This is a genomic window from Streptomyces sp. NPDC029292, from assembly GCF_055569295.1.
Genome location: NZ_JBVHXR010000002.1, coordinates 56,154 through 113,603, shown reverse-complemented (window position 1 = coordinate 113,603; position 57,450 = coordinate 56,154). Strand labels below are relative to the sequence as shown.

Genomic DNA, 57,450 nt, shown 5'->3' with positions numbered 1-57,450 from the left:
AGCGTGTGCGTCGCCGGGAGGTCGATGAAGCGCGCCGGGACTCCGTGGTCCAGGGCCCAGTGGATCGCCACCCACTCCGGCGAGAACTCGGCCAGCGGCCAGAACGCCGAACGACCGGGCTCGTCCACGACATGGGCGAGCAGGGCGACGGGAGGCCGCATGTCCTTGTCGGCGGCGAGCGGGATGAGCGCGTCCGCCTCCGGTGGCCCCTCGATCAGCACGACCCGGGGAGCCGCCGCCTCCAACGCGGCCCGCACGGCCCGCGCCGACCCGGGCCCGTGATGCCGCACGCCGAGCAGCAGCGGCCCACCGTCCGGCTGGGCTCCGCTCATGCGCTCACCTCCCGGCAGGCCCGGTAGAAGTCCTTCCAGCCGTCCCGCTCACGGACGACCGCTTCCAGGTACTCCTGCCAGATGACGCGGTCGGCCGCCGGGTCGCGGACGACGGCGCCGAGGATGCCGGCGGCGACGTCACTCGCGCGCAGGACGCCGTCGCCGAAGTGGGCGGCGAGGGCGAGGCCGTTGGTGACGACGGAGATCGCCTCGGCGGTGGACAGTGTGCCGCTGGGCGATTTCAGCTTCGTACGCCCGTCCGCCGTGATCCCGTCGCGCAGCTCGCGGAAGACCGTGACGACGCGGCGGATCTCGGCGACGCCGTCGGGCACGGCAGGCAGGTCGAGGGAGCGGCCGATCTGGTCGACGCGGCGCGAGACGATGTCGACCTCGGCGTCGGCGCTCTCCGGCAGCGGCAGCACCACCGTGTTGAAGCGGCGGCGCAGGGCGCTGGAGAGTTCGTTGACCCCGCGGTCGCGGTCGTTGGCCGTGGCGATCAGGTTGAAGCCGCCGACGGCCTGCACCTCCTGCCCCAACTCCGGTATCGGCAGGGTCTTTTCCGACAGGATCGTGATCAGCGTGTCCTGTACGTCGGCCGGGATGCGGGTCAGCTCCTCGACACGGGCGGTCATACCCTCGGCCATGGCCCGCATGACGGGGCTCGGCACGAGCGCGTCCCGGCTCGGGCCGTGCGCGAGCAGCTGCGCGTAGTTCCAGCCGTACCGGATCGCCTCCTCCGGCGTCCCCGCCGTGCCCTGCACGAGCAGGGTCGAGTCCCCGCTGACCGCGGCGGCCAGATGCTCGGACACCCAGGTCTTCGCGGTGCCGGGCACACCGAGCAGGAGCAGCGCCCGGTCCGTGGCGAGGGTGGTGACGGCGACTTCGACGATGCGGCGCGGCCCCACGTACTTGGGTGTGATCACCGTGCCGTCCGGCAGCGTGCCCCCCAGCAGGTAGGTCGCCACCGCCCACGGCGACATCCGCCAGCGGGCCGGGCGGGGCCGGTCGTCCTGCGCGGCCAGCGCGGCGAGTTCGGCGGCGAAGGCGTCCTCGGCGTGCGGCCGCAACGCCTCGCTCGCCTCGCCCGAGGCCGCTTCCACGGGCTCCCCCACGGACTCTCCCGCGAGCTCTCCCGCGGGCGGATTGACGGACGTCGGTTCAACGGACACAGACATGGCTAGTCCCCCTCCAGCTTCGCCGGTTCGGATCTGGTTCCACCGTGCACCACGCCACTGACAATCGCCTCTGACCTGCACAAACGCGCTCGCGACAGTCGATTGTCAGTGGCGGGACCTACCTTCGATGGCATGACTCAGCAGGGGGTGCGCTGGACTGCGGATCAGGTGCTGGCACTGGCGCCTGACGCCGCGTCACGCAAGGCCGGAAGCAAACTCGGCGCGGCCGGGCCGTGGTCGGAGGCGGGCAGTTCTGACGAGGGGACGGTATGGGGACTGTGCAGGGGCAGTGGCAGCAAGCCGTATCAGACGGTCATCGACATCGCGGACTCCACCGGGCCCGCTTACAAGTGCAGTTGCCCGAGCCGCAAGTTCCCGTGCAAGCACGCGCTGGGGCTGCTGCTGCTCTGGGCGGGCGAGGACGGCACGGTGCCGCGGGGGCAGGTGCCGGACTGGGCGGAGCAGTGGATAGAGGGGAGAAGGAAGCGCGCGCAGGAGAAGAGGACGGCGGGCGGGGCATCTGGAGCGTCGTCGGGCGATCCGGAGGCGGCGCGGCGCAGGGCGGAGCGGCGGGCCGAGCGGATCACCGCGGGGGCGGCGGAGTTGGAGCAGCGGCTGGCGGATCTGCTGCGCGGCGGCCTGGCCACGGCCGAGCAGGCGGGGTACGGGCTGTGGGAGGAGACCGCGGCCCGCATGGTCGACGCGCAGGCACCAGGTCTGGCCGCGCGGGTGCGGGAGTTGGGGGCGATCCCGTCGTCCGGCCCCGGCTGGCCGGTGCGGCTCCTCGAGGAGTGCGCGCTGCTCCATCTCCTCGACCAGGGCTGGCTGCGGCGTGAGCGACTGCCGGACGGCCTGGCCGCGACGGTCCGTTCCCGGGTCGGGCTCTCCGGCTCGGCGGACGGCCCGCCGGTGCGGGACCGCTGGCTGGTCCTCGCCCAGTACGACACGGCGGACGCCCGGCTCACGACCCGCAGGATCTGGCTGTACGGGGCGGAGTCCGGCCGCACGGTCCTGCTCCTCTCCTATGGGGCCGCCGGCCGCGCGCCGGAGCTGGCGCTGCCCGTGGGGCTGGCCTTCGAGGCGGAGGTGTCCGCGTACCCGGGCGCCGGGCAGCCGCGGGTCGCGCTGGGCGAGCAGTTCACGCCTCCCGCGCCCGCGGCGATACGGCCGCCAGGAGTGACCACACCCCAGGCGGCTGCGCACTACGGCGAGGCCCTGCGGGCCGACCCCTGGCTGGATTCCTGCCCGGTCACCCTGGACCGGGTCATCCCCACCCCGGACGGCGACACCTGGCAACTGGCGGACGCCGACGGCGACTTGGCGCTGCCGCTCGCCCCGTCCCCCCGCCCCGGTCTGTGGCGCCTCGCCGCCCTCTCCGGCGGCGCCCCCGTCGCGGTCTTCGGCGAGTGCGGCCACCGCGGCTTCACTCCCCTGACGGCCTGGCCCGAGGGAGCGGGAGAGGCCGTGCCGCTGTGCTGACCGAGCGGCATACCCACCTCCGTACGGAAAGGACGCTCATGAACACGACCTCCGCTTCCGCGGGCGCGCCCGCCGGGAGTTCATGGGAGGAACTCGTCACCGTGGCGTTGCTCGGGACCGAGCGGCGTACGCCTTCCGGGTGGGCGCCGGGGCGGGAGGCGCCGGTGGCGTTGCTGGACGCGGCTGCCGTGGAGACGCTGCGGCGGCGGGCCGGGGTGCGGGCCGCGCGAGCGGCTGCCCGGCCGGAGCCCGCGGCGCGGGATCCCCGGCCGGCGTTGCCACCCGCGGCGGTCCGCAGGCTGGCGATGCTGCTGGCGGACCGGCCCGGCACGGGGGGTGGTGGCCGCAGGGGGACGGCGCCGGACCTCATGGAGCTGCTGCCCCAGTGGCTCTCCCTGGCGAACGCGCGCGGATTCGCGGCGCCCCCCGAGGCCCTGCCCGCGCTCCTCGATGCGGCCCGGGGACGCACGGATCTGCGCCCCGCGGCCCTGGCCTTCGCCGGACCGAGGGCGCTCTGGCTGGCCCGGCTGAACACGGAGTGGCGGTTCGCGCTGCGTTCCTCGCCGGGCGGCGGCGCCGCGCTGCCGGGCCCGGAGGAGGCCGAGCGCGTACAACAGCTGTGGCAGGAGGGGTTGTTCGCCGAGCGGGTCGCGCTGCTTTCGACGATACGGGCCAAGGAACCGGCCGCCGCACGCGAGTTGCTCGCCACGACATGGGCGACGGAGCGGGCCGAGGACCGGCTGATGTTCCTCGACTCGCTGCGGTCGGGGCTGTGCGCGGCGGACGAGCCGTTCCTGGAGCGGGCACTGACCGACCGGAGCCGCAACGTACGGGCGACGGCGGCGGAGTTGCTGTCCGCGTTGCCGGGGTCGGCGCTCGCCGCGCGGATGGCGGCCCGGGCCGGTTCGTGCGTGGCCGTCGACCGTACGCTCGGCGAGCCCACGATCGTGGTCGAGGCGCCGCACGAGTGCGACGCGGGCATGGAGCGGGACGGAGTGGTGCCGAAAGCTCCGTCGGGACGGGGTGAACGGTCGTGGTGGCTGGGCCAGTTGGTCGAGGCGGCGCCGCTCGCGAGCTGGCCGGGGCGGCTCGGGGGGCGTACGCCGGAGGAGATCGTAGCCCTGCCCGTGACGGACGACTGGCAGGGCGAGTTGCATGCCGCGTGGTGCCGGGCGGCGGTGCGGCAGCGGGACCCCGGGTGGTCCAGGGCGCTGCTCGGGGCGCCCTCCGCCCCGGAGGCCGGGGGGCCCGGGGCAGTGTCGCTGGCGGAGCGGTCGAAGCTGCTCGGCACGCTGGGCTCCGCCGAGCGGGCGGAGTGGGTGGCGGGGTTCATCGGGACGCACGGGTTGTCCGAGGCGTTTCAGTTGCTCGGGGTGTGTGCGGTGCCCTGGGCGGGGGTGCTCGGGCGGGCGGTGGTCGACGCGCTCGATATCGCGCGGGACGCGGGGAGTTATCCGTGGAGCTTCAGTGGGGTGATGGGGCTGGCCGAGCGGTGTCTCGACCCGGGGGAGGCCCGGCGGCTCGAGGGGCTCACGGGGGTGCCCGACGAGTCGGAGAACTCGGCGCCGGGAGCCGGCAGCTACTGGGCCGAGGCCTTTCAGCGCCTCGTCACGACGTTGCGCTTGCGCGCGGCGATGGCTGCGGAGCTTTCGGTGGGGTGAGGGTTTTCGGCGGCGCCGCCGCTGCTCGGGCGGTGAAGGTTTTCGCCCCCGCCGCCCCTGCCCGTCCCCATCCTGGGGCTCCGCCCCAGACCCCGCCGGGGGGGCGCTGCCCCCTGGCCCCCCGCTCCTCGAACGCCGGAGGGGCTGATTCTTAGCCCGTCCGGCGTTCGAGGACGAGGACTACGCCCCAGCCGGCTGCCTCACATTCGCCCGCACCCAGTCCACGATCGACGCGGTCGTCGCCCCGGGCGTGAAGATCTCCGCGACGCCCTTCTCCTTGAGCGGAGCGATGTCCGCCTCGGGGATGATGCCGCCGCCGAAGACCTTGATGTCCTCGGCGTCGCGCTCCTTGAGGAGGTCGATGACGGCCGCGAAGAGCGTGTTGTGGGCGCCGGAGAGGATGGAGAGGCCGATCGCGTCGGCGTCCTCCTGGATCGCGGTGTCGACGATTTGTTCGGGGGTCTGATGGAGCCCGGTGTAGATGACCTCCATACCGGCGTCGCGCAGCGCCCGCGCGATCACCTTGGCCCCACGATCGTGGCCGTCGAGCCCCGGCTTGGCCACCACCACGCGGATCGGACCGGCTGCCACACCCATCACTGCCTCCATGAACCGACTACACCAACCTGTACCGACAGATATCGCACATTTCGCTACCCGCTGCACCGAATGTGTCTCTGCGGCACGGGCACCCCGCACCTCGCAGGCCGGGAAGTGAACGAACGTTATCGCCAGCATCCCGCAACCGGCAGTTTCACGGTGGACACCGAGGGGGAAATCACACAGTGGGACAAGTTCACCGCGCACCGTTCCGCGTTCCCGCGGCACACGCGTCGCATGGACCTGCGGCGCACGGGCCACGGCCGGAGCCTGCGCAAGGAGAGCCGCTATCGGGTGGCCGCACCACCGCGCCGTCAGCGGGACGCCGCACTGGTGGGGCACAGGCGATGGCACGACAGCGGGGAGCCAGGCCCGTACGAGGACGGGGACTCCCGCCGCACCGACGGCGGAGAGCCACGACCCCGACGGCACGGAACCCCGTAGCGTAATCGGCGCCTCACGCACCGCACACGCACCGTCGGCCACCACCGTCACCGGCATCGCGGCTTTCCACGAGGGCACACGGGGGACAGAGCGGTCCTGCCGCGTGCCGACTGGAGGTCGGCCATTGATCGCCACCCGGGCGATGTCGCCCCTTCTCCCCCTCTGTCAGCGCCTGTTTCCGAGCAGACTGGCGGGACTCTCGCTGACCCTCCTGAAGGCGACGGCCCTGGAGATCGCGATCCTCGCCGGGCACCTCCTCCTCTACCCGTCCGGCATCACCCAGGAGCGCCGCACCGCACGCGCACTCCCCTCGCCCGACGCCGCCGCGTTGCCCACCGAGGCCAAGCCCCCGGTCGTCCTGCTGCACGGCTTCATAGACAACCGTTCGGTTTTCGTCCTGCTGCGCCGCAATCTCGCCCAGCACGGCAGGCAGCACGTCGAATCGCTCAATTACTCACCCCTGACATGCGACATCCGCACCGCCGCGGAGCTCCTCGGCCGCCACATAGAGGAGATCTGCGAGCGCACGGGCCATGACCGGGTGGACATCGTCGGGCACAGCCTCGGCGGGCTGATCGCGCGCTACTACGCGCAGTGCCTCGGCGGCGACCTCCACGTCCGCACCCTCGTCACACTCGGCACGCCACACTCGGGCACCCGTGTCGTCCCGCTCATGAACGCGCACCCGATCGTCCGTCAGATGCGCCCCGGCTCAGAGGTGATCGAGGAACTGCGCAGGCCCGCACCGGGCTGCCGTACGCATTTCGTGAGCTTCTGGAGCGATCTCGACCATCTGATGGACCCGCTGGAGACGGCGTGCGTCGACCACCCGGACCTGCTCGCGCAGAACGTACGGGTGAGCGGCGTCGGGCATCTCGCGCTGCCCGTGCATCCCGCCGTCGCCGCGGGAATACGGCAGGCGCTCGACATCGAGGAGACGGGATTCCGCGCCGCCGCCCACACCGGCGGCCTGACAGTGGCCTGACAGCCGTCGGACAGCCGCCGTATCCCTGCCCAAGAACCCCTCAACTTCGAACATTCATCGAACGCCAGGCCAAAGGCGTGCCCGCACTCCCCCGAAACACGGCCGAATGCCCGTTTCCCGCGAGGGGGAAACCTGCCGAAGATTGTCGCGCCCGCGTACCGCCGGGTACAGTCACCGCACTGCTCTGCCAGCCCCTGTTGTCGAGGCGAAAGAGAAGTTGGTGAACGACCGTCACCCGTCGGGGATCGCAACTCCCCCGGCTCCGGCTTCCGATGCCGCCTCGGCGCACTACGCGTCGTACGGCGGACAGGAAGCCCAGTACGGCGACTTCACCACGTACGACGGCTACACCACCACCGGTTTTGACACGGGCGCCACCGGCACCGGGAGCTACGCCACCGCGAGCTTCGCGACCGACCCCCTCTTCGGCGACATGCCGGGCAACGACAACGGCACGGGTACGACAGGTGCGTACGACGCCACGCAGTGGAGCACCGGCAGCCACCACACGCTGAACTACGACCCGTACGCGGCGCAGCACCAGGCCGCGTACGACACGGGCAGCTACGAGACGGCGACGTGGGCGAACGGTTACCAGCAGCTCGCCAACATCCCCGCGCAGCACCCGGGCCCCGAGGCCTCGGGCCAGTGGGACGCCACCGCCTGGCTCCAGCCCGAGCAGCCGCTCGACCAGACCCAGCAGTGGAGCGCGCAGGCCCAGGACACGGGCGCGTACGACGCCACGCAGTGGAACAGCGTCGGCGGCCACGACGCGTACGAGGCGTACGAGCACCCGCAGGGCGAGCCGTACGAACAGCAGCACCCGCAGGGCGAGCCGTACGAACAGCAGCACCCGCAGGGCGAGCCGTACGAACAGCAGCACCCGCAGGGCGAGTCGTACGAGCACCAGCCCGCGCCCTTCGCGCCCGAGTCCTTCGACCAGCAGGCGACCGCCACCTTCGAGCAGCTCCCGTACGAGCAACACGCCGCCGCGGAGGACGAGTTCGAGACCCCGGCGGACGAGCACGACGCCGTCGACGAGCGGGAGACGCCGCTGCTCGACGACATGGAAGAGATCATCCCGGCCCCCCGCCCCGCGTCGCGGGCCGCGTCCCGCTCTCGCCGCCGCACCCCCGCGAAACGTTCCGCTCTGCTGACCGTCGCCGTGCCCTCGGCCTGTGTGATGGGGGTCGCGGGGATCGCGGCGGCTTCCGTGGTCGACATCGGCGGGGACGACAGCAAGGACACGACGGCCAGCGCGGCCGACGCGACCTCCGTGAAGCCGTCCGCCGCCAACAACAAGCTGGACACCCAGCTCCAGAGCCTCTCCGCGGGCGCGGACGACTTCGCCGACCGGGCGAGCCGGACACAGGAACGTATCGACCTCAAGGCCGAGCAGGAGGCCGAGAAGAAGAAGGCGGCGGCGGAGGCGGCCCGCAAGGAGCGGCTGCGGCCGAAGTACGCGCTCCCGGTGACACAGAAGGGGCTCAGCGCCTACTTCGGGCAGGCGGGCATCAACTGGATGTCCGTGCACACGGGCATCGACTTCCCCGTCTCGTACGGCACGACGGTGATGGCCGCGACCGACGGGACCGTCCGGACACAGTGGAACAGCGCGTACGGGAACATGGCGATCGTCACCGCGAAGGACGGCACGGAGACGTGGTACTGCCACCTCTCCAGCTACAAGGTCGCGTCCGGCACCACCGTGAAGGCCGGTGACCCGATCGCGTTCTCCGGGAACTCCGGCAACTCGACCGGCCCGCACCTGCACTTCGAGGTCCGCCCGGCCGGCGGCTCGGCGATCGACCCGCTGCCGTGGCTGCGCAGCCACGGCCTGGACCCGACGTAGCAACGACGGCCCGGACCGACGTAGCAGGCAACGGCCTGGACCCGACGTCACCAACCGCCGGGCCCGGCCCGCACCGCCCTACAGCTTCTCCACCGGCGCATACCGCAGCAGCAACCGCTTCGGCTTCGGCTCCCCGAAGTCGACCGTCGCCTCCGCGTTCGCGCCCGTCCCCTTCACACCGACGACGGTCCCGAGGCCGAACTGGTCGTGCGTGACCCGGTCCCCGACCGCCAGCGAGACCACCGGCTTCTCGGAGGCGCCACGGCGGGTCGCGAACCCGGAGGCACCCGAGGCCGCGGACCGCGAGCGCGAGGACGACAGCGAAGCCGCGATCCCCGAGGCCGGACCCGACGACACGGGAGCCATCGCACCCGTGCGCTTCCACTCCAGGTGCGCGTCCGGGATCTCCTCCAGGAAGCGGGACGGCGGGTTGTACGAGGGCTGCCCCCACGCACTGCGCATGGACGACCGCGTCAGATACAGCCGCTCCCGCGCGCGCGTGATGCCCACGTACGCCAGGCGCCGCTCCTCCTCCAGCTCCTTGACCTGTCCCAGCGCGCGCATGTGCGGGAAGACGCCGTCCTCCATGCCGGTCAGGAAGACCACGGGGAATTCGAGGCCCTTGGCGGTGTGCAGGGTCATCAGCGTGATGACGCCGTTGCCGTCCTCCTCGTCCGGGATCTGGTCGGAGTCGGCGACGAGCGCGACCCGCTCCAGGAAGGCGGAGAGCCCGCCCGACGCCTCGCCCTCACCCTCGCCGGACTCCTGCTCGAACTCCAGGGCCACGGCGGCGAGTTCCTGGAGGTTCTCGATGCGGGTCTCGTCCTGCGGGTCGGTCGAGGCCTGCAACTCGGCCAGGTAGCCGGTGCGTTCGAGGACCGCCTCCAGGACGGTCGCCGGGCCCGCGCCGGACTCGACGATCGTACGGAGGTCCTCCATCAGCGTGTTGAACCGCTTGACGGCGTTCGTCGACCGGGCCGCCATCCCGTACGCCTCGTCGACGCGGCGCAGCGCCTGCGCGAAGCTGATCTTCTCGCGCTGCGAGAGGGCGTCGATCATCGCCTCGGCGCGGTCGCCGATGCCCCGCTTGGGGACGTTGAGAATCCGCCGCAGCGGTACGGAGTCCTCCGGGTTCGACAACACGCGAAGGTACGCCAGGACGTCCCTGACCTCCTTGCGCTCGTAGAAGCGGACGCCGCCGACGACCTTGTAGGGCAGGCCGACGCGGATGAAGACCTCTTCGAAGACACGGGACTGGGCGTTCGTACGGTAGAAGACGGCGACGTCGCCCGCCTTGGCCTCGCCCGCGTCGGTGAGACGGTCTATCTCGTCGGCGACGAACTGCGCCTCGTCGTGTTCGGTGTCGGCGACATAGCCGGTGATGTTCGACCCGGCGCCCGCGTTCGTCCACAGGTTCTTGGGGCGGCGCGACTCATTGCGCTCGATGACCGCGTTGGCCGCGCTGAGGATCGTCTGGGTGGAGCGGTAGTTCTGCTCCAGGAGGATCGTCGTCGCGTCCGCGTAGTCCTCCTCGAACTGGAGGATGTTGCGGATGGTCGCGCCGCGGAAGGCGTAGATCGACTGGTCGGCGTCACCCACGACGCACAGCTCGCCGGGGTCGCTGTCGGCGGGCCCCACGAGCTCCCTCACCAGCGCGTACTGCGCGTGGTTGGTGTCCTGGTACTCGTCGACCAGGACGTGGCGGAAGCGGCGGCGGTAGTGCTCGGCGACGTCCGGGAAGGCCCGGAGCAGGTTGACCGTCGTCATGATCAGGTCGTCGAAGTCGAGCGCGTTGGCCTCGCGCAGCCTCGACTGGTACATCGCGTACGCCTGGGCGAGGGTCTTCTCGAAGCCGTCGGCGGCCTGGGCGGCGAAGTCCTCCTCGTCGATCAGCTCGTTCTTCAGGTTCGAGATCTTGGCACTGAAGGACTTCGGCGGGAAGCGCTTCGGGTCGAGGTCCAGGTCGCGGCAGACCAGGGCCATCAGACGCTTGGAGTCGGCGGCGTCGTAGATCGAGAACGACGACGTGAAGCCGAGCTTCTTGCTCTCCCGTCGCAGGATGCGGACGCACGCGCTGTGGAAGGTCATCACCCACATCGCGTTCGCGCGCGGGCCGACGAGGTGCTCGACGCGCTCTTTCATCTCGCCCGCGGCCTTGTTGGTGAAGGTGATCGCGAGGATCTGGCCGGGGTGCACATTCCGCTCGGCCAGCAGATACGCGATCCGGTGCGTGAGCACGCGGGTCTTGCCGGAGCCCGCGCCGGCCACGATGAGCAGCGGGGCGCCGGAGTGCACCACGGCCGCGCGCTGATTCTCGTTCAGCCCGTCCAGCAGCGCTGCCGGGTCCACGGCAGGACGGTGCGCGCCGTCGCGGTAGTACGCGTCCCGGTCCGGCGGCACGTCGAAGCGGCCGCCGAACAGGTCGTCCGCAAGCGGCTCCGGCGTCCCGTCCTCGGGCGGCGGCGGGGGCTCTTCCTCGTGGGCCCCGGAGGGCTTGAGGTCCGCCAGGAAGCTGTCATCAAAGAGGCTGCTCATCGCTCTCCGAGTTTAGGCTCCCCCACTGACAGCCCGCCGCCACCCTGAAAACTCGACCGGAACTCGTGACGCGACTCGTGACGCGACTCGTGACCCGTCTCAGAAGCCGAGGATCTTCCAGACCTGGCCGCCCGGCGTCTTCGTACCCTCCAGAACCGTTCCGTTACGGTCGGCGATCGACCAGGCCGAGACGTAGACCTTCCCGTCGTACGGGTCCACGGCGACACCCGCGGGGAACGGCACCTTCACGTGCGTACGTTTCCCGTGCGCGACCTTGGTCACCAGACCCGCGAAGAGCTGGCTGACGTACAGGTCGCCGTTCTGGTTGAAGGCGATGCCGGTGATCGAGCCGAAGCCGGTCTTCCAGCCGAGGATCTTTCCGGTGGCGAGGTCGACCTTCCAGACGCGGGCGGTGGGCCTGGTGGCCTCGCCGTTCAGCTCGCCGACGTACAGGTTGCCGTCGGGGCCGAGGGCCAGCGAGGTCGGGACGGACTCGTGCTTGTCGTGGTCGGGGAAGACCGTGAAGGGGCGGGCCTTGCCCTCGGGCGAGACGGCCACCAGGTCGTTCCCGGCCGCGTCGGCCACGATCTTGCGGCCGTCGGGGAGCGCGAGGACGGCGTACGGGTTGGAGTCGACGGCCGTCTTGTGTGGGTTGTACTTGAGCTCGACGGCGGAGATGTCGGCGGCGATGGTCGCTTTGCCGGGCGCGACGCACAGGAGCTTGCCGAGCTTGTTCCAGGGCGGGCCGGTGGGCACCCCGGCCTCCGGCGGGGCCCAGGTCTCGACACCCCAGACGCTGCCATTGAGCGCGGAGACGCCGTCCAGGCCGGTCGCGAAGCCGCCGTCCTTGGCGGCGCCCGAGGGCAGCCCCTCCACCACCCGGTAGTGCTTCCAGGCGCCGCCGTCCCAGAAGACCTTGGTGACCGCGGCCGTGGTACCGATGCAGGTCTGGTCGCTCTCGGGCCCGGCGCCGATGCACTTCTTGCCTCCCCGGCCGGCCTCGGCGACGTACAGCTGCCCGTTGTCGTACGCGAGCTGGCGCGGGTTGTCGAGGCCGGTCGCGATGACGCGGACCACCGGTTTACCGCCTGTCCGCACGCCGGCGTGGCCGCCGGTGGCGCTCGCGGGCGCGACGGCCCCCGTGACGGCGAGAGCGACTCCTGTGGCGACGACGAGTGCCTTGCGCTTCCTCATGGCCGTATCCCCTCTGCCCCCACGGCGTCCGGCCGTGGCTGGCTGGAAGCTAGCGCCTCGAACCGGGCGGACGTCGCCACTCCGGACAAGTCACCACAGATCACTCCGGATTGACCGCGCGGGGTGATTCTCAGGGCTAAGGTCACGAAAATGTATCGGACATATCGAACATCAACCTTCACAGGAGCCACACGAGTTGGCTAGCGTGCCGGACAGGCCGCTCGACCCCCACCGGCGAACCGTCGCCGGGCCGTGCGGCCTCCGCCGAGTCCGGTGCGCCCCGTGGCAGCCGGAGCCGGGGACCCACCGACCTTGGGGTGAATCGGTCCGACTGCCCCGTGGGGCAAGGACCGTAGGGCAAACCTTCCGGAACCACCCGCCCGAACCCGACAGCTAACTCGGTAGGCGGATGACGGAAGGAGTCTCCTCTCTTGGCGTCGCATCGCACATGGCGTCCTGCGGGTACGCGCGTAGCAGGCATGCGGACCCCCGCCGCCCTCGCCACGGCGGCCCTCACCTCCGTGGCCCTGCTCTCCCAGACGGCGAACGCAGCGCCCTCGGCCGAGCCGAAGCCGAGCCTCGAAGAAGTCGAGAAGAAGGTCAACGACCTTTACCACCAGGCCGAGACGGCCACCGAGAAGTACAACGCGGCCAAGGAGAAGACCTCCACGCAGCGCAAGCGCGTCGACACCCTCCTCGACGACGTCGCCAAGCGCACCGAGAAGCTCAACACCGCGCGCGAGGAGCTGGGTTCGTTCGCCGCGGCGCAGTACCGCACCGGGGCCACCGCCCCCGACACCGCGACCCTGCTGCTCGCCGACGACCCGCAGGACTACTTCGACCAGACCCAGCTGATGAGCCGTCTGACCACCCGCCAGAAGGCGGCCGTCGACGACTACATATCCGAGCAGGCCGCCACCACGAAGAAGCGCGCGGAGGCCTCCAAGAGCCTGCAGACGCTGACCACGTCGCAGAACACGCTCAAGACGTCCAAGGCCGCCGTCCAGCAGAAGCTCTCCGCGGCGCGCGACATGCTCTCGCAGCTGACCGCCGAGGAGAAGGCGCGGCTCGCGGCGATCGAGAAGAAGAAGCAGGAGGAGGCCGACCGCAAGGCGGCGGAGCTGGCGCAGCAGCAGGCCGCGGCGGCCGCGAAGAAGGCGGCCGAGGAGTCGTCGAGCACCACGACCGGCTCGTCGGGCTCGACCACCACGGACTCCTCGTACGCCACCAAGGCCGCCAAGGCCATCGCCTTCGCCCGCGCCCAGATCGGCAAGCCGTACGTCTGGGGCGCGACGGGCCCCGGCTCGTACGACTGCTCCGGACTCACCCAGGCCGCCTGGAAGGCCGCCGGCGTCACACTGCCGCGCGTCACGACCGACCAGGTGAACGCGGGCACGACGGTCTCCCTCTCCGACGCCCAGCCCGGTGACCTGGTCTTCTTCTACGACGACATCAGTCACGTGGGCCTCTACATAGGCAACGGCATGATGATCCACGCGCCGAAGCCGGGTGCGTACGTCCGCGAGGAGTCGATCTACTACGCGGGGACCTCGATCATCCACAGCGTGGTGCGTCCGGCGTAACCCCTTTTTACGGTGCACGCGCGCGTGGGGCTTGTCATCCGGCCCACGCGCGCGTGCCCCGCGGGCAACCGGCCCGAAGATCCCTAGCATCGGCCCCATGCCAGCAGCCGTCTCCCCGCTCCGCACCTGGTGGGTCCAGCGACCGCCCGCCGCCGGTGGCGCCGTCATGGCCACCGGCATCATCTCGGTCGGGCTGTATCTGACCGGCTACGAGATCCTGTCGCTCATCGCCCTGGCCCTGGCATCCGCCGCCTGGCTCGCGCTCGCCACGGACTTCGCCGTACGGCTGCTGCGGGAGCGGGCGCGGTGGGTGGAGGAGGCGGGCACGCCCGCCGCGCTCACCGCCGTCGCGGCGACCACCGTGATCGGCACGCGGCTGTCCGCGCTGGGGTGGCAGGAGGTGGCCGAGGCGCTTCTCGCGCTGGCGGCCGTGCTCTGGCCGGGGCTGCTCTTCGTCGTCGTACGGCACTGGAAGCGTCGTATGTCCGGAGGGGTGTTCCTGGTGTGCGTGGCCACACAGGGGCTCGCGGTGCTGGGCGCCACGCTCGCCGCGGCCGTGGGAGCGGCGTGGCTCGCGCATGACGCGCTGGTGCTGTTCTGGCTGGGGATCGTCCTGTACGGGGTGGCGTTCGCGCACTTCGACATCCGCGAGGTCGCCGTGGGCGCCGGGGACCACTGGGTCGCGGGCGGCGCGCTCGCCATCTCGGCGCTGGCCGGGGCCAAGCTCATCGCCGCGCACCACGTGAACCCGTACCTGTGGAACGACGACGACAGCGGCGTCCTGCGCGCCGTGACCGTCGCGCTGCTCGTGCTCGACCTCGCCTGGTACGTCGTCCTGGGCGCCGCGGAGCTGGCCTGGTGGCGCCCGCGCTACGACGTACGGCGCTGGGCGACCGTGTTCCCGATGGGGATGACGGCGGTGGCGGCCCTGGCGGTCGCGACCGCCGTCGGCGATTCCTGGCTGAGGGGTCCGGGGCAGGTGCTGCTGTGGATCGCGGTGGCGGCGTGGCTGGCGGTCGCGGCGGGAGCCGTCAGGTCCACAACACGGCGATGAAGATGTTCGCGGTCGTCAGCAGGCCGACGAGTCCGAAGAGGCCCTTGTCCACCTTCTCGTCGTCCCGCTTCACGTAGACGAGGCCGAGGATCACGATCAGCAGGGCCAGCTTCACGCCGATCTTGATGGTGTTGACCGCGTTGTCGTCAGCCTGGTTGAGGCCGACCAGCACGACACCGGTGACCAGCATGGTCAGCGCGCCGTGCAGCATCGCGGGGACGAAGCGGGCCGTGCCCTTGCCCATCGCCTTCATCTGGGTGAGGAAGCCACCCAGGAGCGAGGCGATGCCGATGATGTGCAGGCCGACGAAGAAATGGATGAGTACGTCCATGAAGGCGGAGCCTAATCGGACGCCCGAGTCGCTCTTGTCACCGGCCCACCCCTTGTAACCCATAGCACCGGCGCACGCCCGGTTGTCCCGGATTCGCCGCATCGGTCATCGCACCGTGTGAATGCGATGAGGCCAGGCGGGGATCACGGTCACATACGGTCACTGGACGGTCCAGTGGCGCCAGTTCCGTACATGGCGTTACCGACACCACACTCCCAGGTTTAGCGTCCTCCTCCAGGTGACCGGCTCCCCACCGCCGCCCGGGCCAGGGGCGGCAGTCGGCCACCACCGCCGAGAAGGTCCGGCGGCGGCCCGCTCCCCCTGTGTGGGCCGCCGCCGGACGCGTCACCGCTTGACCGCGCTCCCCTCGCGGTCGTACGGAAGGATGTGGGCCCTCGTGGCAGCGCACCGCAAGCCCAGACAGCGCTCGCTCGGCGGAAACACGGCCCGCACAGCCGCCACGATCGCCCTCGCGGGCGCGGCGACGGCGACCGGCTTCGACGGAACCGGGCACGCCGATCCGCAGCTGTCTCCGGCGCAGGTGAAGGCCAAGGTCGACAAGTTGTACGAGGAGGCCGAGGTCGCCACCGAGAAGTACAACGGCGCCAAGGAGAAGGCCGACAAGGCTCAGGAGCGGCTGAATTCGCTGCGTGACGAGGCGGCACGCAAGGAGGACCGGCTCAACTCCGAGCGGGAGGCGCTGGGTTCGATCGCGGCGGCCCAGTACCGCAGCGGCGGCCTCGATCCCGCGCTGCAACTCGTCCTCTCCGACAATCCCGACCAGTACCTGGACGGGGCCGCGATCGCCGAGCGGGCGGGCAGCCGGCAGGCGACGGCCGTGGCGCGCGTACGCAAACAGCTCCGGGAGATCGAGCAGCTGCGCGGCGCCGCGCAGGTGGAAATCGCCTCGCTCACATCGCGGCAGGCGGAACTGAAGCGGCACAAGAAGACCATCAACGGGAAGCTCGACGCCGCGCGACAGCTGATGGCGAACCTCAGCAACGATCAGCGCGCGCAACTCGGACAGGCGGGGGGCGTCGGGCACGCCTCCCGCTCCTCGGCGCGCGACCTGGGCCCGGTGTCCTCGTCCGGAACCGTCCAGGCCCCCAACTCCCGTGCTGCCGCAGCCATTTCGTACGCCTACGGCAAGCTCGGCAGCCCTTACGTCTGGGGTGCCACCGGGCCCGACGCCTTCGACTGCTCCGGCCTGGCCCAGGCCGCGTACCGCTCCGCGGGCATCTCGCTGCCGCGTACGACCTACGCCCAGATCAACGCGGGCCGTCGCGTCTCACGCTCCGAACTCCTCCCCGGCGACCTGGTGTTCTTCTACTCCGGCATCAGCCATGTGGGCATCTACGTGGGCAACGGCCAGATGATCCACGCCCCCAATCCGACGGCGCCGGTACGGCTGGCTCCGATCGACGAGATGCCGTTCGCGGGGGCTACGAGGGTGGCGTGACCGTGTAGGTGCTTGTCTCCCCTCTCTCAGCGGAGTTCTCGTAGCGCGTCGCCGATCGCGGCCACGCCCTCGGCGATGGCCGTCGCCGGGGACGCGGCGTAACCGAGGAGCAGGCCGGGCGGACCCGGGCGCTGCCGGTGCCAGGACAGTGGGTGGGCCTTCACACCGCGGGCGAGGGAGGCGGCGGCGAGGTCGGTGTCCGTGAACGCCGGTGCCCCGCCTCCCTCGAAGGTGATCAGGAGGTGGAGCCCAGCCGCGGCCCCGTGGACGACCGCGCCCGGCAGCTGACCGCGGATCGCGGCGATCATGGCATCGCGGCGGCGACGGTGGCGCCGTCGCAACAACCGCACCTGCCGTTCCAGTTCGCCCGACTCCATGAGCCGGGCCAGTACGAGCTGGGGCAGGACGGCATTGCCGAGGTCGGCGAAGCGTTTCGCGGCCACCAGCGCGTCGCGGTGGCGTGGCGGCGCGAGCACCCAGCCCGTACGCAGCGCGGGGGCCAGCAGCTTGGACACGCTGCCCGCGTAGCAGACCCGCTCGGGCAGCATCGACCGCAGCGCGGGCACGGGCGGCCGGTCGTAACGGTGCTCGGCGTCGTAGTCGTCCTCCACGATCAGCCCGCCGTCTCCGGCCCACCGCATCAGCGCCCTGCGCCGCGCACCCCCGAGCACGACCCCGGTCGGGAACTGGTGCGCCGGCGTGAGCAACACGGCTCCGTGCGCCCGTAGTTCGTCCACCCGGAGGCCCTCGGCGTCGACGGACACGGGCGGCGTACCAAGTCCCTGCCGTTGCAGATGCTGCCGGACCCCGAGTGAGCCCGGGTCCTCCACGGCGATCTCCTCGACCCCGTCCTCGCGCAGCACCTGCCCGAGCAGCGCCAGCGCCTGCGCGGTCCCCGCGACGACGATCACCTCGTCCGGCTCGGCCCTGATCCCCCGGTTCCGCGCGAGCCAGTGCGCCACGGCCGCCCGCAGCTCCGGTGTCCCCCGCGGATCCCCGTACCCGAACCCCGACGCGGACAGGCCCCGCAGCACGTCCCGCTCGGCGCGCAGCCAGGCCGCTCGCGGGAAGGCGGTGAGGTCGGGAACGCCGGGCGAGAGGTCGATACGGGCCGGGGCGGAACGGATCCGGTCGAAGATGTCGTCGCCGGGCGCGGCGGTGAACATGCCGTCTGTCGACGGGAGTTGGCGGCCGTCACTCGGCGACAGACGGCGGTCGTCGCTCGCGGTGAGTTGGCGAGGTGCGCGGGGCGGCGCGCCGCCAGTGACGGCTGGGGTCGTACGCCAGGCGACAGGACGACGCCCTGGCTCCACCGGCTCCACCGGAATCACCGGCGCCGCCAGCACCACCGTCCCCTTGCGGCCCCGCCCCGCCACATGCCCTTCCTCCGACAGCCGCTGGTACGCCTCTGTCACCACCCCTCGCGAGACGCGGAGCTCGGCGGCGAGCACCCGGGTCGCCGGGAGCCGACTCCCCACGGGCAGCCGTCCGTCGGAGATCGCCCGCCGCAACTGCCCCGCCAGCCAGTCGGCACGGCCGCCGAACGGGGCGTCCCTGATGTCGAGTTGGAGAAAGTCGGATCCGGGACCCCGCCCGACGCCGACGCCAGCGCCGACGTCTCCGACTATGGCCCCTTCGACCTGACCCTCATTGGACCTGTCCACGGGACCATTCTCGGACGAGGCTCACCCCATGACCACACGCCCCGCGACCACACCACCCATGACCACACCACCCATGACGACACCACCCACGACCACGCCGATCGACTACGTACATGGTTACTCCGCCGACGAGACCCGTCGCCTGGGCGACCAGGCCGACACGCTGGCGGCGCTGCTGCACTCGGGCACGGCGTACCCCGCGGGCAGCAGGGTTCTCGAGGTCGGCTGCGGGGTGGGCGCGCAGACGGTGCACCTGGTGACGGCGAGCCCCCGGGCGCACTTCACTGCGGTCGACATCTCGGCCGATTCCCTCGCCCGGGCCCGCGCCCGCGTGAGGGACCACGCCCCCGACGCGCACGTGTCGTGGCACCAGGCCAACCTCTTCGAACTCCCCTTCCCCGACGCCGCGTTCGATCACGTCTTCGTCTGTTTCGTCCTGGAACACCTGGCCGCTCCGCTCCAGGCCCTCACCGCCCTGCGCCGCGTCCTGCGCCCCGGCGGCACCCTCACCGTCATCGAGGGCGACCACGGCTCCACGTTCTTCCACCCCGACAGCGCGTACGCCCACGCGGCGATCGACTGCCAGATCCAACTCCAGGCCACGGCAGGCGGCAACGCCCTGATCGGCCGCCAGCTGCACCCGCTCGTCACCGGCGCCGGATACGAGAACGTCGTGGTCCGCCCCCGTACGGTCTACGCGGACCGCTCCCGCCCCGCCCTGGTGAACGGCTTCACCCGCAACACCTTCATCGCCATGATCGAGTCCGTACGCGAAGACGCCCTCGCCGAGGGCCTGATGACCCCCGCCGACTGGGATCAGGGCCTCACGGACCTGCACCGCACGGCCACCGGTGACGGCACGTTCCACTACTCGTTCTTCAAGGCGGTCGCCATGAACCCCGGTGCTGCGACCGGCTAGACCAGCCGTCGCGCCGTGGCCCACCGGGTCAGCTCGTGCCGGTTCGACAGCTGGAGCTTCCTCAGTACGGCCGAGACATGCGACTCGACCGTCTTGACGGAGATGAACAGCTGCTTGGCGATCTCCTTGTACGCATAGCCGCGGGCGATGAGGCGGAGGACCTCGCGCTCGCGCTGGGTGAGACGGTCGAGGTCCTCGTCGACGGGCGGCGCGTCGGTCGAGGCGAACGCGTCGAGGACGAATCCGGCCAGGCGGGGCGAGAAGACCGCGTCGCCGTCCTGGACGCGGAAGATGGAGTCCACCAGGTCCGTGCCGGTGATCGTCTTGGTGACGTACCCCCGGGCGCCGCCGCGGATCACGCCGATGACGTCCTCCGCGGCGTCCGACACGGACAGCGCGAGGAAGCGGACGGGCTGCTCGGCGTCGCCCATCAACGGGGCGCAGCGGCGCAGTACTTCGACACCGCCGCCGCCCGGCAGATGGACGTCGAGCAGGACGACCTCGGGCCGGGTGGCCGTGATGACGGTGACCGCCTGGTCGACGTCGGCGGCCTCGCCGACCACCTCGACGCCGGTCCGCTCGGTCTGCCCGATCTCGGCCTGCACGCCCGTACGGAACATCCGGTGGTCGTCGACGAGCACCACCCGCGCATGACGCCCGCCCTGGGCGCCGGCCGACCCGGCGGCGTCCGCGGACTCTCCGGATACGGCGGCCGAAGCGGTCTCCTCAGCAGAACTGCCGGACTTCACAGGTCCGTTCGCGTCGCTCATGACGTCTTCTCCGCCCTCTCCATTTCCAGCTCGACCTCCGTACCGCCGTCCGGCACCGCGCGCAGTCGCGCCGTGCCGCCGTTGCGCTCCATGCGGCCGATGATCGATTCTCTGACGCCCATGCGGTCGGCGGGTATCGCGTCCAGGTCGAAGCCGGGACCCCGGTCGCGGACGGACACGAAGACCGTCCTGCCCTCGACTTCGGCGTATACCTGTACCGCGCCGCCCTCGCCACCGTACTTGGCCGCGTTCACCATCGCTTCCCGCGCGGCCTGCATCTGTGCGGTCAGGCCGTCGTCGAGCGGGCAGTCGCCGACTATGACGACCTCGATGGGGACGCCGTGCTTGTCCTCGACCTCGGCCGCATTGCGCCGGACGGCCTCGGCGAGGGTGTCGGGCTCGTCGGCCTCGTCCTTGCCCGTGCCCTCCGGCTTGTAGAGCCAGGCGCGCAGGTCGCGCTCCTGGGCGCGGGCCAGCCGCCGCACCTCGTTGCCATTGTCCGCGTTGCGCTGGATCAGGGTCAGGGTGTGCAGCACGGAGTCGTGGACATGGGCGGCGACCTCGGCCCGCTCCTGGGCGCGGATACGCATCAGGCGCTCCTCGGAGAGGTCCTGTGTCATCCGGACGAGATAGGGGCCGGCGAGGAGCGCTATGCCGACCAGGACCGCGAGCGCCGCCTGGAGGACGGAGCCGAGGTGGGCGGCCGAGCCCTGGAGCACGAAGATGCCGGTCACGCCCGCGGTGACGAGGAGGACACCGGCCGCGGAACGCAGCAGCGTGAGCGTACGGCGGCGGCGGCCGACCTCCACCCAGCGGGCCCGCCGCGCGTTGTCCGCCTGGCGCCAGACCAGGGCGACGCCCGCGCCGACGAGCACGGTCGGCCACAGATACGCCTTGGCTCCACCGCCGAGGTTCACATTGCCGACGAAGACCATGGCCACGACGACCATGAGGAGCAGCGCGACGATCTGGCCCTTGTCCGGCTTGCGGGCGACGAGTCTGCGGCGGCCGTCGGGAGCGGTCTCGGTGGTGAAGGCCGGGGTGCGCCCGGAGCCGACCCCGCCGACGCCGAGCGGCACGAAGAACCAGAACGCGGCATACAGCAGCGCCCCCAGTCCGTCCGCCATGAACAGACCGACGAACACCAGCCGCACCCAGATCACGGGCAGCCCGAGATGCCCGGCGAGCCCTCGCGCCACGCCCCCGAGCCAGCGTCCGTCGCTGCTGCGGTAGAGCTTGCGCGGGGGCCGCGGGTCGTCGAGAGGCACTGCTGCGGCTTCCGGCATGCCATCGATGTTCACACGCCCGGCGGACCCGGGCATCAGGGTCGACCCCCGAGACTCCCCTGATCTTCATCCGCAACGTTCGAGATCTTCGTCCACGGCCTTCGAGCAACCGGTGATCGAACAGTCCCCCCGCCCCCGTCAGGGCCGATATCAGGGTTCGGCCAGGGTCATCCCGACTGCCGTCTCGCCTCCCCGCCCGTCACCATGGACACATGACAGATCAGCAGCACGCGGCAGCGGAGCCGGACCCCGGCCCCGGCCCCGGCCCGGGCGCCCCACCACCGGGCACCGGGCCGCGGGACGCCGTGCCGCCCGCCCCGGACCCCGCCAAGGGTGAGGAGCCGCGCGCGCACGAGAACCCGGCCGCGCCCGAGGCCCCGCGCAAGTTCCGGCGCGACCGTCGGCAGAAGATGCTGGGCGGGGTGTGCGCCGGTCTGGGGCGGCAGTGCGACATGGACCCGGTGATCTTCCGGATCGTGCTCGCGGTGCTCGCCGCGACCGGAGGCATCGGCCTCATCTTCTACGGCTTCGTCTGGCTGTTCGTCCCCTCCGACGACGAGGAGGAGAACGAGGTACGGAAGCTGCTGACCGGCCGGGTCGACGGTCAGGCGCTGACGGCCGTGCTCTTCGCGCTGGTCGGCTGCGGGGTGTTCCTCTCCATGCTCAACAACGGCGGGGTGCTGACCTTCGCCGTGGTCCTCGCCCTGCTCCTCGCGGGCGCGGGGTTCTGGTCGCAGCAGCGCGGCGCCCCCGACCCCGACCCGCTGGCCGCCCAGGCCGTCGCCGACGCCCCGCCGGAGGCGCAGGCACCGCCCGTCCCCGCCTCCTACCCCTCCTGGTGGCGCGACCCGATCGTCAAGGACGGATCGCATGTGGGCGGCACCGGCTATCTGTGGGGACCGAAGGACACCCGGGACCGGGATGTCGCGGCGGCGGTCAACATCGCCCGCGGCACGACCCGCCAGGACATACGCGTGCCGCAGGAGCCGAAGACGCTCGGCCCGCGCCGGATCGGCGGCTGGGTGTTCCTGCTCGCGCTCCTCGCCGGCGGCCTCGGCACGGGCCTGACCTGGGACGACCAGGCGCTCGGCACCAGCCTGCAGACCGGCCTGGCCTGTGCGCTGATCGTGTTCGGCGTGGGCATCGCGATCAGCGCGTTCCTGGGGCGTACGGGCGCGGGATCGATCTTCCTGGCCGTGATCACGGCAGGCCTGCTGGCCGCGTCCGTGGCACTGCCGAAAGACATCAGCACCCACTGGATACGCACCGAGTGGACCCCCACCGCCACGGCCGACGTGCAGAAGAAGTACGACCTCGGCACGGGCGTGGGCACCCTGGACCTGACGCACCTCGACCTCACCAAGGGCCAGACGGTGACGACGAGTGCCGAAGTGGGCGTGGGCCGGCTCAAGGTGGTGGTCCCTAAGGACGCGACCGTAAAGCTGAACGTCGAAGTGGGCGTAGGAGACATCCAGTTGCCGGGCGACGGCAAGAGGGACGTGGACGTGGCAGCGGGCAAGCACAAGAAGGTGACGCTGTCGCCGTCGACGGGCGTCAAGAACGGCGGCACGCTCGACCTCGACCTCCAGGTCGGCGTGGGCCAGGCGGAGGTGAGCCGTGCTGCGTCATGAGTTCCAGCCGGGAAAGCTGGTCGCGGGCTTCTTCCTCACCCTCGCGGGTGTCATCTACGCAGGTGACGCGGGCGGCTGGTGGGACACCCCGTGGTTCGTCATGATCCCCGTCGTCACGGGCGGCCTCTGTCTGGCCGGCGCGGCGGCGTTCCTGACCCATGGCATACGCCGACGCCGCTCGGCCCGCCGGGACCCAGCGGCTCTGGGCTAGCGGTAGCTCCCGGCGCGTTGCCTGCGCCGGGCCCGTAGGGCGGCGTCCACGGAGAAGACCGAGGCACCCGCGAGGACCAGGGGCAGCCAGGCCATCAGGTAGGCGAGGTCATTGCCGTAGTAGTACGGGTCGGAGGCCCAGCTCACCGTGAGCCACAGGCTGAGGGAGATGAGCGCGCCGCCCAGCGCGGCGAGACGGGCCAGCAGGCCGATCAGGGTGCCGATGCCGACGGCCAGTTCACCGAAGGCGATGGCGTAGCCGAAGCCGACGGGGCTCTTCAGCGAGAGGTCGACGAGCGCCGGGATCGCCGAGGAGTCGCGCACCGTGCGCATCATGTCGCCGATCGATCCGGACCCGGAGTCCTTCATGAAGGCGCTGTTGGTGAGTTTGTCCAGGCCGGCGTAGATGAAGGTGACGCCGAGGAAGACTCGTAGGGGCAGCAGGGCGTACCGGGTGGCGGTGTCCCGCCAGTCCCGCCCTCCGTCGAGGTAAGGGGTGTGAGTGTCCGTCCGCATACCGTGAGTCATCGCTCTCCGCCGCCTTTCGCCCGCGTGCCGTTGACCCCTCAACAGACCATACGTACGACAGTTGGCCCCCGCTCAACCCTCGGGGGCCCGTTTTCCCAGCTTTGGCCCAGCGAGCCCCCCTCTACCCCAGGAATGCCGCGGTGGTCGCCACGTACCGAGCAGCGACGTTCGCGCCCGCGCAGTGAGCCGGCTGACGCCCAATCCCCCACGCACCCGCACCCGCCGACGCACGGAAGGGACCGTGCCGGCGCTGACGCCCAATCCACCACGCCCCCGCAGCCGCCAGACCGGAAGGGGCCGTGGCCGGGGCTAACACCCAAGCGCCCACGCACCCGCAGCCGCCAGACCACGGAAGGGGCCGTGTCGGTACATCAAATGCCCGCAGCCGAACGGATCCAAAAAAGACAGCACCCTTCTCACCCACAGCCGATCCGTTCGGATGCGGGCGGATGTACCGGCGCGGCCCCGACCCACCACCGAACGGCAGGCGACCCGCCACCGACCCGCAGGCGCCCCCGGCAACAGGCGACCCACCACCGACCCGCAGACGCCACCCCCGGCGACAGACGACCCACCAGAGCAACGCCCCTCAGTCCGTCACATCGATAACGCTCCGATTCGTCTCGACTCCCGCCGCAGTCACCACCTGCACCTCAACCCTCCCCGGCTCCACATCCACCGGCACAGGCACAGTGAGCACCGCGTCAGTGGGATTGCTGAACCCTCCGGTCACCGGCACCAACGGCACATGCACATGCACGGCGCCGATCCGGACGACCATCCGGGACAGCCGGTCCGCGGTCTGCGCGCCGGGCGGCACGAACCCGGCGCCCCGGATCTCGATGTCGTCCCCGGTGCGGATGGGCGCGTCCAGGTCGCCCGCCTCCCGGGCGCGGACAACGGAGAGGATCACCGGACGGCCACCCTCCGCATACTTCCCGGCGATATACGTAGCCGCCGACACCAGCACCAGCAACGCCAGCCCCCACGGCAGATCCGGCAACTGCGCGGGCCGCCGCGCCAGCCGCACCGCCGCGAACAGCAGAGCCACGCCGCCGATCACGACGTACTGGAGGTCGGCGAAGGTGCCCCGCCCGGAGTCGTCGGTCAGCAGATCGGCGGCCCGCGGCCGGTCCGCGCGCACCTTCTGCAGGCGCTGTCCCAGCACCCGCAGCCCCACCACCCGCCGCACCAGCACCGCGACCCCGCACACCACGGCGACGACCGTCACCACACCCGCGCCCCGCGCGAGTTCGAGACCGGCGATCAGCTCGTCCCGGTTCCCGTGGGCGGAGGCCACGGCCAGTTGCCCCACCAGCACGAGCACCGCGAACACCACGAACAGCACCCAGCCCGCCGCCACGGCACGCGAGGTGGAGAGCCGGTTGTCCTCGCCGATGACCGGAGCGAGCACACCGCCGCGCGCCCGGTGCCAATACCCCGCACCCGTCAGCAGCCCACCCACCAGCACGGCAGCCAGCAGCCCCGACGTCCGCGCGGCCGTCCACCCCGCACCGATCGCGGTGAGCGCCTGCACCAGGAGCAGTACGCCGGCAACTCCCCACACCGCACAGGCCGTACGCGACCACAGCCGCCCCAGCCACGCCTCGCCCTCGACCCGCCCGCGTTCGGCGACGAGGTCCGCGGACTGGGTCAGCTCGTCCGAGACCCACTGCCGGGACGCGGACGCGGAGTGCGCGACGGCGGCGGGCAGCCCCTGCCCGGACGCCAACTCGTCGCGCTTCGCGAGGAATTCGGCGACGGCACGCCGATGCCCCTCGCGCGCCCCGTGCGGACAGTCTCCGCAGGTGCAGCCACCCTCATGCGCGCCCTGCCCGGAACCCGACCCGGCGCCGGACCCGGCACCACGTCCCGCACCGCGCTCCGCGCCGTGTCTCGCCTCCTGCACCGCCACGCCCGCTGCCGCCTTCCCTGCGCCGAAAACTCCCGTGCGGCCAGACCTTCCGTACGCCTGACCGCCGTACAACTGCCTGCCGTACAACCGCCTGCCATACAACTGCCTGCCGTACAACTGCCTTACAACTGCCTCGCGATGACAGCGAATTGTGCCGTACGAAACAGGGCCCGCGTCCGGCAGGTCTGGTCAGCGTGGGTGAAGCACGAGCCCCCGTGTTGACCCGGCTGCGAGAATTTCCCTATGGCCGAGATCATCCAGCGCGACGGGACCTGGGCCTTCGACGGCAGCACGGTCAGGATCACGCCGGGGCTCCACCGCTCCGTGCCGCTGTTCCGGCAGACGTACGGAGAGGTCGCCGTTCCCCTGGAGGCGATATCAGGCATCGTCTACGAACCCGAACGCAAGCGCGGCCGGCTGCGCCTCAGGCTCCGCGAGGGCGCCGACCCGCTCCTCCAGGCGACCGGGGGCCGGCTGCCCGAGGCGGCGGACCCCTACAAGCTCACGGTCGACATCGACCGTTCAGGGGTCGCCGAGTACGTCGCCGAGGAGATCCGCCGCGCGCTGCTCCTGGACCAGATCCCCAAGGAACCGGCGAAGACCTATCTCCTCTCCGGCCCGCCCGTCCCGGTGTCCGTGCGTTCCAGCGACGGCACGGTCTCCTTCGACGGCGCGCAGGTGCGGATCGACTGGGCGGACACCTCCGACCGGGTGAAGCGGGCGACGGGCCCGCGGATCATCGCCGTCGGCGACCTCGCCCAGGTCGAGTGGCTGCCCAACTCCGGCTACGAGGACGGCTTTCTGCGCTTCGTGACGCGCGAGACGGTGTTCTCCAAACTGCCGCCCGAGAAGGACCCGTACGCCCTCGATCTGTGGGGCAGCGCCCGCCGCGACCTCCTCACGGCGCTGGTCGCCACCGCGGTCACCGCACGGCTGCCGCATCCGTCGACCCGGGCGGGCGAGTACGTGGACCACCCCCGACTCGCCGCCGCCGTACCGGCACAGTCCGACCATCACGACGTACTCCTGCGCCGTCTGCGGGAGTTGGGCGAGCTGCACCGCGACGGCGTACTGACGGACGAGGAGTTCGCGGCGACGAAGGCGGCGGTCCTGCGGGGCTTCTGAAACCCCCGACCCCCGACCTCCGACGTCCGACCCCCGCCCCCGATCCCCGACTCCCCACCCCCGTACTGCGAGATGCTACGAGAGCAGATCCGGCTCGCTGCGGCTGACGTCCTGCCACAAGGGCTGGTAGTTGATCCACGCCACCAGGTCGCCGCCGAGCTGTTCGCGCGTGGCGACGGCTTGCTTGTGGTCGATGAGGATCGGCCGTCCCGCGGCCTGCGCGGTCAGCTGTACCTGGCTGGAGCGTTCCATGGACAGGAACCACCAGGCCGCGGCGTCCACCGAGTCCCCGACCGTCAGCAGCCCGTGATTGCGCAGCACCAGCGCCTTGCGGCTGCCGAGCGCGGAGGCGATCCGGCGGCCCTCCTCGGCGTCCACGGCGACACCGGTGTACGCGTCGTACAGCGCGTGGTCCTCGTAAAAGGCGCAGCTCTCCTGTGTGATCGGATCGAGCAGGTCGCCGAGCGCGGACAGGGCGCGCCCGTGCACGGAGTGGCAGTGGGCGACGGCGACGACGTCGGGGCGGGCGGCGTGGACCTGGGCGTGCACGGTGAACGCCGCCTGGTTCACGTGGTAGCGGCCCTCGATCACCTGCCCGTCCTGGTTGGCCATGACCAGGTCGCTCACGGTGACGTGCTTGAACGGCATCCCGAAGGGGTTCACCCAGAAGCAGTCGCTGTACTCCGGGTCGCGCGCCGTGATGTGCCCGGAGACCCCGTCCTCGAATCCGAGCCGCCCGAAGAGCCGCAGCGCCCCGGCCAGCCGTTCCTTGCGGTGCCGCCGCTCGTCGTCCGGCGACTCGTGCATCGGCGGCATGGCGAACCGCAGCTGGTCGGTGGGTCGGGGCAGGGGCGGGGTGGGCCCGTGCATATGTCCTCCAGCACTGGCGTGTTCGGTACGGAGCGGAAGTTACCCCCGGTCAGCGCAGGAGAACAGAGCAGTTCGGTGAAGAGATGAGCACAACCGTGGCCCGGGGTCACTTGTCTGCCTGGATGAATCGGTTCCCCGTACCCAGGAGGCACGCATGAACCGCGCGGAGCGGCGGATCCTCATCCTCCGCCGGCAGCTCGCGGAGCGGGACTTCGCCGTCCTCAGCGATCTCGGCGGCTCCCCGCGCCGACTCGCGGTGCTCACGTACGTCGCCGAGCGGCACGGTTTCCGCTATGCGGAGGCGCACCGGGTGGGCCGGGCACTGCAGGTCCACCTCGTACGCGTCGTACGGGCCGAGCCGGCGGACACGCGACCGCAGGACTCGGGCTCGGTCCCGGGGCTGCGGCCCGGCACGCTCAGACCGCTGCCGGAGGCGGCACCGGCGGTACGGCTGATCAGGGATCGAATCGAGCTCGACGCCATGGCCGGCGATCTGAGCGTGCGGTACCGGGCGGCGATCGTGACCGGCTGCTCCGCCTTCATCTCGCTGTGCTCTCTCGCCGCCGGCTGGCAGGCGACACTCGTCTGCTTCTTCGGCGTGGACGCCATCTTCATGGGCTTCCTGTGTCTGGACGTCGTCCGCCGCCGCAGGATCGCGCGCCGCGTCCAGGCGGCAGTCCCGATGTCCGGCTGACAAGGGCCAAAGAAACCAGACAAAAGATGTCGGGTATCCACGCCACACTCTCCGTATGACGTCGAACTGGGCAGCCTTCACCACCGCCGAACCCGACCTCGCCGAGAAGATCGAGAACCGCTTCGGAAGCTTCACCCACCACGTCCTCGCGACCCTCCGCAAGGACGGTTCGCCGCGGACCACCGGCCTCGAAGTCCGTTTCCTGCACGGCGAGCTGTGGCTCGGCATGATGCCGAACTCCCTCAAGGCCCTCGACCTGCGCCGCGATCCGCGCTTCGCGCTCCAGGCGAACCCGGGGCCGGGCACGGAGATGGCGGGAGGTGACGTCCGGATCAGCGGACGGGCGATCGAGGTCGAGGACTCCGCGGCGAAGGCCGCGTACGTGAAAGAGGTGGAACCGCCGGAGCCGTTCCACCTCTTTCGCACCGAGTTGACGGAGGTCGTACGGACCTACGTCGAGGACGACACGTATCTCCTCGTCGAGATCTGGACGCCTGGCGAGCCGGTGCGCACGCTCAGGCGGACCTGAAGGGCGGGATTACTCCCACTCGATGGTGCCCGGCGGCTTCGACGTCACGTCGAGGACCACTCGGTTGACGTCCGCGACCTCGTTGGTGATCCGGGTCGAGATCTTCGCGAGGACCTCGTACGGCAGCCGCGACCAGTCGGCGGTCATGGCGTCCTCACTCGACACCGGACGGAGCACGATCGGGTGGCCGTAGGTCCGGCCGTCACCCTGGACACCCACGCTGCGGACGTCCGCGAGCAGGACCACCGGGCACTGCCAGATGTCGCGGTCGAGGCCGGCGGCCGTGAGCTCCTCGCGGGCGATGGCGTCGGCCTCGCGCAGCAGGTCCAGGCGCTCCTTGGTGACCTCGCCGACGATACGGATGCCGAGGCCGGGGCCGGGGAACGGCTGGCGCTGGACGATCTCCTCCGGCAGGCCCAGCTCCTGGCCGACCATCCGGACCTCGTCCTTGAACAGCTTGCGCAGCGGCTCGACGAGCTCGAACTCGAGGTCCTCGGGGAGGCCGCCCACGTTGTGGTGGGACTTGATGTTGGCGGTGCCGGTGCCGCCACCGGACTCGACCACGTCCGGGTAGAGCGTGCCCTGCACCAGGAAGGCGACGTCCTCGCCCTCCGCGGCCTCGGCGATGATCTCCGCCTGCGCCTGCTCGAAGACCCGGATGAACTCCCGGCCGATGATCTTCCGCTTCTCCTCGGGGTCGGAGACCCCGGCCAGCGCGTCGAGGAACCGCTCCTGCGCGTCGACGACCTTCAGCTGTACGCCGGTGGCCGCGACGAAGTCCTTCTCGACCTGCTCGGTCTCGCCCTTGCGCATCAGGCCGTGGTCGACGTACACACAGGTCAGCTGGGAGCCGATGGCCTTCTGCACGAGGGCGGCGGCGACGGCGGAGTCCACACCGCCGGACAGACCGCAGATGGCGCGCTTGTCGCCGACCTGCTCGCGGATGAGGGCGACCTGCTCGTCGATGACGTTCCCGGTCGTCCAGTTCGGCTTGAGGCCCGCGCCGCGGTACAGGAAGTGCTCGAGCACCTGCTGGCCGTGCGTGGAGTGCATGACCTCGGGGTGGTACTGGACCCCGTACAGCTTCTTCTCGTCGTTCTCGAAGGCCGCGACCGGGACGACGTCCGTGGAGGCGGTGACGGTGAAGCCCTCGGGGGCGGCGGAGCAGGCGTCTCCGTGCGACATCCACACCGGCTGCTCGTCCGGGGTGCCCTCGAAGAGGGTGGAGCCGGGCTTCGAGACGTGCAGCGGCGTACGGCCGTACTCGCGGGCGCCGGTGTTGTCGACCGTGCCGCCGAGGGTCGTCGCCATCAGCTGGAAGCCGTAGCACATACCGAAGACGGGGACGCCGGACTCGAAGATCTCGCGCTCCAGGCGCGGGGCGCCCTCCGCGTAGACCGACGAGGGGCCGCCGGAGAGGATGATCGCCGCCGGGTTCTTGGCGAGCATCTCCGCGACCGGCATGGTGCTCGGCACAATCTCGCTGTACACCCGGGCCTCGCGGACGCGACGGGCGATGAGCTGGGCGTACTGCGCACCGAAGTCGACGACCAGGACGGTGTCGGGGGCGGCGGGGGGCGCTGATGACACGGGTTGCCTTCCGGCGGTGAGCGAGGGGTCTGTGCTGCCGATTCTACCGGGGGCCGGGGAGGTGGTGCGTACGACAGGTTTCCGCCCCCCCGCCCCTACCCTTCCCGTACCTGGGGGCTCCGCCTCCAGACCCCCGTATCGCGCTTCGCGCTCGTCCTCAAACTCCCCCACTCTCGGCTTCTCCCCCATGAGCGGGGGGACCCCCACGACGGGCTGAAAGATGCCACCCGGGCTTGGCCAAGCGCCGCCCCCCATGCATACTGGCCTCATGCTCACGCAGACGACCTTCACCTTTACCTATGGCAACCGGCCCACCGGCTGCCATGGTCGTGCTGCTTGAGCAACTGACAAGCGACTTCCCAGGCGCCCCGGGCCGACAAGGCCCGGGGCGTCTGCCGTTTCCGGACCTTGCCGCTCCGGGGCACCCCTTCCATCAAGGAGCCCCACCATGGCCGACGTACTCGACAAGACCGGCGCCCGCACCGACGAGGCCGCCGACGTGATCACCGGCGCCCGTGAGCGCATCGACGCCCTCGACGACCGGATCATCGGTCTGGTCCAGGAACGGATGGCCGTCTCGGCGGTGATCCAGGAGGCCCGGATCTCCTCCGGCGGCCGCCGGGTGAACCTCTCGCGCGAGATGGAGATCCTCGGCCACTTCAGGGACGCGCTGGGCAAGCCGGGTACGTCGCTCGCCATGACGCTGCTGGAGCTGTGCCGCGGCCGCATCTGAGTCGGGCTACGACGGACGTCCGGGGCACCTACGTTCGTATGCCCTCTCACCCGTACGGCGCGTGACCGGGGCGTCGAGGGCTTCGTTGGTCCCGGTGTCCGTGTCAGCCAGGGGCGGGCCCGAAAGAACCACGCGTGGCTCCGCTGGAGCGATGAGACGTACGGATCGTGCCGTGCGTCGTGGGACCTCGCTCCAGGGTTGTGACCGGACGGCAGGGGACAGCAGCCCGGTCACTGAAGAGAACGGCCGGCTCCGGGGACGCCCGGAGCCGACCGGCGGAATCCGTTCAGAGGTGGTCCAGGCGGTTGCGGAGGCCGTCGCCCATCCAGCACGATGCAGGAACGGCCCCAAGTCCCAAACCAGACAACCGCATTCGTTCTGTACGGCGTGGACGGCATGGACGGCCCGGATCATCATGGGACGACCCGTTCTGTACCGCCTGACCGCCAATGGTCGACACCATGTGCGCGCCCCGAGTGCGCCGGGGCGCGCGACCGGCGGTCGCCCAGACCCGGCGGCGCACCCCCCGGCGCCGCTCCCCAGGCACCGGCGCTGCCCTGACGTCGGTGCTGACGAAGAAGGGCCCCGCGGACCATCCGTCCCCGCGGGGCCCTTCGCCATGGTCAGGTACGGGACACCGTTCCGCAGCTGCCGGGGCGGTCCGTGTCGAGGCCCTGGCTGCGGTCGTACGGGTCTGTCGTCGGGCCGGAGGGCGGCGTGCCCGTGGGCTCGGACGACGCGAACTGCGGGTGCAGATAGCCGTCGTGGGTCTCGCAGGCCACGTTTCCGTGGCGCGCGTCGTAGGACAGCAGGGTCAGCCTGCCGGGAGTCACCTTGTAGCGGGCGGGGTCGGGGATCTCGAGGTCGAGGACGCGGCGCACGATGGTGCGGGTCACCTCGGTCGAGCCGTCGGTCCTGACCAACGGATAGACAAAGGTGTAGTCGGCGTGGACGGCGACGGACGCGTGCTCGCCCTTGGTGAAGGTCATACGGCCGCGCGTCTTGACCACGTCCCCCACGAGCCGCACCTCGTCGGGGTCGAAGCGGCTGAACATCAGAAGAGGATCGTGGTCCTCGTCCGGTGCGCGCAGGGACGCGTTCAGGCGGTCGAGGACGTCCGGTTGCAGGGGGTCGAGGACCGCCAGTGCGGCCTTCGGGCTCCCGCCGCGCAGGGTCTTCGGATCGAGGTTCGCGCCGACCAGCAGCTTCTTGGTCTGCCGCAGCGCCAGCTCCACCCGGTCCTTCGACACCGAGCCGACCGGCGCCGCCTTCGGCAGGACGATGCCGGCCGCGCCGTCGGCGTACCGCAGGGCCGGGGAGCCGGCGAACGGCTCGTCGAGCGTGGGGGTGTCCGGGTCGGACGACGAGGGCGGGGCGGTCGGGGGCGCGGTCTCCGCGGGGAGCGGCGACGACGCGGCGCGCTCGTCCGAGGTGGCCGTGCCGAAGGGGTCGCCGGGCAGCAGGGACGGTTTCATGGCCACGATGGCGAGAGCGACCGCCACGGGGACGCCGATGACCGCCCACAGGCGCCGCCGCCGAGCCGCGCGCCTGTCCTTCTCCCGCCAGGCGGGACCGGCACGCCAGCCCTCGGGCACGTCACCGCGCGTCTCCCGCTCCCGCAACCGCTCGCTCACCATGCGGGCCCGCGCGGACGGCTCCTTCGGCGCCGAGGCGCGTATCTCGCGCTCGGTGTCCTGGGCGAACTTCTCCCACACGTCGTCGGATATGGACTCGGACGGGGACGATTCGGCTCCCGCTTCGCGAGCGGGTTCGGACTCTTCGGACGGTTTATCGGCCACCGTTGGCTCTACCTGCCCTTTCGGTCGGATCGCGAGCTGATCGCAGGGAGTTCCGAATCAGCGATGATTTTCAGAAAGGGAACATTCTTAAGGCGAGTTACTGAGGGTGCACAAGGTGTTCATGGGGTTCCGCGATTCCCAAGTGATGACAGTCACATGACAATCCGCGACGAACGGGACGCCGGGCACGGGGCAACTCGGCGCGTCGGCGGCCCCGGCCCACCGTGCGGGCTGCGCCAACTCGGCACGTGACGCAGCCCACATAAAAATCCTGTGAGTGAGGGGACAACCATTCACGGGCTTCCCGGGTCACACCTGCAGAACCAACGGCCACACCCGCGCCCCACACGCGGAGGCCTCACCCACTCAGTGCCGCGGCGTCGCGGCGCACCGGACTTTCCGAGGTCTTCATGAAGCTTCGCCGTGCCCTGGCCGTTGCGGCCGCGACGGCTGCCATAGCCCCACTGGCGCTGCTGTCGGCGCCGGCCGCGTTCGCGACCGGGGAGAGCGAGTCCCCTGTCGCCACTGAGAGCGTCTCCGCTTCGCCGGCTGAGACGCAGAGCGAGAGCCCCTCCGCGTCGGCGACCGAGTCGGAGAGCTCCGGCGCGTCGGCGTCCGCGACCGAGTCGCAGAGCTCCAGCGCCTCCGCCTCGTCGTCGGAATCCGCTTCGGCGTCTGCGTCCGCGTCGGCGAGCCAGTCCGCCTCCGCGTCGCCGAGCCCGAGCGAGAGCGCCCCGGAGGAGGATGTCTGCGTCGACGAGAACGGCGACGACATCACCGAGCTGAGCGCCGACCTCAGCAGCAGCCTTTCGGGCCTGCCCGACACGATCGTCGCGGGCAGCGGCTGGACCAACTTCAAGTTCAACGTCTCCAACCACGGCGACAGCGCGATCACGGACATCAAGCCGCTGATCGGTGTCGCGGCGATCGGCTGGGACGAGAAGGACTACTCCGGCGAGATCAGCGTGCAGGTCCTCGACAAGGACTCCGGCGCGTGGCGGGAGGTCGCGGGCGCCGCGGGCGAGGGTGGCACGTTCACCCCGTTCTCGCTCGACGCGGGCGATGCGACCTCGTACCAGCTGCGGCTGAAGGTCAGCGGCAAGGTGCCGGACTCCATCGGCGTGACCGGCGGCTTCGCCCAGTACTCGGACGACGCCGGATGCTGGGTCGCCGACGACCCGAACGGCTGGGTCTACTTCTTCGACATCCTCGCCGCCGGTTCCGACGCGGGCAACCCGCCGGACGCCAAGCCGCAGACCGGGGGCAAGAAGGATCTCTCCGACGTCAAGACGGTGGACGCCTCCGGCTCGCTCGCCGAGACCGGTTCGTCCTCCGCCCTGCCCCTGATCGGCCTCGTCGGCGGTGTCGCCGTCGTCGCCGGTGCCGGTGCGGTGTTCGCGGTCCGTCGCCGCAAGTCGGGCGACGCCACCGCGTAAGCGGCGGACAGCCAGAGCTACAGCTACACGAAGGACCTGCGCTCGGAGGGGGGCGCAGGTCCTTTCGGGTATCCGGACTCCTTCGGGAATCCGGCCGCAGAGTTACTGCTTCGGCGGCACCGTCGGCATCCCCAGGAACGGCAGCTTCAGCGCGCCGAACGCGTCCGCGGGGACGGCGGGGTGCTGCGGCTCCACCGGCTTGAGGCGCTCGTACGCCGCTCCCGGCGCCGGACGCGGGTCGGCCTCGCCCTGGTTGGGCCAGTACGACATCGCGCGCTCGGCCTGGGCCGTGATGGTGAGCGACGGGTTGACGCCGAGGTTCGCGGAGACCGCGGCGCCGTCGACGACGGAGATGCCGGGGTGGCCGTACAGCCGGTGGTACGGGTCGATCACGCCGGTCTCCCGGGAATCGCCGATCGGACAGCCGCCCAGGAAGTGCGCGGTGAGCGGCGTACCCATCAGCTCGCCCACGTTGCTGCCCGCGAACCCGTTGATCTCCGCGGCGATCGCGGACGCGCCCTCCGAGGCGGCCCTGATCTGCTTGGGGTTGGGAGCCCCATGCCCCTGACGAGCCGTCAGCAGGCCCTTCCCCGCGCCCTTCGGCTTGAGATACGTCGTCAGGGAGTTGTCCAGCGACTGCATCACCAGGCCGATGATGGTCCGTTCCGACCAGCGGCGGTTGGAGAGCGAGCGGAGCACGAGGAGGGGGTGCTTCGCCGCGTTGGCCAGCCATCCCAGGACCCTCGACGAGCCCTCGGCGTAGGGGACTTGGAGGATGGACAGGCCGCCCATCGAGTTCGACCCCTTGCCGTAGCGGACCGGTTCTATGTGGGTGTTGTCGTCGGGGTGGATCGACGACGTGATCGCGACACCGCGCGTGAAGTCGACCTTGGACTCGCCGGTGGCCTTGCGATAGCGCCGGTTGTCGGTCTGCGCGCCCACCAGCGCCTCGGAGTTGGTGCGGGTCAGTTCGCCCAACTTCTCCGAGAGGTAGGGCAGCTGGCCGCCCGCCTTCATGCGGTGCAGCAGGGTCTGGGTGCCGTAGGTCCCGGCCGCCAGGACGACCCGCCGCGCCTTGAAGACGCGCCCTTCGCCCTTGCGCTTCTCGTCGGTGGGCAGGGTGGCGACCGCGTACCCGCCCTGCGAGTCGTCGGTGACGGACACGACCGTCGTCATCGGGTGCACGACGGCACCCGCCTTCTCCGCCAGATACAGATAGTTCTCGTTGAGGGTGTTCTTCGCGCCGTGGCGGCAGCCGGTCATGCACTCGCCGCACTCGGTGCAGGCCTTGCGCGCGGGCCCGGCCCCACCGAAGTACGGGTCGGCGACCTCCTCGCCCGCCTTGGCCTTCGCCGACCCGTCCGCGTCCGCGCCGTCCCCGAAGAAGACGCCGACCGGCGCCATGTGGAAGGAGTCACCGACGCCCATCCGCTCGGCGGCTGCCTTGAGGTGCACGTCCGACGGCGTCATCGTCGGGTTGAGCCGTACGCCGAGCATGCGCCGGGCCTGGTCGTAGTACGGCTGCAACTCCTCCTGCCAGTCGGTGATGTCCTTCCACTGCGGGTCCTCGAAGAACGGCTTCGGCGGTACGTAGAGGGTGTTGGCGTAGTTGAGGGAGCCGCCGCCGACACCTGCGCCCGCCAGCACCATCACGTTGCCCAGCAGATGGATGCGCTGGATGCCGTACATGCCGAGCTTCGGGGCCCAGAGGTAGTTCTTGATGTCCCAGGAGTTCTTGGGCAGCGCGTCGCGGGTGAAGCGGCGGCCCGCCTCCAACACGCCTACGCGGTAGCCCTTTTCGGTGAGTCGCAGGGCCGTGACCGACCCGCCGAAGCCGGACCCGACGACGATGACGTCATAGTCGTACATCCCGTCGTCCGGCTGATTCTGGACAGAGTTCTCCTGTGACACGTGCTGCTCTCCTCGTTGAGAACTGTTCGCGGCCTAGCGCAGACGAAATGCCTTCATGACCTTGAGGCTCCGGCTCATGAACGCCGCGTACTTCTCGTCGTCCATGCCCAGCGAGGGCGCCATCGGCAGCAGCCGCTGCTGGGCGACGGTCTGCGCCTCGGTGTACTTGAGGATGCCCTCGGAGCCGTGGCGGCGGCCGAGGCCGGAGTCCTTCATGCCGCCCATGGGCGACTGGACGCTGCCGTACGCGGGTGCGTACCCCTCGTTGACGTTGACGGTTCCGGTGCGCAGCCGCGCCGCGACCGCGCGTCCCTTCCGCCCGTCCTTGGTCCAGACGGACGAATTGAGGCCGTACACCGTGGAGTTGGCGAGCTCGACGACCTCGTCCTCGGTCTTGAACCGGTAGAGGGAGACGACCGGCCCGAAGGTCTCCTCGGCGCAGACGGCCATCGGCGCCTCGACGCCGTCGAGGATGGTGGGCTCGTAGAAGTACGGGCCGATATCGGGGCGCGCGACTCCACCGGCGAGGACCTTCGCGCCCTTCGCCACGGCCTCCTCGACGTGCCGCGTCACGGTCTCCAGCTGCCGCTCCCCCACGAGCGAGCCCATGTCCGCCCCGTACGCGAGGGACGTGCCGAGCCGCATGGCCTTGGTCCGGGCCGCGAACCGCTCCGCGAAGGCATCGGCGATCGACTCGTGGACGTACAACCGCTCGATGGAGATGCAGAGTTGACCGGCGGAGGAGAAGCAGGCGCGGACGGCACCCGCGGCGGCCTTGTCGATGTCGGCGTCCTCGAGGACCACCATGGCGTTCTTGCCGCCGAGTTCGAGGGAAACCCCGACCAGGCGGGCGGCGGCGCCCTGAGCGACTTCCCTGCCCGTGCGCGTCGACCCGGTGAAGGAGACGTAGTCGGCGTGCTTGACGACCTCGGGCCCGACGACCGGACCGTCCCCGATGACGACCTGGAACACCTCGGCGGGCAGCCCGGCCTCGACGAGCAGGTCACGCGCCCAGAGGGCGGTGAGGCAGGTCTCCGTGTCCGGCTTCATCACCACCGCGTTGCCCGCCACGAAGGCCGGGAGCGCGTCGCCGACGGACAGCTCCAGGGGATAGTTCCAGGGCGCGATCTGGCCGACGACGCCGCGCGGGTGGCGCAGCTCGGTGACCTTGGTGAGGGTGGGGACGGCGCCGGTGTGCCGCTTGGGCTTGAGGTACGAGGGCGCCTTGCGGCCGTAGTGCCGCGCGGCCACGACGACGGCCTGCACCTCTTCGTGCGCGTGGAGGCGGGCCTTGCCGGTCTCCAGCTGGATGAGGTCCAGCACCTCCGCCTGGCGGGCGAGCACCAGGTCGTGGAAGCGCAGGAGGACGGCGGCGCGCTGCCGTACCGGGGTGGCGCCCCAGACAACCTGCGCCTTACGGGCCCGCTCGAAGGCTTCCTGTACGTCCTCGGGCGTGGACTCCGGCAGGTCCGCCAGCTTCTCACCGGTGAACGGCGTGTGGTTGGCGGTACGACCGGAACCGACGACGCCCTTCGTGAGCTGGGCGACCAGCTCGGGCGTGACCACGTCGGCGGCGGTGCGGGCGCCGGTGGGGGCGGGGGCGAGGGGGTTGGTGCCGGCCGTGGCGGCAGCGCCGGGGGTGTCGTCCGCGCCGGGGGCTTCCGTACCGGCGTCTACCTTGGCCTGCTCCGCGGCCTGCGAGTCCGTCATGAGCCGCAGGGTATGCCCGACCGGCCCCTTTGGGTACCCGTCGGTAATCGGCTTTCACGGAGTACACACACGACGCCAGTGATCGCTGGCAACGAATGCGCTGATCAGGGCGTTGTTCGCCCGACGATCACGGGTTGATCACTCCTGGACATCCGCCTGGGCATCCGCTTGGACATCCACCTGGGCCTCGCCCTCGGGGCGGACGGCGAACCGGGACGTGTCCAGCTCGAAGTCGAAGGGTGCGGGTACACGAGCCCCGGCGGGAGGCAATGGGCAGATCCGTGCCAGGGAACGCGACCTCAACCTGCACTTCCAGGGCTGGCGATGGGACGAATCCACCAGCCCTGCCTGCACTCGCCTTCGGACCCACGAAGACGATCTCGACGGCCAAGAGCGTGCGCGCCCAGTCCACCGGAGCGAGCGGGACGTTCACCGAGTGCGTCGCGCAACCTGTCGCACCGGTCGAACAGATCCTGCGCGCCCGCGAACCCCATGCCGACGGCGAGCTGATCGCTGCACCGGGCAGGCCCGCCCCATTCAAGGAGAGCTCGCCGCAGCAACCTGATCTCGTCCTCGGCGAGCAGTTCACTTGCCGCCACTTATCGACCCTGCTGCATCAGTCCCACTCTTCCCCGTACGTGTCCAGCATGGCCGGGCTCCGATCAGCCGGGCGGAATCGGCGCCACCGTCACCTGCCCGTCCATCAGGCACTCGATGAGGAACGGGCCGTCGAGGGGGTAGATCCAGAAGAGTGGGTCCATGCTCAGGAGTTTCGCTGCGTGCCGTACCGCCGTCTCGGCCGGCATGGTCACCGTCGGCACCCTGAGGTCCCCCCAGAAGATGACGACCCGTCCGCCCTCCGCCGCATAGGGGGAGAGCAGCTCGGCCGCCATCCGGGCCCAGTCGTCCTCGTCGTCCCACCAACGGCGGTCGTCGTACTGGGCGGAGTCCCAGTCCAGGCCGGCGCTGATCGTGGGCGGGAACCTGTTCAGGCTCACGGCCTCCAGCGCGCGGCTCTCGGCGTGGTCCAGCCGCACGACCTGCCGGCCGTCTTCGTCGTCGGGGTCGTTCATGAAGCCCGGGAGACAGCCCGGGCGACTTCCGTAGGTCATGCCGAGGCCGTCTCCCTGCTCCTCATCGGTCGTGGTCAGACGTCGACGCCACCGAGCCGGAGGAACACGATCTGGGCCTGGGTGAGGACACCCGCGAACGTGTGCACCTCGTCGATCTCCCCCGCCCAGTAGTCACTCCCGGCGCCCGCGGTGACCGTCCGGCCCACCTGGAGGCCGCGCGTGGACAGCCAACTGTCCGCGCCGCCCAGGGACTCGGAGTCCGCCAGGTCGCCGTCCACGTAGAGCCGGAGCTGGTCGGCGTCCTCGTCGTAGACCAGGGCGAGGGCCTGGACGCCGGACGTGAGCCCCGATGTGGTGTCGCTGGAGCTGACCGTCGTGGTCGGCGCGTCGGCGGCGTCCTCGTGCGCCACCACGGCCTCCCAGGTCTTCGAGGCGGCCACGTAGCGCAGGGTGAACAGGCTGGTGTGCTCGCCGGGTTGGGAGAGAACGGTCATGTCGTGCGTGGCCGCGTCCGCGTCGAGGCGGACCTGGGCGGCCACGGAGAATCCCGCGCCGGACGGGACAACCGGGTCGGCGGCCTCGGCGTAGTCGCCGTCTCCGTCGAGCAGCAGATCGCCTGAGCCCACGATGGGGTACGTCACCGGAGTGCAGTCGGGGTTCTCGGCGCAGTCGTCGGTGGCCGCGTAGATCGACGCGTCGCCCGCCAGGATCAGCGGGTTGCCGCCCGCGTACTCGGGGCTCTGGCCGTCGGCAGCCCCGTCGAGCGCCCAGTACGCCTGACGCTCGGCCGCGCTCGTGGTCTCCGCGGCCGCGGCCTGTCCCGTCGCCGCGGCGAGGGCGAGCATCGCGGACACAAAGGTCATGACGGTCCGTCTGGGGGCGGTGGATCGCGTCAAGGGGTCCCTCCCGTATGCCGAGTTGTTGAGAGCCGGACCTTAACAACCATCACTGACAGCGGCCCGCGAATACCCGTCGGGCTCATAGCAGATCCACAGCCGGCGAGGTGCGGATCGGTCCAAGTCGGGCGTCAGGATTTTAAGAACTTGACGTTTCCTTGACCTGAGCCTCATAGTCCCTTCACCTCAAGAGCATCGAAGGAACATCCTAAAAATGAAGAGATTCGTGCTGTCGCGCACCGGCATCGCAGTGGCCGCCTCGGCCCTCACGCTCGCCCTGGCCACCGGCTGCTCGGAGAGCGGCTCCAGCGACGGTGACAAGGCGGCGGGCTCCGACAAGGGGACCACGGCCGCGAAGGCCCTCAGCGCCGCCGAGTTGAAGCAGCGGATCATCGCGGCGGGTGACGTCGACGGCTACAAGGTCGGCGCGGCCGACCAGTCCGAAGCGTTCGCGTCCTCCAAGGACGACGTGACGGTCGTCGACGAGAAGTGCGCACCGATCGCGTACGTCGTCACCGGTTTCGCGCCCGGCGACTCGGCCGCGTACATCAACCGCATGGCCACGCAGGAGGTTTCGGCCTCCCCCAGCGCCTCCTCCACCAAGAGCCTCGAGGACATGACGGACGAGGAGCTGGAGGACGCGATGAACTCGATCACCGACGCCCTCGGCGGCACGATCACGATCGTCTCGCTCTCCTCGTACGAGGGTGAGGGCGCCCAGGAGACCATGTCCGCCGTCTCCGACGCGATCAAGGGCTGCGCGAGCGGCTTCACGGCTACGGCGAAGGGTGACACGGAGAAGTTCACCAAGGTCGAGGCCGAGAAGGCCTCCGGCAGCGGTGACGAGTCGCTCGCGTTCGCGGTGACCGGGGACGCCGACGGCGACGAGGTCGTCGTACACGGCGAGGTCGTACGCCATGGCAGCACCGTCGCCACGTACTACACGCTGAGCCTCGCGTCCTTCGCGGGCGAGGCCGCCGGTGACGCCGCCGACTACGACATCCCGGCCGAGATCATCAAGGCCCAGGCCGCCAAGCTCGCCTGAGCCTTCGCGAGCAACCTCCGCGGACAACCCCTCAGAGCTTGTCGATGTCCAAGTTCGCGATCGCCGTCTTGGCGACTTCACGGCCCCGTGCCGTGAAGTCGCCCTTGCCCGGGTAGTCGATCCAGAGCTTGTAGAGGTCGCCCGACTTGGTCTTGTAGTAGAAGACCCGGGCCTCGCACTGCCGGGGCGCGTCCGAGTCCGTCTGGTCATCGACGTACGTGACGACGTTCTCGGCCGACTCACCGCCCTGGTACGAGGTTTCGGTCGTGTCGGCCTTGGGCGCGGGTTTCTCCGCCATGTAGGAGAAGGAGCTGTCGTCCGTCTTCTCCATGCCGTCGGCGTCCTGGTAGGCCTCGGAGCTGGCGGTTCCCGCGATCTCGTTGAGGCTGTCCTCGGACTTCTTGTACAGGGTCAGGCCGATCGAGATGGAGTAGCTCGGGTCGGTGTACGTGACCCAGTGGCCCTCGTCCGTCGTCCGGTCGGGCGTGGAGGGTATATAGGCCTCGGGCACCGCCAGCGTCGCGGCAACGTCCTTCACATGGTGCTTCTTCCAGCCGTCCGGCAGAGTTCCAGGGAACGGGTCCGCGATCACCAGGTACGCCGCCACGGCGACCGCGACGACGGCCGCGACGAAGCCGAACAAGGCCTTACGGCCGACCCGGAAGCCCTTCTCTGCCTGGCCCAGGCCCGCGACCTGCCCGACCTGCGTCGGCGCGGGGGCGGGCGGCTTCGCGGCGTCCTCCAGGAGGCTGCGGACCTGTCCCGCGCCGGGGCGGCGGGACGGATCCTTGTCCAGCAGTCCGTTGATCGCCTCCGCGAGCGGGCCGTTCGCGGAAGCGGGCGGCGCGGGCGTGGAGTTGAGGACGGACTGGAGGGTCGCGGGGGTGTTGCTGCGGCGGAAGGGGGAGACGCCTTCTGTGGCCGCGTAGAGCACCACGCCGAGTGACCACAGGTCGGAGGCCGGGCCGGGGCGCTGGCCCAACACCCGTTCCGGCGCGATGTATTCGGGCGAGCCGACGAAGCCGCCCGTGTCCGTCAGGTTCGTCTCGCCCTCGATCTGGGCGATGCCGAAGTCGGTCAGGACGACACGGTCGTGGCGGCCGAGCAGCACGTTGTCGGGCTTGACGTCACGGTGCAGGATGCCCGCCGCGTGCGCTGCTTCCAGGGCGCCGAGGACCTCCAGGCCGATGCGCGCGGCCTCGCGGACGCCGAGCGTGCCTTCCTGGAGGGCGTCGCCCAGCGAGCGGCCTTGTACGAGTTCCATCACGATCCACGGCTGCCCGTCGACGACCGCGACGTCGTGGACGTTCACGACCGCCGGGTGGTCGAGCCGCGCCGCCGCGCGGGCCTCGCGGCGCATTCGCTCGAAGGCGTTGGCGCGTTCGCGGTCGGGAAGATGGTCCGGGACACGGGGCTCCTTGACGGCGACCTCACGGTCCACCGTCTCGTCCTTGGCCCGCCAGACCGTGCCCATGCCGCCGTGGCCGAGCTTGGAGAGGAGGCGGTAGCGTCCCGCGATGAGCCTGTCCGCACCCGGGTCCCGCTGAGGCGCCGCCTGCTGGTCCGGGACGACCTGGGTCGGCGCGGCGTACGGGTTACCGGGGTAGGGAACGCCCGGCTGTTGCGCGGGCACTCCTGGCCGGGGCGGTTGCAGACCGAAACTCGTTGGCTCGTCGGATCCGTGAGGGACTCCCCCGTTGTTGCTCATAGGTCCATCCTTATCGCGGCAAGCGCTCCGGCATCCAGCCCCGCCGCTTTCCAGTCACAGACCCGTGACGCGCGTCGCCGCTTATGCGACGTTTATGTACGTACGAAGGTGTCCACCGCGACGTCGAAGTACTCCTTCGCCTCCGTCACCTTCCCGACCGGCGCCGAGACCCACACGTCGTACATCCGGCCGCCCTCCTCCCAGCACACGTCGTACGTGTGCCGCGCGCCCTCCGCCTCGGTGAAGCCGTTCCAGGTGAACTCCCAGAGCGCGGCGGGCTGTCCGTGGTGCGTCGTCGAGGTGACGCTGCCGTCGCGATAACCCGGGTTCGTGGACGGCCCCTTGGCGTCCGCGCGCCGCATCACCGCGAGCGGGCCGCCCGTCTCGGGATCGACCACCTTGATGCCGAGGCGGAAGGTCCGGTCCGGTGAGAGGTAGAAGACGCGCTCTCCCTGCGGCTCCCGGGTGAAGTCGTCGGGCACGGCCAGGGAGAACCCGTTCGGGTCCGGCGCGAGGCGGTAGCCCGAGGGCGCCTTGCGGGCGGTGGCGGTCGGCGACGACGCCGAGCTTGCCGAGGGACTCTGTGTGCTCGACGTACGCGATGTGGGCGTCGTACTCGCCGTACTCGCCGTACTCGACGAGGACGGCGTGCCACCGCCACCGCCCCCACCCTCGTTCATCAGCAGCGCCGCCGCCGACACCCCCGCCCCGGCCATCGCCGCGACCAACGCGGCGGCGACGAGGATGCCGCGCGTGGAGTACTTCGGCGGCCGCTCGGCGGCAGCGGGACCAGGGTCGGGCGCGTGACCGGCACCAGGACCGGGACCGGGACCGGGCGGCGGGGACGATACGGGCCTCCGCTTCGGTACGTCCCGCTGCGTGGTCGAGTATCCGGCGGAGAGCCGTGGCGTACGGCCCGTGTCCCGGAAGGCGCGCAGCATCCGCTCCGCCTCCGCCGCGTCGAGCCGCCGCTCCGGATCACGCTCCAACAGCCCCCGTACGACGGGCAGGAGTGGCGCGGCCTGGGCCGGCGGACGTATCTCGTCGACGACGACCGCGTGCAGGATGCCGCCCAACGAGTCGCGACGGAACGGCGATTCGCCGCTCAGGAGCGTGCACAGCAGCGCGCCGAGCGACCACAGGTCGGACTCTGGCCCCGTCCTGACCCCGGACATCCGCTCCGGCGCGGTGTACTCGGGCGAGCCGACGAACGCCCCGCTCTCGGTGAGCGTCGTGGCGCCCGCGACCTGAGCGATGCCGAAGTCGGTGAGGACGACCCGGCCGGTGTCGGACTCGATCAGCACGTTCGCCGGCTTGATGTCGCGGTGCAGGACCCCGGCCGCGTGGGCGGTGCGCAACGCGCTCAGCAGGTCGCTGCCGATCCGGGCGGCCTCGGCGGCGTCGACCGGTCCGCTCGCCGCGAGGTGGTCGGCGAGGGAGCCTCCGTCGATCAACTCCATGACCATGTACGGGCGTTCGTCGTGCTCGATGACATCGTGGACGACGATGACGTTCGGGTGGCTCAGCTGCGCGACCGCGCGCGCCTCCCGCAGGGTTCGCTCACTCTGCCACCTGGCCTCTTCCGCGGAGAGCGTCTCGTCCAGGGGAAACGCCTTGACCGCCACGCCCCGCCCGAGCAACTGGTCCGTGGCCCGCCATACGACGCCCATGCCGCCGCTACCGAGCCTCGCCTCGAGACGGTAACGCCCCGCGATCACACGGAAGTTGGCCCCCTCGGTCCCCATGCGCCCCATCATGCCGCACCGGACGGACGCCTTCCGGGGCGGCGACCGGCCAAGTATGCCGCCGCCCCAAGACAGCCGGTGGCGCACTCCAGGGAACCAGGCCTTGGCGCGGACCATGCTGGACCGGATCGACGCCCGTGTTCCTGCCGGACGCCTTGTCTACGAAGAGCCGGGAGCAACCGGCTCGGCACACCAGCGGCCCGGTGGCGCGCGACGGCTCCTGGGAGCCGGTGAGTTCGGCCAGTTCGTCGGCGTGCGTGACCAGGTCGGGCCGGGCGGCCAGGGGCGATCATTTTCGGCCATAACCTGTTTTAAAAAAGATACAAAGCACGGCAAATCGCCAAGAGATAAGCACCATACAGGGCAAAACGGGTGGCTGGAATCATGCTGTCATGTGAATCATGGAAGCCTTACCTTTTCTCCTTATGGGAAACACATTGAAGCGCCTTTCCGTCACGGGCATCGCGGCGGTGGCAATATTCGCTACGACCACAGTGACCAATGCCAGCGCGGCGAGTGGCGGAGCCGCGTGCTCGGTGACCGGCGCCTCGGGGAGTCTCACGTTCACCAACTGGACAGCCAACCACGTGGACATCAGCGGTTGGGTCAAGGACACCGCTGCCGATGGTCACCATGTGGCCATTCGACTCTTTTCCCTAGACGGCGGCACTGGATGGGTAACGGATTGGCCCTGGCATTCCGAATACGACGGAAACGGAGCGACTACCTCCTTCACCACTTACGCGTCGCCCTCCGGCGATGATCTCGACTACATCGGCGCGGATGTGGCGGTCATGGAAGGGAGTACGATAGTCCGTTCTTGCTTTGACTATGCCTGAGCGGCCCGCTGATGACGTCTGTCGGCGCCCCTCGACCGAGGTCGGCGCCGCGGGCGTCGAGTCGAGGACGGACCGCAAGCGACCACAGTGACAGCGGAACCCTCTGATCCACTCGGATCAGCCCTCCTTGAAGCTCCGCAGGATCCGGTCGAACTGCTTTTTGGTGGTGGCCCAGTCGGCGGCCGGCGAGGCCTCGTAGATGGCGTACTCGGTGCCGTCACTCTTCATGTACCCGACGTCGATCGCACGGTAGGGCCCCGGGAAGTAGTGCGGCGCGTCCTTGGCCAGCGCGTTCCACGTGTACTCCCAGCGGACACCCGGCAGGTCGCGGAAAAGCTCCTTCTTGAGGCTCAGCTGCTTGTAGTCCAGCAGCCGCCGTGAGACCCCCTGCTCCAGGTTGCTCATGTGCTCGTACGAGGAGCTGAAGTCCGGCGCGGTGTCGACGGCGACCCGCACGAGGTGCTTGCCCTTGTCGGGCGAGTAGTCGACCTGCCGGAGGCCGTCCTGGTCGATGGAGACGGACCGCTTCCACCCCTTGGGCAGGGAGATGCTGAAGCCCACCGGGTCGTTGCGCCGCTCCCAACCGGCGGGAACCGCCCCCTGACCGCCCTCGTCGCTCGGCGTGGCACTGTCGCTCGGAGTCGACGATGCAGAGGCGGAACCGCCGGGGCTGCCCGTGCCGAAGTGCTGCAGCCCGACCGCGACACCCCCGCCGACGATCGCCGCGAGGGCGACGACCAGAGCGAACGTACGCAGGCGGTGCCGCTTCGGCGGCGCGGGCACAGGCCCGATCGTCACCGGCGGATACGGCGTGGCGGCGGCCGTCTGCGCGCGGGTACCGGTGCCGGTCCCCGTCTCTGTGGTGTCGTACCCCGCTTGCCCCGTCGGCGCATACCACTGCGCCGCACTCGACAGTCGTCCCGCCGCGGCCTCGGCGAGCATCTGTTCGGCCTGCGCCGCCCCGGGACGTACGGCGGGATCCTTGCGCAGCAGCGCGGTGATGACGGGCTCCAGCGGACCGGCGTACCGCGGCGGCGCGGGGTCCTCGTCGACCACGGCCTGCATGGTGCTCAGCGGCGAGGTCCGCCGGAACGGCGACCTCCCCTCAACCGCCGTGTACAGCGTGGCGCCGAGGGCCCACAGGTCGGAGGCGGGCCCGGGATCGTGGCCGCGCACCCGCTCGGGCGCGAGATAGTCGACGGAACCGACGATCTCGCCGGTGCGCGTGATGGTCGAATCGCCCTCGACCTGCGCGATCCCGAAGTCCGTGAGCAGCACGCGACGGTCGGCGGAGAGGAGTACGTTCCCGGGCTTGATGTCACGGTGCAGCACACCGGCGGCATGCGCGGCACGCAGGGCGCGCAGCACCCACAGCCCGATCCGCGCCGCCTCGGCCGGTTCGACGCGCCCCTGCTCCTTGACCGCGTCGGCCAGTGAGTTGCCCTCGACCAGCTCCATGACGATCCATGGCCGGTTGTCGTGCTCCAGGACGTCGTGCACCGTGACGACGGCCGAGTGGTTGATCCGCGCGGCGGCCCGCGCCTCGGCGTGGGTACGGGCGAGCAGCCGGACCCGGTCGCTCTCGGCGACGTACAGCGCGGCGGTCAGCTCTTTCACCGCGACCGCGCGGTGCAGCACCTCGTCGTGGGCGCGCCACACCCGCCCCATGCCACCACTGCCGATGGATTCGACAAGCCGGTAGCGGCCCGCGAGGAGCAGGCCCTGCATCTGATTCACGTTTCCCCGCAATGGTCTTGACGAGGTCAGACTAAAGAGCGACCCCCGCGCAGGGAACCTGCGGGGGCGTACGGAGACCTCACTGTGACGGTTCTCCCTTCCGTGTACGGAAGGGAACCAATGTGTGTTCAGGGCTCGGTGAGCTCGGGAATTCGGCTCAGCCGGTGGCCTGATACGTCGCCGAGGCCTGCTCGTACAGCCGTGTCACCTCGTCCCGTTCGGCCTCCGGGCCGCGTACCTGCACCACGTGGTAGCGCCCGCCGACGAGGATCGCGAGATTGCGTACGTAGAGCTCGCGTCCCGCGGAGTCCTGCCAGGTGAACTGCCCCTCGGCCATGGTCCGCCCGCCGACGTCGATGCGCCGCATCCCGCTGGAGGTGGCCCAGGTCGAGTCCCGGAACGGCTGCAACTCCTTCTCGCTCTCCCGCTGGTACGTCATCGGGTCGCTGCCGTACGTGGCCGTGCTGTCCCGTCCGGGGACGACGATGAGCTCGAAGTCGCCGTGCGCGTACACGACCTGGCCGCTGCCGTTCTTCGGCGTACGGTCCCAGCCGTCGGCCACCGCGACGCTGAAGCCCTCGGGGTCCTTGCGGAGCTTGAACCCCTGGGCGACATTGGGGTCGGTGGTCCCCGACTTCGTCGAACTGGGCGATCCGGAGGGGCTCTTGTCCGTGCCGGGGGACGTCTGGTCGGGCCTCGGCTCGCTGCTCGCCTGCCCGTCCCCGCTGGTGTCGGGGGCCGGGCCGACGTCTCCGGCGGCACCGGTCCGTTCTCCGTTCGAACCGCTACCACTACCGCTGCCGCTGCTCGACTCGGCCTTCGGCATGAACACCATGGCGTACGCGATCGCCGCGGCGAGGAGAAGCAGGACCAGCAGGACCAGGTTCCGCCCGAGCCTGCGCGGGCGGGGCGCCCTGTCCTGCTTGACGCGTTTGTGGCGGGCGTGCGGGCTGGTCGCGGGCAGTCCGGCGCGGCGCCTGCGGACGAGCTCGCCCCGGCGCCGGACGATCGGCAACCGGCTGGGGTCGACCGGGGGCGCCGCGACGATATGCGCGCCGGCCTCGGGCTCCGGCGCCGACCGCACCAAGGACCGCAGCCAGCCGCGCAGCTCCTCGAAATCGAGGCGCTCGGTGGGGTCCTGACGCAGCAGCGACTCGACGACCGGCCTCAGCGGCCCGCACTCCTCGGCGAACGCGGGCGGCTCCGCGCACACCAGCTGCACCAGCTCGGCGGTGTTCTCCTCCGGGTAGGGCGCGTGGCCCTGCACGGCCCGGAAGAGCAGCGCCCCCAGCGCCCACAGATCGGTCGCGGGCCCGATCGGCGCCGCCAACTGCCAGTTCTCGTGCACGGGCCCGGCCTGCTCGGGCGCCCACCGCTCGGTCACGGGCCCGACCACAGCCATCCGCGCCTGCCGTGCCCGCTCCGCGGCGAGCGCGGTGCCGGGCCCCCGCCGCGGCGGGGGCCCGGCGACGACCTCATCCCAACGATCGTCATGGGCCTGACGGTTGTCCGGGGTACGGGCGAGGGCCGCGGAGGAGCCGGGCCCACTCCGCCCAGCGACAGCGGAATGCTGACCGGGGGCGGGGGCGGGGATGGTGGTGTTGCTGTTGTCGGGGGTGGTGATGCCCGGGGTGGTGATGCCCGGGGTGGTCATGCCCGGGGTGGCCTCACCGTATGTGGCGCCGGGGGGTGCGGTTCTGGGGTACGCGGTTCCGGGGAGCTCGGCTTCCGAGTGCGCGGCTCCGGGGAACGCAGTTTCCCGATACGCGGCTTCCGGGCGCGCGGGTCCAGGGAACACGGCTTCTGGGCGCGGGGATCCGGGGTGCGCGGCTTCTGTGCCCGGGGATCCGGGGTGCTCGGATCCAGGGTGCGCCTCCTCCGGGCGCAAGCCCCCGGGAAGCGCCGCGTGTCCCTGGCCGTTGCCGCCGCCCGCCGTTCCGGTACGAGGCTGGGCTCCGTGCCAGCTGCCGACGCCGCCGCCCCCGACGCCGTAGGGGTCGGCTATCTGGCCGGGCTGCGTGGTGTTGGGGCGCTGCTCCACACCGTGTCCGGGGAGCTGCGCCGGGGAGCCGTGCCCAGGGGCGCCGGCCGAACCGCTGTGCCCGGGGGCCTGCGGCGGACCTCCGTAGCCCTGGCCCTGGGGTGGGCCGCCCTGCCCAAGGGCCTGCGCCGGGCCGGGTCCTGGAGGCTGGGGCTGGGGCTGGGGCGCGGAAGCGTCGGCTTCTGTCGAGGGGCGGGGCGCGGGCAGCGCCACCTGGCCGCCCCGCTGTTCTTCCTGTACGCGGGCAGCGGCTCGCGCGCCGGCACGGTACGCGGCGATGGCCCCGGCGCGCGCCGCACGGACGTCATCCTCGGTTCCCCAGGCACCCCCGGATCCCCCGGCGCCCCCCGCTTCAAGCGCCCGTCGGCCCATGCCCGCAGCGGGCGTCCCTGCGACGGGCGTCCCCCGCTCCGCCCGAGCCTCGATCGCGGCCCGCCGAGCGGCTTCGGGATCGACGCCGGGCACACTGGCCGACACGGCGACTCCGCGCGCACCTCCGCCCCCGGGCCCGGCACCACCCGGACCACCGGCCCCTGAACCACTCCGGCCACCGGGCCCGCCGACCGCAGACCCCCGCGAGGCACCCCTGCCCGCACCGCCCGCACCGCCCGCACCGCCCGCACCGCCCGCACCGGGCGAACCAGGCGAACCGGCGTCCCCCGTCGGCCCGGTGCCGGGCTCGGCGCCGGGCCCGGTCTCGAAGTCGCGGACCGGCACCGGGTCATACCCGCAGAGCGCCTCCTCCGCGGCCCCGGCCGCCAGGCCGGTGAGCATCACACGGCCGTCGTCGCAGACGAGCACCGTGCGCACCGTGATGTTCCGGTGCACCCACCCGTGCGCGTGCAGCACCCGCAGCGCGGTGAGGACGTCGGAGGCGACCTCTGCCGCCCGGTAGGGACTGAGCGGCTTCTCGGCGAGCAGCGCGGACAGCGGCCTCGCGGGCACCAACTCGCTGACTATCCACAGCGACCCGCCCTCGGCGAACACGTCGAAGACCTGGTCGAGCCGGGGATGGTCGGGTATCTGCGCGGCGGCCTGCGCGGCCTCGATCGCCCGCCGCACGGCCGGTTCGGTGGGCCGCCGCGTGGTCCGTGCGGACGGGCGGCGCACTCCGCCGTCCCGCGCCACGAACCCCTCGGGCAATCCGTCGGCGTCGAGCACCTCCGCCTCGACGACCTCCGGCAACGGCACCTGCCGGACCAGGACTTCCTGCCCGCTGTAGGTGTCGAAGGCCCGGGTCTCGGCGGCGAGTTCGTACTCGTCGGACGGCGGGAGCGGCAGGCGGTAGCGGTCGGCGAGCACTCGTCCCGCATAGTCCTCCACGATGCCTCCCCCAGCCGACCGGTTGGTCAATTCCGTTCGCCTTGCGTTCCGTTATGGCTTCGTACGGTCCGCAACCACTCACGATACGTGCCGGAGACAACCCGCAAAGTAGGGATGCGAGATCTCACCGCCCCCATGCGTGGCGGAACGTCACATCGGCGAGCGGTACGTCACGACTTCGGCTGGAACGTCTTGGTCAGCGTCTTCCACGTGTCCTTGCGCAGCTCGCTGTCCCACTTCGCGGCCTTCGCCGTATACATCAGTCCGTACCCGAGATGGGAGTTGACGACGAACCCACGGTCGATCGACCGGTACTTCGTGCCCCCCTCCACATAAGTGAACTCCCAGTCGGCCGTGTTCCAGCTGCGGTAGTCCACCTTCTCTATGCGCACCCGCTTGTACTGCGACCGCACCATGTAGCGCTCTTGGTTCTCCCAGTCCGCCACCGGGTCGTCCTTGGGCGTGGTCGTCCAGCCGACCAGGAGCTTCTGCCCGTCCGGCCCGGTGAAGCGGGCACCCGCGGCGCCCGTGGACTGGTACTTCCACCCCTTCGGCAGCCCGATCGAGAATCCCTGGCCGCCCTTGTACGTCTGCACCGCGGTGGAGTCCGACTCCGTGCCGCCGCTGTCCGCACCGCTCGACGCGCTCGCACTGGCGGTCGCGCCGGACGTGCTGTCCGCGGTCTCCTGCCCGCCGGAACCCGTGGTGGCGGTGGCGCCCGTCTTGTCATCGCTGTCCGTGTGGGCGCCGCCGGTCTCCTTGGCGGCGCTTCCGGTGGTCGCCCCGCTGGACGCCGACGCCTTGGTGTCGCCGCTCTTGGTGTTCTTCGACGCGTTGTCGTCCCCGCCACCGAGCGTGAGCGCCAGCACGGTCCCGAGCACGGCCAGCACCAAGACCACCGCGACGAGCACCAACGTCCGCTTCGGCACGACATCCGTCAACGACGCCCGAGGCACCGGCCGCGGCGGCCTCTCCGGAGCCACGGGCCACCCCGACCCCGAAGCCCGCCCCGCCGAACCGGCCGAACCGGCCGACCCGTCCGACCCGTCCGACCCGTCCGAACTCGCCGAACTGGAGTTCAGCCCCGCTGCCGCGCTGTTCCGCACTTCGGGCTTCTCCGAGGACGCCACGCCGGAAGCCGTCTCCGCGACGGACGCGCCCGCCGCCTCGCCCGCCGCCGACCGGGAAGCCTCCGCACCCACGGACTTGGCCCGCGTCGTCGCCGCGGACGTCGCCGCGGCGGTGGCCGCAGCCGTGGCCGCCCCGGCCGCCGAGGCGGCCTTCCGCACGGAACGCAGCGCCCCGCGCAGCCGCTCCGCCGCCTCCTCGCCCCGCTTTGCCCCGGAACCGCCCGAACTCTCCTTGCCCGGAGCCTCTTCCGGCAGTGGCGGCAACGCCACGACCTTCGTCGCGTCCGCCGGCTCCGGCGCGGCATCCTTGGGCTCGGGCGTGTGCAGCACCTTGGTCAGCATCGCCCGCGCGCCCGGTTCGTCGAGCCGCTGCTCGGGGTCCTTGGCGAGCAGCCCGTAAATCACGTTCTCCAGCGGCCCGGCGTTCTTCGGCTGCTCCACCGGCTCGGTCATCACCGCGGTGAGCGTCGCGATCGCCGAACCCTTGTCGTACGGAGGCACGCCCTCCACCGACGCGTACAGCAGACCGCCCAGCGACCACAGGTCCGCCGCGGGCCCCGGCTTGTGACCGCGCGCCCGCTCCGGCGAGATGTACGAGGGCGCGCCGACGAGCATGCCGGTCGAGGTGATGGACGGGTCGCCCTCGACCTGCGCGATGCCGAAGTCGGTGAGCACGACCCGGCCGTCGTCGGAGATCAGCACGTTCGACGGCTTCACGTCCCGGTGCAGGATGCCCTCACGGTGCGCCGAACGCAGCACGTCGAGTATCGCGAGCCCCACCTCGGCGGCGCGCTGGGGCGTGAGGAGACCGTCCTCACGGATGACCTCGGCGAGCGACTTGCCCTCGACGAGCTCCATCACGATCCACGGCCGGTTGTCCTCGTCGACCACGTCGAAGACCGTCACCGCGCCGTTGTTGCGGATCCGCGCGATCGCCTTGGCCTCACGCAGCGTGCGCGTGATCAGCCGCCGCTTCTCGTCCTCGTCGATGCTCGACGGGAACCGCAGCTCCTTGACGGCGACCGTGCGGCCCAGGGTCTCGTCCTTGGCCCGCCACACCGTGCCCATGCCGCCGCGGCCGAGAACATCCCCCAGCCGGTACCGCCCGGCGAGGAGACGTTCGCTCTTGTCCTGACGGGATGCTCCCGCCCGCTCCGCCTCCGACATGCGTCCCCTCATGCAACCCGCCCTGACAGAGCTTCCATTGTCCCTCACCCGACAAGCGGTCAACGCCCAGGGTGCCCCTCACCCTTCAAGTGCTCCACACCCAGCGTGCCCTTCGGCCGACAACCAACCGCCACCCGAGCCGCCCTTCGCACGGGGACCGCCCGACGCCCGGCCGGCGCCGTCCCGCATGATGGGCCGCGACAAGGGAGGACCCGCCGATGCCGCTGCCCCGGACACCTCGGACACTAGTGGCCATACCGGTGTCCCTGGCCTTGCTGGGCCTGGCCCCGGCCGGCTCACAGGCGCCCATACCCCCGGCCTCCGACGCCGCCCTCGCCCTCCTCGTCACCCGCGGGAAGGCTCCGGCAGCCGCCCTGCTGGCCCAGGAGGAATCCGGCTCACGCTTCGTCCGGGCCGGCGACGGAATCGCCCGCTCCGACCACTTCCGCGCGGGCAGCATCACCAAGACGTTCCTCGCGACCGTCGTTCTGCAACTGGCCGCCGAACACCGGCTGTCCCTGTCCGACTCGGTGGACGACCACCTACCGGGCCTGGTGCGCGGCGCGGGCAACGACGGTAGCCGCCTGACGCTGCGCGCCCTTCTCACCCACACCAGCGGTCTGTACGACTTCACCGCGGACACCCGGGGCACCGTCCCCGTCACCCCGCTTCAGGCCGTACGCATCGCACTCACCCACCCCCCGGCCGACCGCGGCCGCTTCGCCTACTCGAACACCAACTACGTCGTGCTCGGCATGGTCGTCGAGCAGGTCACCGGCCACTCGTACGCCGCCGAGGCCGAGCGTCGCATCATCACTCCTCTCCGTCTGACCGGCACCTCTTTCCCAGGCGACCGCTCCTCGCTGCCCTCGCCGCACGGCCGCGCCTACGCCGCCGACGGCTCGGACGTCACCGAGCTCGACCCGCGCGTGGCCGGAGCGGCGGGCGAACTGGTCACCACGCTCGCCGACCTGGACCACTTCTATGCGGCCCTGCTGCGTGGTGACCTGCTGCCCTCGCGCTGGCTGCGCGAGATGCTCAACACCCGTGCCGCACACGGCTCGTACGGCATGGGCCTCTTTCCTGTGAAGCTGCCGTGCGGCACCACGGTGTGGGGGCACAACGGCCGCATATCCGGCAGCTACGTGCGCACCGCGGCCACCGTCGACGGTCGTCGTGTCCTCACCTTCCGGGTGAACACGGACGGGATCGGGGACCCGGACCTCGAACCCGCCCTGCTCGCCGCCGAGTTCTGCCCCCGCACCCCGTAGAACGGACGGGTTCCGAGCAAAGATCCCAGCTCACGACACTCGTTCGAGTGAGATCCGCCGAGTGTCATCCCGCGCCATCCGGTGCGAATCCGCACCATCCGGAGCGAATTCACGCCAATCCGTGCCAATCCGCGCCAACCGCGGGAACCTCCGGTCAGAGCGGCGCGATGTCCGGCGCCCCCAGCCGCGCCGCGTCCGCCGTCAGGTCGTCCGGCTGGCGCTGCGACTCCCGCTCGGCCTCGACCCGCTTCTCGTAGTGCTCCACTTCGCGCTCGATCTGGTCCTTGTCCCAGCCGAGCACGGGCGCCATCAGCTCGGCGGCCTCCCGCGCGCTGCGCGTCCCCCGGTCGAAGGTCTCGATCGAGATGCGGGTGCGACGGGTGAGCACGTCGTCCAGGTGTCGCGCGCCCTCGTGCGAGGCGGCGTAGACGATCTCGGCCCGGAGGTAGTCCTCGGCGGCGGGCAGGGGCTCGCCCAGCGAGGGATTGTCGACGATGAGGTCGAGCACCTCCTCGGCGAGCGATCCGTACCGGTTCAACAGGTGCTCCACGCGCACCACATGGAGTCCGGTGCGCGCCGCGATGCGCGCTCGCGCATTCCACAGCGCCCGGTATCCCTCGGCGCCGAGGAGGGGGGTGTCCTCGGTGACGCAGTCGGCGACACGCTGATCGAGGCCGTGCACCGCCTCGTCGACCGCGTCCTTGGCCATCACCCGGTACGTCGTGTACTTGCCGCCCGCCACGACCACAAGGCCCGGCACCGGATGGGCCACGATGTGCTCGCGCGACAGCTTGCTGGTGGCGTCCGACTCACCGGCGAGCAGCGGCCGCAGTCCCGCGTACACACCCTGGACGTCGTCGCGGGTCAGCGGCACCGCGAGCACCGAGTTCACATGCTCCAGCAGATAGTCGATGTCCGCGCTGGACGCCGCCGGGTGGGCCTTGTCGAGGTCCCAGTCGGTGTCGGTGGTGCCGACGATCCAGTGCCGCCCCCACGGGATCACGAACAGCACGGACTTCTCGGTGCGCAGGATCAGGCCCGTGGTCGAATTGATCCGGTCCTTCGGTACGACCAGATGGATGCCCTTGGACGCCCGTACGTGGAACTGGCCCCGCTCGCCGACCATCGCCTGGGTGTCGTCGGTCCACACGCCCGTGGCGTTCACGACCTGCTTGGCGCGGATCTCGTACTCGCCGCCGCCTTCGACGTCCTGCACCTTGGCGCCGACCACGCGTTCGCCCTCGCGCAGGAAGGCGGTCACGCGTGCGCGGTTGGCGACCTTCGCGCCGTACGCCGCGGCCGTGCGCACCAGCGTCGCCACATAGCGGGCGTCGTCCATCTGTGCGTCGTAGTACTGCAACGCGCCGACCAGCGCGTCCTTCTTCAGGGCGGGGGCGACGCGCAAGGCGTGACGGCGGGTGAGATGACGGTGCGTGGGCAGGCCCCGGCCGTGTCCGCGGGCCATCGACATGGCGTCGTAGAGGGCGACGCCCGAGCCCGCGTACAGCCGCTCCCAGCCCTTGTGCTGGAGCGGATAGAGGAACGGCACGGGTTTGACGAGGTGGGGCGCGAGCCGTTCGAGGAGCAGACCGCGCTCCTTGAGGGCCTCGCGTACCAGCGCGAAGTCGAGCATCTCCAGATAGCGCAGGCCGCCGTGGATCAGTTTGCTGGACCTGCTGGAGGTGCCTGATGCCCAGTCGCGCGCCTCGACCAGGCCGGTGGACAGGCCGCGTGTCGCGGCGTCGAGCACGGTGCCCGCTCCGACCACGCCCGCGCCCACGACCAGCACGTCCAGCTCGCGCTCGGCCATTCCCGCCAGTGACTCGGCGCGCTCCGCCGGCCCCAGTGTCGCTGTCCTCACCGCTGCCTCCCGCTGTTGGTCGCGCTGGCCACACCCGTCGGGCGGGGCCCGGCTCACATCCCCCCACCCTCAAAGTCTGACCGTCTTGCCCGGCTTCGGCCACCGTCCACCCGCAGCCTGTGGACAACGCTCGGCGACTCGCAAGGAATCACGGTCGAACAATCCAGCAAATCGGTCATATTTACTCCTAGTCTGACATTGCGCTCGCCCATCTTGTCCACAGGGCTTGCGCACCTGTCCCGCTTCGGTTACTGGGAAGGACGGCCCACGCCATGCCCGCAGATCTCGCCGTCATCGGACTCGGCCATCTCGGCCTGCCGCTGGCCCAGGCCGCCGTAGCCGCCGGCATCCCCACGCTCGGCTACAAAACGGGGCCCGAAGGCGGCTCCCTCACCCCCGCCGAACTGCGCCGCATGCTCTCGGGGGGCTTCCGGCCGACCACGAACCCGGCCGAGCTCGGCCGGGTCCGCACCGCCGTCATCTGCGCGCCGACCCCACCGGGCGCGGACGGCACGCTGGACCTGAGCCAGGTGGAGGCGGCCGCCCGCACCCTGGCCGCCCGGCTGCGCCCGCACACCACGGTGATCCTGGAGTCGCCCGTGTACCCCGGCACCACGGAGGAATTCCTCCGCCCGCTCCTCGAAGAGGGCTCCGGGCTGCGCGCGGGGCGCGATTTCCACCTCGCGTACTCGCCCAGCCGGGTGGACCCCGGCAACCGCGACTTCGGTCCCGCCAACACGCCGAAGGTCATCGGCGGCCTGACCCCCGCGTGCACCGAGTCGGCCGCCACCTTCTACGGGCGCCTCACCGACAAGGTGGTACGCGCGCGTGGACCACGTGAAGCGGAGACCGTGCAGCTCCTGGAGACCAACTACCGGCACGTGAACATCGCCCTGGTCAACGAGATGGCCGTGCTCTGCCACGACCTGGGCGTCGACCTGTGGGACGTCATCCGCTGCGCCGAGACCAAGCCGTTCGGCTTCCAGGCGTTCCGGCCGGGCCCCGGTGTCGGCGGGCACGGGATGGCCCAGGACCTGACGGGCCACTCCGGCCGCACCCTCCGGATGGTCGAACTGGCCCAGCAGGTCAACAACCACATGCCGCAGTACGTCATCCAGCGCGCGGCGACACTCCTCAACGAGCACGGGAAGTCGGCCCGCGCCGCGCGCGTGCTCCTCCTCGGCGTCACCTACAAGCCCGATCTCGCCGACCAACAGGGCTCCCCCGCCCACGAGATCGCGCGGCGCCTGCTGGAACTGGGCGCGTCCGTCAGCTACCACGACCCGCACATCCCCGCCTGGAGCGTCCTCGACCGCCCCATCCCCCGAGCCGACTCGCTCTACGAGGCCGCGGCCGACGCCGACCTGACGATCCTGCTCCAGCAGCACCGCACGTACGACCTCCAAGGACTGTCCGTGAAGGCCCAACTCCTGCTGGACACAAGGGGTGCCACTCCGACGGGGGCGGCTCACCGGCTCTGACCTCCGCGAAATCTCCTCACAGGACGTCACTCGGGTTTGCTAATGTGCGGCAGCTCTCGCACACAGGTACGCCCACGTCACGGGCGTACACAGAGGTGCGCTCACGTCCCTGGGGGGAATCACATGAGT

Annotated in this window: 44 protein-coding genes, 1 pseudogene and 1 riboswitch (2 of these 46 running past the window's edge); of the genes and pseudogenes, 21 read left to right on the top strand and 24 right to left on the bottom strand. The window is 71.0% G+C overall.

The window, feature by feature from the left end:
* Both ACZ4WS_RS05350 and ACZ4WS_RS05345 read right to left on the bottom strand, forming a co-directional pair.
* On the bottom strand, nt 1-332 hold the 5' portion of the coding sequence (locus ACZ4WS_RS05350) for a DUF5682 family protein (protein ID WP_467977371.1). 2,146 nt of this gene lie to the left of the window's left edge; 332 of the gene's 2,478 nt are visible here — the first part of the coding sequence; its start codon is at nt 330-332; its stop codon lies beyond the left edge, outside the window.
* Nucleotides 329-1,507, bottom strand: coding sequence for an ATP-binding protein (locus tag ACZ4WS_RS05345; protein WP_467977369.1), 1,179 nt, complete (start codon nt 1,505-1,507; stop codon nt 329-331). Before ACZ4WS_RS05345 ends, ACZ4WS_RS05350 begins: the two co-directional genes overlap by 4 nt.
* A gap of 132 nt (nt 1,508-1,639) precedes the next feature.
* On the opposite strand from ACZ4WS_RS05345, the gene ACZ4WS_RS05340 reads away from it, so the two are divergent.
* Nucleotides 1,640-2,986: an SWIM zinc finger family protein gene (locus tag ACZ4WS_RS05340; protein ID WP_467977367.1), complete on the top strand. Its 1,347-nt coding sequence runs from the start codon at nt 1,640-1,642 to the stop codon at nt 2,984-2,986.
* Between the two features lie 38 nt (nt 2,987-3,024).
* Nucleotides 3,025-4,647, top strand: a complete 1,623-nt coding sequence (locus tag ACZ4WS_RS05335; protein WP_467977366.1) for a DUF5691 domain-containing protein — start codon at nt 3,025-3,027, stop codon at nt 4,645-4,647.
* 180 nt (nt 4,648-4,827) lie between these two features.
* Here the strand turns inward: ACZ4WS_RS05335 and ACZ4WS_RS05330 are convergent, their stop codons facing one another.
* Nucleotides 4,828-5,244 carry a cobalamin B12-binding domain-containing protein gene (locus ACZ4WS_RS05330; RefSeq protein ID WP_030571505.1) on the bottom strand — a complete coding sequence of 139 codons (417 nt, stop codon included), beginning with the start codon at nt 5,242-5,244 and terminating at the stop codon, nt 4,828-4,830.
* A gap of 571 nt (nt 5,245-5,815) precedes the next feature.
* Between ACZ4WS_RS05330 and ACZ4WS_RS05325 the strand changes: the two genes are divergently transcribed.
* Nucleotides 5,816-6,676: an esterase/lipase family protein gene (locus tag ACZ4WS_RS05325; RefSeq protein ID WP_467977363.1), complete on the top strand. Its 861-nt coding sequence runs from the start codon at nt 5,816-5,818 to the stop codon at nt 6,674-6,676.
* A 220-nt stretch (nt 6,677-6,896) separates the two neighbouring features.
* Nucleotides 6,897-8,528: a M23 family metallopeptidase gene (locus ACZ4WS_RS05320; RefSeq protein ID WP_467977361.1), complete on the top strand. Its 1,632-nt coding sequence runs from the start codon at nt 6,897-6,899 to the stop codon at nt 8,526-8,528.
* Nucleotides 8,529-8,606: 78 nt separating this feature from the next.
* Here the strand turns inward: ACZ4WS_RS05320 and pcrA are convergent, their stop codons facing one another.
* Nucleotides 8,607-11,063, bottom strand: coding sequence for a DNA helicase PcrA (gene pcrA, locus ACZ4WS_RS05315; RefSeq protein ID WP_467977359.1), 2,457 nt, complete (start codon nt 11,061-11,063; stop codon nt 8,607-8,609).
* A 99-nt stretch (nt 11,064-11,162) separates the two neighbouring features.
* Entirely contained in the window at nt 11,163-12,257 is a 1,095-nt protein-coding gene (locus ACZ4WS_RS05310) for a ScyD/ScyE family protein (RefSeq protein WP_467977357.1), read from the bottom strand.
* A 252-nt stretch (nt 12,258-12,509) separates the two neighbouring features.
* Nucleotides 12,510-12,680: riboswitch (cyclic di-AMP (ydaO/yuaA leader) on the top strand.
* Between the two features lie 8 nt (nt 12,681-12,688).
* On the opposite strand from ACZ4WS_RS05310, the gene ACZ4WS_RS05305 reads away from it, so the two are divergent.
* On the top strand, nt 12,689-13,840 hold the full coding sequence (locus tag ACZ4WS_RS05305) for a C40 family peptidase (RefSeq protein WP_467977355.1): 1,152 nt from the start codon (nt 12,689-12,691) through the stop codon (nt 13,838-13,840).
* A gap of 97 nt (nt 13,841-13,937) precedes the next feature.
* Nucleotides 13,938-14,894: a tellurite resistance/C4-dicarboxylate transporter family protein gene (locus ACZ4WS_RS05300; RefSeq protein ID WP_467977353.1), complete on the top strand. Its 957-nt coding sequence runs from the start codon at nt 13,938-13,940 to the stop codon at nt 14,892-14,894.
* On the opposite strand, the gene ACZ4WS_RS05295 is transcribed toward ACZ4WS_RS05300, so the two are convergent.
* Nucleotides 14,872-15,225, bottom strand: coding sequence for a hypothetical protein (locus ACZ4WS_RS05295; protein ID WP_467977351.1), 354 nt, complete (start codon nt 15,223-15,225; stop codon nt 14,872-14,874). The genes ACZ4WS_RS05300 and ACZ4WS_RS05295 overlap by 23 nt on opposite strands.
* Before the next feature lie 397 nt (nt 15,226-15,622).
* Here ACZ4WS_RS05295 and ACZ4WS_RS05290 point away from each other — a divergent pair, with 397 nt between their 5' ends.
* Nucleotides 15,623-16,684, top strand: a complete 1,062-nt coding sequence (locus ACZ4WS_RS05290; RefSeq protein ID WP_467977349.1) for a C40 family peptidase — start codon at nt 15,623-15,625, stop codon at nt 16,682-16,684.
* 26 nt (nt 16,685-16,710) lie between these two features.
* On the opposite strand, the gene pdxR is transcribed toward ACZ4WS_RS05290, so the two are convergent.
* Nucleotides 16,711-18,348 carry a MocR-like pyridoxine biosynthesis transcription factor PdxR gene (pdxR, locus tag ACZ4WS_RS05285; protein WP_467977347.1) on the bottom strand — a complete coding sequence of 546 codons (1,638 nt, stop codon included), beginning with the start codon at nt 18,346-18,348 and terminating at the stop codon, nt 16,711-16,713.
* A gap of 58 nt (nt 18,349-18,406) precedes the next feature.
* Here pdxR and ACZ4WS_RS05280 point away from each other — a divergent pair, with 58 nt between their 5' ends.
* Nucleotides 18,407-19,267, top strand: coding sequence for an L-histidine N(alpha)-methyltransferase (locus ACZ4WS_RS05280; RefSeq protein ID WP_467977345.1), 861 nt, complete (start codon nt 18,407-18,409; stop codon nt 19,265-19,267).
* Here ACZ4WS_RS05280 and ACZ4WS_RS05275 read toward each other — a convergent pair.
* Complete coding sequence (locus ACZ4WS_RS05275; RefSeq protein WP_467977343.1) at nt 19,264-20,037, bottom strand: LuxR C-terminal-related transcriptional regulator; 774 nt, start codon at nt 20,035-20,037, stop codon at nt 19,264-19,266. The genes ACZ4WS_RS05280 and ACZ4WS_RS05275 overlap by 4 nt on opposite strands.
* The gene (locus ACZ4WS_RS05270; RefSeq protein WP_467977341.1) at nt 20,034-21,359 is read right to left on the bottom strand and encodes an ATP-binding protein; all 1,326 of its coding nucleotides are present in this window, start codon (nt 21,357-21,359) and stop codon (nt 20,034-20,036) included. Before ACZ4WS_RS05270 ends, ACZ4WS_RS05275 begins: the two co-directional genes overlap by 4 nt.
* Nucleotides 21,360-21,535: 176 nt before the next feature.
* On the opposite strand from ACZ4WS_RS05270, the gene ACZ4WS_RS05265 reads away from it, so the two are divergent.
* Together ACZ4WS_RS05265 and ACZ4WS_RS05260 are read left to right on the top strand one after the other, a co-directional pair.
* On the top strand, nt 21,536-22,954 hold the full coding sequence (locus ACZ4WS_RS05265; RefSeq protein WP_467977340.1) for a PspC domain-containing protein: 1,419 nt from the start codon (nt 21,536-21,538) through the stop codon (nt 22,952-22,954).
* Nucleotides 22,941-23,165: a hypothetical protein gene (locus tag ACZ4WS_RS05260; protein ID WP_467977338.1), complete on the top strand. Its 225-nt coding sequence runs from the start codon at nt 22,941-22,943 to the stop codon at nt 23,163-23,165. Before ACZ4WS_RS05265 ends, ACZ4WS_RS05260 begins: the two co-directional genes overlap by 14 nt.
* Here ACZ4WS_RS05260 and ACZ4WS_RS05255 read toward each other — a convergent pair.
* A complete protein-coding gene (locus ACZ4WS_RS05255; protein ID WP_467977336.1) occupies nt 23,162-23,692 on the bottom strand; it encodes a DoxX family protein in 531 nt (176 codons plus the stop codon). The genes ACZ4WS_RS05260 and ACZ4WS_RS05255 overlap by 4 nt on opposite strands.
* Nucleotides 23,693-24,281: 589 nt before the next feature.
* Complete coding sequence (locus ACZ4WS_RS05250; RefSeq protein ID WP_467977334.1) at nt 24,282-25,607, bottom strand: hypothetical protein; 1,326 nt, start codon at nt 25,605-25,607, stop codon at nt 24,282-24,284.
* Nucleotides 25,608-25,850: 243 nt separating this feature from the next.
* On the opposite strand from ACZ4WS_RS05250, the gene ACZ4WS_RS05245 reads away from it, so the two are divergent.
* Complete coding sequence (locus tag ACZ4WS_RS05245; RefSeq protein ID WP_467977332.1) at nt 25,851-26,732, top strand: DUF4429 domain-containing protein; 882 nt, start codon at nt 25,851-25,853, stop codon at nt 26,730-26,732.
* 75 nt (nt 26,733-26,807) lie between these two features.
* On the opposite strand, the gene ACZ4WS_RS05240 is transcribed toward ACZ4WS_RS05245, so the two are convergent.
* The gene (locus tag ACZ4WS_RS05240; RefSeq protein WP_467977330.1) at nt 26,808-27,602 is read right to left on the bottom strand and encodes a class II aldolase/adducin family protein; all 795 of its coding nucleotides are present in this window, start codon (nt 27,600-27,602) and stop codon (nt 26,808-26,810) included.
* 154 nt (nt 27,603-27,756) lie between these two features.
* Here ACZ4WS_RS05240 and ACZ4WS_RS05235 point away from each other — a divergent pair, with 154 nt between their 5' ends.
* Nucleotides 27,757-28,296 carry a hypothetical protein gene (locus tag ACZ4WS_RS05235; RefSeq protein WP_467977328.1) on the top strand — a complete coding sequence of 180 codons (540 nt, stop codon included), beginning with the start codon at nt 27,757-27,759 and terminating at the stop codon, nt 28,294-28,296.
* A gap of 55 nt (nt 28,297-28,351) precedes the next feature.
* Nucleotides 28,352-28,825 (top strand): pyridoxamine 5'-phosphate oxidase family protein, encoded by a 474-nt coding sequence (locus ACZ4WS_RS05230; RefSeq protein ID WP_467977327.1) that lies wholly within the window; start codon nt 28,352-28,354, stop codon nt 28,823-28,825.
* 9 nt (nt 28,826-28,834) lie between these two features.
* Here the strand turns inward: ACZ4WS_RS05230 and guaA are convergent, their stop codons facing one another.
* The gene (guaA, locus tag ACZ4WS_RS05225; protein WP_467977325.1) at nt 28,835-30,415 is read right to left on the bottom strand and encodes a glutamine-hydrolyzing GMP synthase; all 1,581 of its coding nucleotides are present in this window, start codon (nt 30,413-30,415) and stop codon (nt 28,835-28,837) included.
* Nucleotides 30,416-30,863: 448 nt separating this feature from the next.
* On the opposite strand from guaA, the gene ACZ4WS_RS05220 reads away from it, so the two are divergent.
* Nucleotides 30,864-31,148: a chorismate mutase gene (locus tag ACZ4WS_RS05220; RefSeq protein WP_467977324.1), complete on the top strand. Its 285-nt coding sequence runs from the start codon at nt 30,864-30,866 to the stop codon at nt 31,146-31,148.
* A 623-nt stretch (nt 31,149-31,771) separates the two neighbouring features.
* Here the strand turns inward: ACZ4WS_RS05220 and ACZ4WS_RS05215 are convergent.
* A complete protein-coding gene (locus tag ACZ4WS_RS05215) occupies nt 31,772-32,947 on the bottom strand; it encodes a hypothetical protein (RefSeq protein ID WP_467977323.1) in 1,176 nt (391 codons plus the stop codon).
* Between the two features lie 410 nt (nt 32,948-33,357).
* Here ACZ4WS_RS05215 and ACZ4WS_RS05210 point away from each other — a divergent pair, with 410 nt between their 5' ends.
* Nucleotides 33,358-34,383, top strand: a complete 1,026-nt coding sequence (locus ACZ4WS_RS05210) for an LAETG motif-containing sortase-dependent surface protein (protein WP_467977322.1) — start codon at nt 33,358-33,360, stop codon at nt 34,381-34,383.
* Between the two features lie 102 nt (nt 34,384-34,485).
* On the opposite strand, the gene ACZ4WS_RS05205 is transcribed toward ACZ4WS_RS05210, so the two are convergent.
* From ACZ4WS_RS05205 to ACZ4WS_RS05190, 4 genes are all read right to left on the bottom strand, one after another.
* Nucleotides 34,486-36,252 (bottom strand): GMC family oxidoreductase N-terminal domain-containing protein, encoded by a 1,767-nt coding sequence (locus tag ACZ4WS_RS05205; protein WP_467978289.1) that lies wholly within the window; start codon nt 36,250-36,252, stop codon nt 34,486-34,488.
* 75 nt (nt 36,253-36,327) lie between these two features.
* On the bottom strand, nt 36,328-38,004 hold the full coding sequence (locus ACZ4WS_RS05200; RefSeq protein WP_467977321.1) for a succinic semialdehyde dehydrogenase: 1,677 nt from the start codon (nt 38,002-38,004) through the stop codon (nt 36,328-36,330).
* Nucleotides 38,005-38,666: 662 nt separating this feature from the next.
* Nucleotides 38,667-39,116, bottom strand: coding sequence for a hypothetical protein (locus ACZ4WS_RS05195; RefSeq protein ID WP_467977320.1), 450 nt, complete (start codon nt 39,114-39,116; stop codon nt 38,667-38,669).
* Between the two features lie 35 nt (nt 39,117-39,151).
* Entirely contained in the window at nt 39,152-39,940 is a 789-nt protein-coding gene (locus ACZ4WS_RS05190; RefSeq protein WP_467977319.1) for a LamG-like jellyroll fold domain-containing protein, read from the bottom strand.
* Between the two features lie 247 nt (nt 39,941-40,187).
* Here ACZ4WS_RS05190 and ACZ4WS_RS05185 point away from each other — a divergent pair, with 247 nt between their 5' ends.
* The gene (locus ACZ4WS_RS05185; RefSeq protein WP_467977318.1) at nt 40,188-41,018 is read left to right on the top strand and encodes a hypothetical protein; all 831 of its coding nucleotides are present in this window, start codon (nt 40,188-40,190) and stop codon (nt 41,016-41,018) included.
* A 31-nt stretch (nt 41,019-41,049) separates the two neighbouring features.
* Here the strand turns inward: ACZ4WS_RS05185 and ACZ4WS_RS05180 are convergent, their stop codons facing one another.
* Nucleotides 41,050-42,726, bottom strand: coding sequence for a serine/threonine-protein kinase (locus tag ACZ4WS_RS05180; RefSeq protein ID WP_467977316.1), 1,677 nt, complete (start codon nt 42,724-42,726; stop codon nt 41,050-41,052).
* Between the two features lie 92 nt (nt 42,727-42,818).
* A complete protein-coding gene (locus ACZ4WS_RS05175) occupies nt 42,819-44,471 on the bottom strand; it encodes a serine/threonine-protein kinase (RefSeq protein WP_467977315.1) in 1,653 nt (550 codons plus the stop codon).
* A gap of 401 nt (nt 44,472-44,872) precedes the next feature.
* Between ACZ4WS_RS05175 and ACZ4WS_RS05170 the strand changes: the two genes are divergently transcribed.
* Nucleotides 44,873-45,310, top strand: coding sequence for a hypothetical protein (locus ACZ4WS_RS05170; RefSeq protein ID WP_467977313.1), 438 nt, complete (start codon nt 44,873-44,875; stop codon nt 45,308-45,310).
* A 117-nt stretch (nt 45,311-45,427) separates the two neighbouring features.
* Here the strand turns inward: ACZ4WS_RS05170 and ACZ4WS_RS05165 are convergent, their stop codons facing one another.
* Nucleotides 45,428-47,038, bottom strand: a complete 1,611-nt coding sequence (locus ACZ4WS_RS05165; protein ID WP_467978287.1) for a serine/threonine-protein kinase — start codon at nt 47,036-47,038, stop codon at nt 45,428-45,430.
* Nucleotides 47,039-48,721: 1,683 nt separating this feature from the next.
* Between ACZ4WS_RS05165 and ACZ4WS_RS05160 the strand changes: the two genes are divergently transcribed.
* On the top strand, nt 48,722-49,858 hold the full coding sequence (locus ACZ4WS_RS05160) for a pentapeptide repeat-containing protein (protein WP_467978285.1): 1,137 nt from the start codon (nt 48,722-48,724) through the stop codon (nt 49,856-49,858).
* Nucleotides 49,859-49,913: 55 nt separating this feature from the next.
* Here ACZ4WS_RS05160 and ACZ4WS_RS05155 read toward each other — a convergent pair.
* Both ACZ4WS_RS05155 and ACZ4WS_RS05150 read right to left on the bottom strand, forming a co-directional pair.
* Nucleotides 49,914-50,150 (bottom strand): annotated as a pseudogene (locus ACZ4WS_RS05155) (hypothetical protein); the annotation flags it as partial.
* Nucleotides 50,151-50,581: 431 nt separating this feature from the next.
* Complete coding sequence (locus ACZ4WS_RS05150; protein ID WP_467978283.1) at nt 50,582-52,708, bottom strand: serine/threonine-protein kinase; 2,127 nt, start codon at nt 52,706-52,708, stop codon at nt 50,582-50,584.
* 218 nt (nt 52,709-52,926) lie between these two features.
* Between ACZ4WS_RS05150 and ACZ4WS_RS05145 the strand changes: the two genes are divergently transcribed.
* Nucleotides 52,927-53,979 (top strand): serine hydrolase domain-containing protein, encoded by a 1,053-nt coding sequence (locus ACZ4WS_RS05145; RefSeq protein WP_467977312.1) that lies wholly within the window; start codon nt 52,927-52,929, stop codon nt 53,977-53,979.
* 154 nt (nt 53,980-54,133) lie between these two features.
* Here the strand turns inward: ACZ4WS_RS05145 and ACZ4WS_RS05140 are convergent, their stop codons facing one another.
* Nucleotides 54,134-55,840, bottom strand: coding sequence for a glycerol-3-phosphate dehydrogenase/oxidase (locus ACZ4WS_RS05140; protein ID WP_467977310.1), 1,707 nt, complete (start codon nt 55,838-55,840; stop codon nt 54,134-54,136).
* A gap of 272 nt (nt 55,841-56,112) precedes the next feature.
* Between ACZ4WS_RS05140 and ACZ4WS_RS05135 the strand changes: the two genes are divergently transcribed.
* Together ACZ4WS_RS05135 and ACZ4WS_RS05130 are read left to right on the top strand one after the other, a co-directional pair.
* Nucleotides 56,113-57,321 (top strand): nucleotide sugar dehydrogenase, encoded by a 1,209-nt coding sequence (locus tag ACZ4WS_RS05135; protein ID WP_467977308.1) that lies wholly within the window; start codon nt 56,113-56,115, stop codon nt 57,319-57,321.
* Between the two features lie 123 nt (nt 57,322-57,444).
* Nucleotides 57,445-57,450, top strand: partial view of a hypothetical protein gene (locus tag ACZ4WS_RS05130; protein ID WP_467977306.1) — the start only. Its footprint extends 582 nt past the window's final position; the window shows 6 of its 588 coding nt (coding positions 1-6); it begins with the start codon at nt 57,445-57,447; its stop codon lies beyond the right edge, outside the window.

Coding starts and splice junctions, on each gene's coding strand:
- ACZ4WS_RS05150 (WP_467978283.1), bottom strand. CDS start 52,708: ATGTCGGAGGCGGAGCGGGCGGGAGCATCCCGTCAGGACAAGAGCGAA.
- ACZ4WS_RS05210 (WP_467977322.1), top strand. CDS start 33,358: ATGAAGCTTCGCCGTGCCCTGGCCGTTGCGGCCGCGACGGCTGCCATA.
- ACZ4WS_RS05220 (WP_467977324.1), top strand. CDS start 30,864: ATGGCCGACGTACTCGACAAGACCGGCGCCCGCACCGACGAGGCCGCC.
- ACZ4WS_RS05310 (WP_467977357.1), bottom strand. CDS start 12,257: ATGAGGAAGCGCAAGGCACTCGTCGTCGCCACAGGAGTCGCTCTCGCC.
- ACZ4WS_RS05240 (WP_467977330.1), bottom strand. CDS start 27,602: ATGCACGGGCCCACCCCGCCCCTGCCCCGACCCACCGACCAGCTGCGG.
- ACZ4WS_RS05295 (WP_467977351.1), bottom strand. CDS start 15,225: ATGGACGTACTCATCCATTTCTTCGTCGGCCTGCACATCATCGGCATC.
- ACZ4WS_RS05275 (WP_467977343.1), bottom strand. CDS start 20,037: ATGAGCGACGCGAACGGACCTGTGAAGTCCGGCAGTTCTGCTGAGGAG.
- ACZ4WS_RS05135 (WP_467977308.1), top strand. CDS start 56,113: ATGCCCGCAGATCTCGCCGTCATCGGACTCGGCCATCTCGGCCTGCCG.
- ACZ4WS_RS05175 (WP_467977315.1), bottom strand. CDS start 44,471: ATGGGGACCGAGGGGGCCAACTTCCGTGTGATCGCGGGGCGTTACCGT.
- ACZ4WS_RS05265 (WP_467977340.1), top strand. CDS start 21,536: ATGACAGATCAGCAGCACGCGGCAGCGGAGCCGGACCCCGGCCCCGGC.
- ACZ4WS_RS05330 (WP_030571505.1), bottom strand. CDS start 5,244: ATGGGTGTGGCAGCCGGTCCGATCCGCGTGGTGGTGGCCAAGCCGGGG.
- ACZ4WS_RS05170 (WP_467977313.1), top strand. CDS start 44,873: ATGGAAGCCTTACCTTTTCTCCTTATGGGAAACACATTGAAGCGCCTT.
- ACZ4WS_RS05280 (WP_467977345.1), top strand. CDS start 18,407: ATGACCACACCACCCATGACGACACCACCCACGACCACGCCGATCGAC.
- ACZ4WS_RS05185 (WP_467977318.1), top strand. CDS start 40,188: ATGAAGAGATTCGTGCTGTCGCGCACCGGCATCGCAGTGGCCGCCTCG.
- ACZ4WS_RS05235 (WP_467977328.1), top strand. CDS start 27,757: ATGAACCGCGCGGAGCGGCGGATCCTCATCCTCCGCCGGCAGCTCGCG.
- ACZ4WS_RS05255 (WP_467977336.1), bottom strand. CDS start 23,692: ATGACTCACGGTATGCGGACGGACACTCACACCCCTTACCTCGACGGA.
- ACZ4WS_RS05345 (WP_467977369.1), bottom strand. CDS start 1,507: ATGTCTGTGTCCGTTGAACCGACGTCCGTCAATCCGCCCGCGGGAGAG.
- pcrA (WP_467977359.1), bottom strand. CDS start 11,063: ATGAGCAGCCTCTTTGATGACAGCTTCCTGGCGGACCTCAAGCCCTCC.
- ACZ4WS_RS05190 (WP_467977319.1), bottom strand. CDS start 39,940: ATGACCTTTGTGTCCGCGATGCTCGCCCTCGCCGCGGCGACGGGACAG.
- ACZ4WS_RS05180 (WP_467977316.1), bottom strand. CDS start 42,726: ATGAGCAACAACGGGGGAGTCCCTCACGGATCCGACGAGCCAACGAGT.
- ACZ4WS_RS05145 (WP_467977312.1), top strand. CDS start 52,927: ATGCCGCTGCCCCGGACACCTCGGACACTAGTGGCCATACCGGTGTCC.
- ACZ4WS_RS05165 (WP_467978287.1), bottom strand. CDS start 47,038: ATGCAGGGCCTGCTCCTCGCGGGCCGCTACCGGCTTGTCGAATCCATC.
- ACZ4WS_RS05335 (WP_467977366.1), top strand. CDS start 3,025: ATGAACACGACCTCCGCTTCCGCGGGCGCGCCCGCCGGGAGTTCATGG.
- ACZ4WS_RS05205 (WP_467978289.1), bottom strand. CDS start 36,252: ATGTACGACTATGACGTCATCGTCGTCGGGTCCGGCTTCGGCGGGTCG.
- ACZ4WS_RS05340 (WP_467977367.1), top strand. CDS start 1,640: ATGACTCAGCAGGGGGTGCGCTGGACTGCGGATCAGGTGCTGGCACTG.
- ACZ4WS_RS05245 (WP_467977332.1), top strand. CDS start 25,851: ATGGCCGAGATCATCCAGCGCGACGGGACCTGGGCCTTCGACGGCAGC.
- ACZ4WS_RS05200 (WP_467977321.1), bottom strand. CDS start 38,004: ATGACGGACTCGCAGGCCGCGGAGCAGGCCAAGGTAGACGCCGGTACG.
- ACZ4WS_RS05195 (WP_467977320.1), bottom strand. CDS start 39,116: ATGACCTACGGAAGTCGCCCGGGCTGTCTCCCGGGCTTCATGAACGAC.
- ACZ4WS_RS05270 (WP_467977341.1), bottom strand. CDS start 21,359: ATGCCCGGGTCCGCCGGGCGTGTGAACATCGATGGCATGCCGGAAGCC.
- ACZ4WS_RS05160 (WP_467978285.1), top strand. CDS start 48,722: ATGTGGCGCCGGGGGGTGCGGTTCTGGGGTACGCGGTTCCGGGGAGCT.
- ACZ4WS_RS05230 (WP_467977327.1), top strand. CDS start 28,352: ATGACGTCGAACTGGGCAGCCTTCACCACCGCCGAACCCGACCTCGCC.
- ACZ4WS_RS05300 (WP_467977353.1), top strand. CDS start 13,938: ATGCCAGCAGCCGTCTCCCCGCTCCGCACCTGGTGGGTCCAGCGACCG.